Raw genomic sequence first — 56,752 nt, forward strand, 5'->3', positions numbered from 1 at the left:
GGGGTGGGGGGCGGTGCCGCCAGCCACCCCCACCCTAACCCTTCCCGCCAGCGGGGGACGGAACGGGGCCGCCCCTACCCGAACCGCGCCAGCGTGAATTGGCGTGGGATCTCGGCCTTCCCCAGCACGGCATCGGCCGTCATCCGGCCGCAGATCGGCGCCAGGGTGTAGCCATTGCTGGTGACGGCGTGGAAGAAGCCCGGCACCCCCGGCGCCTCGCCCAGCAGCGGGGCGCGGTCCACCTCCACCGCCAGCCCGGTCCAGGCGCGGATGGCGTGCATCCCGGCCAGCGAGGGCAGCACCCGCCCCGCCACCCAGAGATTGCCCTCAATGGAGCGGCGGAGGTTGCGCGGCGAGCCCCTGGCGTCCAGCACCCCCGGCCAGCCGCCGCCCACCAGCACATGCCCGCCATCCCCCTGCTTCAGGGAGAGGTGCCGCGCCGCATGCGCCACCAGATGCCGCATGGTCGGCGCCGCCGCCTCGGTCGCGATCACCTGCTGGACGGAGCCGATGACGGGCAGCGAGACTCCCAGCATCTCCCCCACCCGCCCGGCATAGGCCCCGGCGCAATTCACCACCCGCCCGGCGCGGATCACGCCGCCGGCGGTGGTCACGGCGAAGCCTGCGCCCTCGCGCGCCATCGCTTGCACCTCCACGCCTTCGCGCAGCCGGGCGCCGGCCTTTGCCGCCAGCCGCTTCAGCGCGGTGGTGCCGCGCAGCGCGTCGATCTGCCCTTCCAGCGGGCTCCAGCTTGCGCCGAGGAAGCCGGGGCCGAGATAGGGCGCCAGGCTGTACAGCTCGTTGGCCCCCAGCAGGTGGCTTTCCAGCCCCTGCTTCCGCTCCACCGCCACCTTGGCGCGGGCCCAGGCGAATTGCGCCTCGGTCTCCGCCAGCATCAGCCCGCCCTCGTTGCGGATGCCCAAGCCCTCGCCCGCCGCCGCCGCGATCTCCCGCCACAGCGCGATGCTGCGTGGCCCGAGCGGCAGCCGGTCGATGGCGGGGCCCGTCTCCTGCTCCCCGTCGAAATCATAGGTGAGGAGCTGGACATGCAGGCTGCCGGCATTGGCGGTGCTGGCGGCCATGCCAGCCTCGCCGCGCTCCACCAGCAGCACGTCCGCGCCCGCCTGCGCCAAATAGAGCGCGGTGGAAAGGCCGAGCGCCCCGCCGCCGATGACCAGCACGTCGCAGCTCCCGGCCGCCGGTGCGGTGGCGGGCTTTGCCGCCCAGCCATTGTAGTGCGGCAGCGGGAAGACGGGCCATGCCTCGCCTTCCGGCACTTCGAGCATCAGCGCCGCGGCCGGCACCGGCTTCACCGGGGCGCGCGGATGGGCGAAGCCGCTTTCCTCCGTGGCGCCGGTCAGCCGGGCGACAGTGGCGCCGCACATCCGCCCCTGGCAGCGCCCCATGCCGGCCCGCGTCGCCTTCTTCAGCGCGCCGAGGCTGCTGCTGCCGGCGGCGTATTCGGCGCGCAGTCTTCCGGCCGTCACGTCCTCGCAGCGGCAGATCACCGTCTCGTCCGCCACCGCGGCGATGTCGAAGGGCGGGGCCGCGAACATCCGCCACAGCGCGTCCTGGAAGGAAAGCGCCCGGTCCAGCGCCGCCCGCGCCGCCGCATCCTCCGGCGCCGCGAAGCCGAGGTCCCGCGCCGCCGCCAGCCCGGCCAGCCGGCCGCGCGCCAGCGCCACCCGCGCCCCGCCGATCGCCGCCCCATCCCCCACGGCGAAGACGGCGGGGATCGAGCTTCGCCCCTCGTCATCCGTCACCGTCTCCAGCCGTCCGAGGCCGACATCGACGAAGCGATGCGCGCAGCCCAGGGCGCGAGCCAGGCCGGTTTCCGGCTGGAAGCCGAGGTTCAGCGCGCAGGCATCGGCTTCGACTCGCCGCTCCCCCTCCGGCGTCGAGAGGCGCAGCGCGGCGAAGCGCTCCTCGCCCTCGCAGGCCAGGATGGTGCTGCCCCACAGCACCGGAACCCCCGCGGCGCGCAAGGTCCGCAGATAGCGCAGCCCGTCCCAGGCCAGATCCGGCGCCGTCCGCAGCAGCCGCGCCGCGTCGCGCAGCACGGCGAGGCCCGGGCGCGGCGCCGCCTCCGCCACCGCCGCCACCTGCACCCCGCCCGCCAGCAGCTCGCAGGCCAGTTGCAGGTTCAGCGGGCCGTTGCCGGCGATCACCACGCGCTGCCCGGGGGAGACGCGGTTCGCCCTGGCGAGCGTCTGCATCGCCCCGGTCGTCATCACCCCCGGCAGGGTCCAGCCCGGCACCGGCACCGGCCGCTCATGCGCGCCGGTCGCCAGCACCAGGCGCTTCGGGCGGAAGGTGAGGGCGGTCTCGCCCACCAGCGCGCCCAATTCCTCCGGCGAGAACGCCCCCCAGAGCGTGGCGCCGTTCAGCACCTCCACCCCCGCCGCGCGCACCGCCGCAAGCAGCGCCTCCCCCTGCCGGTGCTGCGGGTCCGGCGCGGCGTTGGCGTGGCTCGGCGCCAGCGGCTTCAGGTACTGCCCGCCCGGCTCGCCGCGCTCATCCAGCACCACCACCCGCGCCCCGGCCGCCGCCGCGGCGCGGGCGGCCTCCAGCCCGGCCGGGCCGGCGCCCACCACCAGCACGTCGCACGCCCGCTCGGCAATCGCCGAGGGAAGCGGCGCCAGCGGCACCGGCGCGGCGGGAAATTCCCCCGTCACCTGCATCCCCGCCGCCGCCTTCACCAGGCAGGCGCGCTGCCCCGGCTTGCCGTCGATGGTCACCACGCAGTCGAAGCAGGCGCCCATGCCGCACCATAGCCCCCGCGGCGCCCCGGACGCCGTGCGCCGGTAGGCCAGGATCCCGGAGGCGGAGAGGGCGGCGGCGAGCGTCTCCCCCTCCAGCGCCGTCACCTCCTGCCCCTCGAAGCGGAGCGTGATCGGGCGGCCAATGGCGGCGATACCAGGCGAGGCCAGGCGGAGGCCCTTGCCGGCGGGCAGGGCGGTGGAGGACAAGGGCATCATCCTTCTCAGCATGCAGGGGCGGACCGCCATGCAAAAGCCCTTCCGCGGCACCTACACCGTCCTCATCACCCCCTTCACCCCTCCTGCCTTTCCTGGCGATGGCGGCGCGGTGGACCTGCCGGCGCTCAGGCGCCTGGTGGAATTCCAGATCGCGGAGGGCATCGATGGCCTCATCCCCCTCGGCTCCACCGGCGAGTTCCTCTCCGTCAGCCGCGAGGAGCGCACCGCCATCACCGAGACGGTGGTGAAAACCGCCGCCGAAGCCTCCGCGCGCCATGGGCGCGACGTCCCGGTGCTGATCGGCACCGGGGCCGAGGACACGCGCGAAGTGGTGGCGCTGAGCCGCGAGGCCGAGGCGCTCGGCGCCGACGGCGTGATGATCATCCCCCCCTTCTACTCCGTCCCCACCGAGGACGAGCTCTACCACCACTACAAGACAGCCGCCGACGCCATCGGCCTGCCCATCATGGTTTACAACAACCCGGCGACGGCGAATGTGGACATGGGCGCCGCGACCCTTGCCCGCCTCTCCACCATCCCCAACTGCAAATACGTCAAGGAAAGCACGCTGGAGGTGACCCGCGTGCGCGACATCATCGCCGCGGTGGACGGCCGCATGGAGGTCTTCGCCGGCGTGCTCGGCTACGAAAGCGCCTGGCTCGGCGCCATCGGCTGGGTGGCGGTGTGCAGCAACGTCCTCCCCCGCCTGTCCCGCGAGATGTTCGCCGCCGCCGCCTTCGAGGCCAACCGGGACAAGGCTCTTCCCCTCTACCGGCGCCTGGCGCCGCTGCTGCCCTGGGTCGGCGGCCCGCGCTACGTTGCCGGCACCAAGGCCGCCTTCCGGCTGCTGGGCATGGAGATGGGCGACCCCCGCCCGCCCCGCCTGCCCCTGCCGGAAGCGGATTGGCCCGCCCTGGCGCAGGTCTTGCAGGCCATCGGCCCCGAATGGACGGGCGCCATGCCCGCTACCCGCGCCGCCGCCGAATAGCCGAGAGGGACCCAGCCGCCATGTTCCGCCGCCTGCTGCTCGGCGCCGCCCTCGCGGCCGCCGCCGCGCCTGCCCTGGCCCAGAATTGCACCCCCCGCGTCGCGGATGCGGAGCTGGTGAAGCCCCGCACCCTGGTGCTCTCCACCAATCCCACCCTGCCGCCCATGCAATACGTCAACGCGCAGGGCCAGCTCGTCGGCATGCGCGTCGAACTGGGGACGGAAATCGCCCGCCGCCTCTGCCTCACGCCGGAGCACGTCCGCGTGGAATTCGCCGCCATGATCCCCGGCCTCGCGGCGCGGCGCTGGGACATGATCAACACCGGCATGTTCTACACCGAGGAACGCCAGAAGCTGATGTGGCTGGTCCGCTACGAGGAGCAGGCCATCAGCATCAGCGTCCCCCGCGGCAATCCGCGCAACATCCGCCGCATCGAGGACCTCGCCGGGCTGACCGTGGGGGTGGAGCAGGGCGGCTTCGAATTCCGCCGCACCCAGGACATCGCGACCGCGCTGACGAACCAGAACCTCCGCCCCATCACCATCCGCCCCTTCGACAATTTCGCCGTCTCCTTCCAGGCGCTGCGCGTCGGGCAGTTGGATGCCGCGGTCTCCATCGACAGCACGGCCAAGGAGTATGACGACCGCGGCGACTTCACCCGCGCCGTCTCCGGCCTGTTCGGCACGCCGATCAATTTCGGCTTCCGCAGCCAGGTGCTGGCCCAGGCCGTGGCACAGGTGCTGACGGAGATGAAGACCGACGGCAGCTTCCAGGCGCTGCTCGATCGCTTCGGGGTGAAAGCCTATGACGGGCCGTTCGAGACGGTGGGGCCCTCGTGACGGGGGCTTCGCCCCCGAGCCCCCAGCAGAGGGCTCTGCCCTCTGCACTCCCGCCGGGGAGGGGACCCCTCCCCGGACCCCGGTGTGAGTCGGCAGGTTCAACCCACGGGTCCAAGACTCACACCGGGGTCCGGGGCCAGGTCCTGGCCCCGGCGGGGGTTCGGGGGCAGCGCCCCCGATCTTACGGCTAGCCCGTGCAGATCTGGCGTTGGGACGGCTTCCTCGACTACCTGTTCAACGGATATCTGCTGGAAGGCGCCGCCATTTCCGTTGCGCTGACGGTGGGCGCGCTGGTCTTCGGGCTTCTCCTCGGCATTGCGCTGGCGGTGCTGCGCCTCTCCGGCCACCGCGCCCTCTCCGGCTTCGCCGCCCTCTATTGCTGGCTGTTCCGCGGCACGCCGCTGCTGGTGCAGTTGCTCGTCATCTATACCGGCCTGCCGCTCATCGGCATCCGCTTCTCGGTGTGGGAGGCGGCGCTGATCGGCATGTCCCTGAACGAGGGCGCCTATCTCAGCGAGATCGTCCGCGCCGGTATCCTCGCCGTGCCGAAGGGCCAGCGGGAGGCAGCGACCGCTCTCGGCCTGCACCGCGTCCAGGTGTTCCGCCTGGTGGTCTGGCCGCAGGCTTTGCGCATCATCATCCCGCCCCTCGGCAACAGCGTGAACGGGCTGCTGAAGACCACCTCCGTCGCCAGCGTCATCTCCGTGGATGAGCTGCTGCGCCGCACTCAGATCCTGATCCAGGAGCGCTTCCTGGTGCTGGAGCTGTTCCTGGTGGCAGCGCTCTACTACCTGGTGCTGACCAGCCTGTGGGAGCTGGTGCAGCGCCGCCTGGAAGCGCATTATGGCCGCGGCTTCGGCCAGGAGGGCGCGGATCGGCGCTAAGCGTCCGCCCGGTTCCGCATGTGCTGCGCCAGCCCTTCCACCTGCGGCAGCACCGCCGCCGTCAGCGCCGCATCCGTCACCGTCTCCGCCCAGGCCCGCCGGAAGCAGAGCAGCCAGCCCTCGATCTCCGGCCCGGCGATCGGCGCGTGCAGGTGCCGCCGCCGCAGCATCGGATGGCCACGCTTGGAGGTGTAGAGCGGCGGCCCGCCCAGCCAGCCGGTGAGGTACTCAAACAGCTTCTCCTCCGACCCCGCCAGGCTCTCGGGGTGGATGGCGCGGCAGGCGGCGGCTTCGGGCAGGCTGTCCATCAGTTCGTAGAAGCGGCGGACCAGCCGGCGCACGCCGGCCTCGCCGCCGATGCGGTCATAGGGGGTGGGGCCTGGCGTATCGGACGTCGGCTTATCGGGCACCAGGGCAGCATCTCCGCAGGGCTGCCTGCGATCGGCCTGGGCATGCGCGCCGGAAGCGCGCATGCCCAGGCCGTGAATCGCCGGCTCAAGGATCTCCGGGCGCGCATCGGCCCAACCATGCCGGGCGATGCGCGTGTGCTTGGCATAGCAGCGGCGGCGCGCCGGGAGAATGATCCTGCGCAATTCCTCGCCGGGCCGCCGCAGCCTCGGCTATCCTGGCGCAAAGCCGGGAGAGTCCAGGAATGAAGACGCCTTTCCTCAGCCTCATGGCCGCATTGCTGGCCGCCGCCGCGCCCGCCGCCGCGCAGACCCGGGCGGCCGACCAGCTCACCATCGGCTATGCCGCCGTCGTCACCACGCTGGATCCGCACTACCACAATCTCGGCCCCAACAACGCCATGGGGAACCACATCTACGACCGGCTGGTGGAGCGCGACGCCCACGCCAAGCCACGGCCCGGCCTAGCGGAAAGCTACCGCCCCCTCTCCGACACGCTCTGGGAGTTCCGCCTCCGCCGCAACGTCACCTGGCATGACGGCAGGCCCTTCACCGCGGACGACGTGGTCTTCACCTTCGAGCGCACGCCGAACGTCCCGAACAGCCCGGGCGGCTTCGGCGGCTTCCTCCGCGCCATCTCCCGCGTCGAGGTCGTGGACGACCACACCATCCGCCTGCACACAAGCACGCCGCACCCGCTGCTGCCGCTCGACCTCGCCTCCGTCTCCATCATCGCCCGCCATGCCGCGACCGGGGCGGAGGCGGAGGCCTACAACAGCGGCCGCGCCGCCATCGGCACCGGCCCCTACCGCGTCCTCGCCTACCGCTCCGGCGACCGGGTGGAGCTGGCGCGCAACGAGAATTGGTGGGGCGGGCAGGAGCCCTGGTCGCGCGTCACCGTCCGCTTCCTGCTGAATGACGGCGCCCGCACCGCGGCGCTGCTCGCCGGCGATGTCGACCTCATCGAGCAGATCCCGACCACCGACCTGGCGCGGCTGAAGCGCGACCAGCGCATCGCGGTGACGGAGGCGCCGAGCCTCCGCACCGTCTTCCTCTCGCCCGACTATTCCCGCACCGGCCCGCACCCCAACGTCACGGACAATGCCGGCAATCCGCTGGCGGAGAATCCGTTCCGCGACCCGCGGGTGCGCCGCGCCCTCTCCATGGCGATCAACCGGGAGGCGCTGGTGGCGCAGGTGATGGAGGGGGCGGCGACGGCGACCGCGCAATGGCTGCCCGAAGGCGCCTTCGGCTACAACCCGGATGCCAAGCCGCGCCCCTACGACCCCGAGGGCGCGAAGCGCCTGCTCGCTGAGGCCGGCTTCCCGGAAGGCTTCCGCCTCACCCTCGCCACGCCGAACGACCGCTGGCCGAATGATGCCCGCATCTCCCAGGCCGTGGCGCAGATGTGGACCCGCATCGGCGTGCGCAGCGCCGTGGACGCCATGCCCTTCGCCGCCTTCGTGCCACGCCGCAGCCGGCAGGATTGGGCCATGCAGCTCGGCGCCTGGGGCAGCAGCACGGGGGAGGCGTCGAACTACCTGCTCGCCATCGTCTCCAGCTATGACCGGGCGAAGCTCACCGGCCCCTCCAACATGACGCGGCATTCCGACCCGGAATTCGACGCGCTGCTGGCGCGCGGCGCGGCGACGATGGATGACGAGGTGCGGGAGGGCATCTGGCGCCAGGCCGTCGCGCTCTATGCCGAGCGCGAGCCGATGATCCAGTTGCTGCAATATGTGAACACCTGGGCGCATCGCCGCGGCCTGTCGCATGAGCCGCGCATGGATGAGCGCACCCTGGCGATGGGCGTGCGTCCGGCGCGCTGAGCGGCGCGCCTCGCCTGCTACCGGATCGCCACCTCCACCGCCCGCCGCCCGGCCATCGCCGCCGCCGTGCCGGCCAGCCGCGCCGACCATTTGCCCCGCTGCGGATCGCCCCACTGCACCGCCAGCTTCGCCGCCAGCTCCGCCATCAGCAGCGCCCCCGCCATCGCCGCCCGCCACGCCCCGCGATGCTTCCGCAGCATGTGCTGGCGGGACCAGGCCATGTGCCATTCCTTGCCGAAGCTCACCACCGCCGAGGGCGCGGAGGAGCGCGCATTGCCATGGACCAGCCGCGCCGCTTCCACATGCACCAGCGCATGCCCCGCCGCGCGCAGCCGCATGCAGATGTCGTCATCCTCGTAGTAGAGGAAGATCTCCGGATCGAAGCCGCCCAGCGCGCGGAACGCGTCCAGCCGGAAGAACATCGCCGCCCCGCCGACATAGGGCGCGCAGCAATCCCCCACCGGCGGCACCGGCCGCGCCCGGCCGCGATGCCGCAGCAAGACCGGCAGCCGGCCGAATTGCAGTTCCCCTTCCTCGGTCTCGATGCGCGGCGCCAGCAGCGCGGCCTCCGGATAGCGCTCCGCCGCCTCCAGCAGCGCCTCCACCATCCCGGGCGCCGCCCGCGTATCCGGGTTCAGCAGCAGGCCGAAGGGCGTTCCGGCGCCGGCGAAGCCCAGATTCGCCGCCCGCCCGAAGCCGAGATTCTCCGCCACCCGGATCACTTCCGCCCCCGCCGCCGCGGCGATCGCCGCGCTGGCATCCGTGCTGGCATTGTCCACCACCACCAGCCGCGCCCCGCGCGGCAACGCGGCCAGGCAAGCGGGCAGCACCGCTGCGCTGTTGAAGGCGACGACCAGGATCGTCACCTGGGCCAGCCGGGCCTCGGCCGCGGCGGCGGTGGCGGGAAGGGTCTCGGGCACCGGCCGGGCATTCACCGCCCGGCCCGGCCTGTCAACCTCGGCGCGGCGTCAGGCCCGGCTCAGCGCGCCGAGGCCTCCAGATTGCCCGCATCCAGCCCCAGCGCCGCCGCCGTGGCGGGGTTGAGCTGCCCGGTCGCCTGCAGCCCGCGGCCCTGCTGGAAGCGCTCGATGGCGGATTGCGTGCCGGCGCCCCAGGCGCCGTCCACCGGGCCGCGATAGAAGCCCAGCGCCCGCAGCCGCCGCTGCACGTTGCGCACGGCGCGCGGGCTCAGCGGCTCCGGCGCCATGGCCGCCGGCGTGCCGGGGGCGGGGCCGGCGGTGGGGCCGGCCGCCAGCAACTCGCTCGGCGCCAGGCCCAGCGTTGCCGCCGTCGCCTGGTTGAGCTGCCCGTTGGCCTGCAGCCCGCGGCTCATCTGGAAGCGTTCCAGCGCCGCCTGGCTGTCCGGGCCCCAGATGCCGTCCGGCCGCCCGGCATAGCTGCCGGCCTGGCGCAGCTTCTCCTGCACCGCGCTCACCGCCGCCGGCGCCAGGGGCTGGGTGTAGAGCAGGGACGGCGCCTGCTGCGCCAGGGCCGGGCCGGCCAGCAGCAGCCCGGCCAGCGCCAAGGTAGGGGTTCGGATCATCGCCGTGTCCTCCGTGCTGCTACCGGAAACACCGGAGACCGCAGCGGGTTCGACCGCCGGCATCATCCCGGTCGCCTGCCGGCGCCTCGGCGCCTGCCGCAACAGGGGCCTGGCGGCGGAGCGGCGAGCGACTTTGGGGGGAGCCGACGCCGCCGGTGCCGGCGGCACCGGCAGGTCCGCGCCCATGCGGGTGCGGCGCAACCTGTCTGGGCGCGCCGCGGCCCCCTTGCGTCAGGCTCTCACCCCGGGCTGGACAGCTTCATCAGCACCAGGCCGCCAAGGATCAGGAGCGCCGCCAGCACTCGCAGGGGCGTCGCCGCCTCGCCCAGAACCAGGGTGCCGAGCAGGAAGGCCCCGACGGCGCCGATCCCGGTCCACACCGTATAGGCGGTGCCCAGCGGCAGGCTCCGCATCGACCAGGAGAGCAGCCCGAAACTGGCCAGCATCGCCAGCAGGGTCACGGCGGTGGGCCAGGGGCGGGTGAAGCCCTCCGACCGCTTCATCGCATAGGCCCAGAGAACCTCGAACAGGCCAGCGATGCCCAGACAGACCCACGCCATGGCAGCCCTCCTCGGAGCAGACTGCCGGGCCGTCCCGGACCTGATACCCGCGGAGGGGGAGGACGTGGCCTCACCCGGCGCATATGCGCATCAGGCGCGGCGGGATCAATCCCGGAAGCGCGGGCGGGGGCGCGGGCTGGCGCGATCCGGGCTGGTGAATCCGGCCCAGGCCGTTGTTCTGTAAACGCTTTTGCCAGGCAATCCCGCCTGGCCTGAAGTATCCCGGCGCCGAAATCCGGCGCCCCCGGCACGGGACACTGGCCAGTGGCCCGCCTGCCCGCCCCGTTCCCCGGCAAGCCAACGGGTGCGCGGGCAGGACACCCGACCATTTTCAAGTCCGGCGGCATCGCCGGACGACTCGGAATGCGACAGAACAAGAAGCTGGAGCGGGTTCACCGAGCACAGGCGAGGTGAAGCCGCTCTAGCTTATGGCTTGTAGAGCAGATTCACGCCTCCGGGCGATGCCGCCCTCCGGCGATCTGCTCTAGCAGGCTGCTGAAAAAGTCTCTCGGCATCGCAACGGAATCCGAAGGAATCGAGGGAAGGTGCGTCGCGAATCAGCTATGCGCATCGGCGGCGTGACGCGAAACAAGGTTGCGTCGGTGCCGTCCGATTTCCTTTGTCAGCGGCCTGCTAGGCTGCCAGCGGCGGGATGTTCTCCAGCAGCCAGCGCGCCAGCGCCGTCACCCGCGCATCCTGTTGGTATTGCCCCATCACCTGCACCCCAACCGGCAGCCCGCCCACCGCCAGCAGCGGCACGGTCACCACCGGCGCCCAGAGCAGCGAGGAGGGAATGTTGAACACCGCATCCCCCGTCGGCCGCGGCGCCAGCGGCTGGCCGGGCTTGTCCCCCTCCCACACCGGCGCCGGGCCGGGGCAGGCGAGGCTGATGATCGCATCCGCCAGCCCGGCCAGCCGCGCATGGCGAAGCTGCGCCTCCTCCCGCTTCGCCAGCGCCGCCTGGTAGTCGCGCGGGGACATCGCCTCCGCGCGCTCCAGCAGGCCGCGGGCGCGCGGGCTGATCGCCTCCGGGTCGGCATCCAGCAGGGCGCGCTGGTACCAGCGATTCTCCCAGCCGGTGATCGCGGTGGAGAGGGCACGGCCCTCGGCAATGCCCTGCTCGAAGGCCTCGATCGCCGGATGGTCGCCGCGCCGCAGCAGCTCCACCCCGGCATCGGCGATGCGCGCCAGCAGCGCCTCGAAAGCCGATTTGCTGGCGGCGTCCAGCCCGGCCCAGCCCTCGCTCTCCATCACGATCAGCCGCACCGGCCGCTGCGAAGCGGGCGGGGTGCGTGGGCCTTGCAGCCCGGGCCGGCCGGGGTCGCCGCCGCAGCGCGCGGCGATCTCGATCGCCACCTGCCACATGTCCTCGATGCTGCCGGCATGGACGCCATGGGTGCTCATGCTGGTGGTCTGGCGCTCGCCGCGATGGAGGCCGCCCTGGCTCGGCTTCAGCGCCACATTGCCGCAGAAGGCGGCGGGACGGATGATGGAGCCGCCGACCTGCGTGCCGATCGCCGCCGGCACCATCCGCGCAGCGACGGCGGCGGCGGAGCCGGAGGAGGAGCCGCCCGGCGTGTGGCGCGGATTGAAGGGGTTGGTGGTCGGCCCCGGATGGCTGCCGCCGAGCTCCGTGGTGACGGTCTTGCCCAGCACCACCGCGCCGGCCTGGCGCAGCGCCCAGACCGCGGCGTTGTCGCGCTTGGGGAAATGGCCCTTATAGCCGCGGCAGCCCATCTCGGTCGGCATGTCGCGGGTTTCCAGCAGGTCCTTGATGCCGATCGGCAGCCCGTCGATGGCCGAGAGCGGCGTGCCGGCCTGCCAGCGGCCGCTGCTGGCATCGGCGGCGGCGCGGGCGCCATCGATGTTCATCGTCGCCCAGGCCTGCACCACGGGCTCCCGCGCGGCGATGGTGGCGAGGCAGCGTTCCAGATAGGCGCGGGGGGTGTCCGTGCCGTCGCGGAAGGCGGCCAGATGATCGTGCCAGGTGAGGGCGCGGAACTCTGTGGGGTTGTAGGCTTCGGCCATGCTCGCCTCCTGCTGCCGGCGCATCCTGCGCGGAATTGCGCGGAGGAGCCATGGGGGCTCCGCCCCGGAACCCCCGCCAGGGGCGCTGCCGCTGGACCCCGCCGGTGGTTGCCGGCAGCGCCGGCAACCCTCCCCACCCCGGTGTGAGGTTCGGACCCGACGGTCGGACCAGCAGACTTATGGCGGGGGTCCCGGGGGAAGCCTTCCCCCCCGGCGGGAGTGCAGAGCGCGGCGCCCTCTGTCGCGGGTTGGGAGGCAGAGCTCCAACATCTGGACGCCGCTTGACGGCCAGATGAACCCTGCGCCACCTTCCCCTCGCGCCGGGGCAAGACCCCGCGCCATTCTCCGGGAGAAGCGCCTGCACCGGCAGCGAGCAGCGGGCGTGCAGGATGCTCATGCGCATCTGGTGGTCCGGCCCTGGCCTTGCGCCAAGGCGCCGCGCGCCCCGGCACCGTCCGCCCCGCCTTGCGGAAGGAGCTGCCCATGCGTGTTTCCCGTCGCGCCGCCCTTGGCGGCGCCCTGACCACCGCCCTGCTGCCGCCGGGCTTTCATCGCGCGGCCCTGGCCCAACCCGCCCCCGCCCCGCGCCGCGGCGGCACGCTGCAACTCACCTTGGTGCCGGAGCCGCCGATCCTCGCCCTCGGCGTCAACAACCAGGGGCCGACCCAGGTCGCCGCCACCAAGATTTTCCAGGGGCTGCTGCGCTACACCCACAGCCTGGAACCGCTGCCGGAGCTGGCGAAGAGCTGGTCGGTCAGCGAGGACGGCCGCGAATACACCTTCCGCCTGCAGGAGAACGTGAAGTTCCACGACGGCCAGCCGATGACGGCGGAGGACGTGCTGTTCTCCATCATGCAATTCCACATGCAGCTCTCGCCGCGCACCCGGACGATCTTCGGGCTGATCAAGGAAGCCTCGGCGCCGGACCCGCTGACGGTGAGGCTGGTGCTCTCCCAGCCCTTCGAGCCCTTCCTGCTGATGTTCTCCGCCACCGCCTGCTGCATCGTGCCGAAGCATCTGTTCGAGGGGCGGGAGTTCCGCCAGGCGCCGGCGGTGCAGGCTCCCATCGGCACCGGCCCCTTCCGCCTCGCCGAATGGCAGCGCGGCAATTTCATCCGGCTCGACCGGTTCGATCAGTACTGGCGCCCCGGGCAGCCCTATCTCGACAGCGTCATCTTCCGCATCATCCCGGACAGCCAGAGCCGGGCGCTCGCCTTGCAGAACGGCCAGGTGCAGGCGGCGCTGGCGAACGATATCGAGCCCTTCGACCTGCCGCGCTTCCGCGCCCTGCCGAATATGAGCGTGCGCACCGATGGCTGGGAATTCTCCCAGCCCATCTCCTGGATCGAGCTGAACCACCGGGTAAAGCCGCTGGAGGACAAGCGGGTGCGGCAGGCGATGAGCCTCGCCATCGACCGGAATTTCATCGTCAACCGGCTGTGGTTCGGCGTCGGCAAGCCCTGCACCGGGCCGCTGGCTTCCTCCACCCGCTTCTACGATCCTTCCATCGCCCTGCCGGCGCACAACATCCGCGCGGCGCAGCAGCTATTGGACGCCGCCGGCTACCGCGCCGGCGCCAATGGCGTGCGCTTCAGCCTGAAGCATCTGGTGCTGCCCTATGGCGAGGTGTGGACGCGGCTTTCCGAATATCTGCGCCAGGCCATGGCGCGCATCGGCATCGACTTCCAGCTCGAGACCACCGATGCTGGCTCCTGGGCGCAGCGCATCGGGCAGTGGGAGTATGAGACGAGCATCAACTGGGTCTCGCAATTCGGCGACCCGACGCTCGGGGTGGAGCGGACCTATGTCAGCAGCAACATCCAGAAGGTGACCTTCACCAATACCGGCGGCTACTCGAACCCGCAGGTGGACGCGCTGTTCGAGAAGGCGCGGACCAGCGGCGACGCGGCGGTGCGGCGGGAGGCCTTCCGCGAGGTGCAGCGGATTCTCGTGGAGGAGGTGCCGCAGGTGTGGATTCACGAGCTGGCCTTCCCCACCATCGCCGACAAGCGCGTGCAGAATCTGGTGACGCTGGGAATGAGCGCGCATGCCAGCTATGACGACGTGTATTTCGCGGGGTGAGTGAGGGCTCACGCCCAAGGTTGGTCCACCCCCATCCTCTCCCGCCAGCGGGGGTGGCGCGGTATCTCCCTCCCCCGCTGGCGGGGGAGGGTCGGGGTGGAGGCAGGTGTCCCTGTGGGGCTGCCCTATCCGAAGCGCGCCGCTGCCCTACCGCCACAGCCCATCCCACACCGGCAGCCCCAGCAGCGCCGCCACCGCGATCATGCCGTAGCAGGCCAGGCGGAAGGCCCGGTCGCTGGCCAGGCCGAACATCCGCGTGCCGCCCCAGATGCCCAGCGCATAGACCGGCGCGCCGATCAGAAAGGGCGGCACCAGGCTGGCGCGCAGCAGCCCCGTCGCGGCATAGGCGATGACGATCAGCCCCGAGGCCGCCGCCAGGTACAGCGCGAAGGAAGCGCGGATCTGCCGCGCATTGCCCGGCTGGCCCAGCAGATAGGCCATGATCGGCGGCCCGCTCACCATAGCGATGCCGCCCAGCACCCCGCCGGCGACGCCGACGCCGACCGTCACCGGGTCGCTCGGCCGCCCGCGGAATCGCCAGCCGGAGGCGAGCAGCCCCAGCATCGCCAGGATCAGCGCCGCCACCCCCCAGCGCAGCGCCTGCTGATCCGCCGCCGCCAGGGCCAGGGCGCCGAGCGGCGTGCCGAGGGCGGAGCCGATCGCCATCACCCCGACCTGGCGGCGGTCCGCCAGCTTCCAGGCCCCCGGCGTCAGCAGCGCGATGGCGACGGATTCCATCGCCAGCATCAGCGGCGCCGCCACGCGCGGGCCAAGGCCGATGGAGGCGAGGGGGATGAAGATCATCGCCGCGCCGAAGCCGGAAAAGCCGCGGGCCAGCCCGCCGGCCAGGGCCGCCACCAGCAGCCAGGTCAGGGCCGGGCCTTCCGGCAGCGCGGACAGCAGATCGCTCACCCCGGCATCCTCGCCTGGCCCCGAGGCGACGGGAAGACCTCGCCCTGGAGAAGTTGTCATCGGCGGCGGTGATCCGCCGATGGCTCATCCGCATCCGGCCCCAGGGAGCCGGGGTGCGGCATCTGCCAGCGTGCCGGGGCAGCCCGAATGGCCTGGCGTCCGTGCGGGTATCGGGCGGGCAGGCGCGATTCGCCCATGGCCGGGCACCGAAGGCAGGATGCCGCCCCCTCCCGCCCCCGGGCAGGGGCGCGGCGGCATGGGAGGGAAAGGCGTCGCCCGTCGGGGCGGTCGAAGGATGACGAGCGCCATGCCCGATCTTGATCTTTTTTGAGATGCAGCCCATTAGTCGCGTGATAGATATGAAAATTCGCTACGCTTTCGGATGGGAATGCAACCGTGCCGACGATATTCGCCAATTGCGTCCTGCGTCCCGCCCTGGCCGCTGCCAGGGTGGTACGGCGGGGCGTGGCCAGCCGCGGCGTCCGGCGCAGCCTCACCGGCAGCGCGGTGGTCAGGCATGCGCGCCGGCCGGTCGTCTGGGTTCTGGCCTGCGCCGCGGGGGCGCCATTGGTTCTGGCGCCGCCCCCGCCCCCCCTCGCCGAAACCCGGCCGGTAGCCGCCGAGCCCCATGGCCTGATCCCCTTCGACCTGGCGGGGCTGGGGGGTGGTGGCCTCGGCGCCCTGGCGGGCCGTTCCACCTGGCCGGAGAACGCCTGGCCGGCCCTTGCCGGGGGGGGCGCAGGGGCGCTGCCGCCCCATGCCAGCCTGCCAGGGGACGCGCCGCCCTATGCCAGCCTGCCGGGAGGCATGCCGCCCTATGCCAGCCCGCCGGGGGGCATGCTGCCCGACGGGGCCGGGCCAGGCTCCGCCGACACCACGCCCGGCCCTGGGACGCCGCCTGGCGCGGCCGAGCCGACGCAACCGGTCGGCGTGCCTGAGCCGAGCGGATGGCTGCTCCTGCTGCCGGCCGGGGCCCTGCTCCTCGGGCTGCGGCAGGCGGCACGCCAGAAGCCCCCCGCGGCGCGAGAGGCGAGCTGAGAGCCTGCCGCAAAGGCTCTGCGGCGCGGTCTCGTCGCCCTGGCGTCACGCGCCGGCATGCTGTTCGTATGGCATCCGCGGGTTTGCCGATGCCACCAGCATCGGCCGGCGCCGTCGCGGCAGCGCCGCGACCCTGGCCAGGGCGCAAAATCCCTCGCCGATCCGCTGCCGGGACCTATCGCAGCAGGCCCTGACTCATCCGGCCCCGCCCGGCGTGCCTCGCTGGACGGGGAGAGGCGCAGTGGATTAACTCCCCCTGCGGTCCGGAGGAGAAGCGCCCATGTCCAAGGTCATCATCAGCGTCGCCGTCACCGGCGCCATCCATACCCCCAGCATGTCGGATTACCTGCCGATCACGCCCGCCGAGATCGCCGAGCAGTCGATCGCCGCGGCGGAGGCCGGCGCCGCCATCATCCACCTGCATGCGCGGGACCCGAAGGATGGCCGCCCGACGCCGGACCCGGCGGTGTTCATGCAATTCCTGCCCGTCATCAAGCAGAGCACCGATGCGGTGATCAACATCACCACCGGCGGCGGCCTCGGCATGACGGTGGATGAGCGGCTGGCGGCGCCGCTCAAGGCGAGCCCCGAGATGTGCTCGCTCAACATGGGCAGCATGAATTTCAACATCTCCGGCAGTGCCGCCCGCATCAAGCAATTCAAGTACGAGTGGGAGCGGCCTTACCTCGAAGGCACCACGGATTTCATCTTCCGCAACACCTTCAAGGACATCGAGCAGATCGTGGAGCGGCTGGGCAAGGGCCACGGCACGCGCTTCGAATTCGAATGCTACGATGTCGGCCATCTCTACAACCTGGCGCATATGCTGGACCGCAAGGTGGTGGAGCCGCCGCTCTTCACCCAGACCATCTTCGGCATCCTGGGCGGCGTCGGGGCGGAGCCGCGCAATTTGCTCTTCATGAAGGAGACGGCGGACCGGCTGTTCGGCAAGGATTACGTCTGGTCCGTGCTGGCGGCGGGGCGCAACCAGATGCCCTTCACCACCATGGCGGGGATGCTGGGCGGGAATGTGCGCGTGGGGCTGGAGGACTCCTTGTGGATCGGCCGCGGCCAGCAGGCGAAGAGCAATGCCGAGCAGGTGGCGAAGATCCGCCGCATCCTGGAGGAGCTGAGCCTCGAGATCGCCACGCCGGCCGAGGCGCGCGAGATCCTCAAGCTGAAGGGCGGCGACAAGGTCGGGTTCTGACGGAAACCGGGCGGCCGCGGCTCGGCCCTGCGCCCCCACCCCCTCCGCGGGTTGGAGGAGGGAGGTGGCTGGTTCAACCGGCAGACTCAGGCCGGGGTCCCGGGGAGGCGCTCGCCTCCCCGGCGGGGGTTGGCGGCGCTGCCGCCAACGGGCAGCGCTCCTGCTGGGGGTTTTGGGGGCGAAGCCCCCATTCCTCAGCCCGCCGCCGGCACCAGCCCCGGCAGCAGCGCGCCGAATTCCGCCGCGCCCACCGGCCGGCCGTACAGAAACCCCTGCGCCTCGTCGCAGCCCTCGCCGGCCAGCATGGCTGCCTGCTGCGCATCCTCCACCCCGCCCGCCTGGGCGCGGATGCCGAGCGCCCGGCTCATCCCCAGCACGGCGCGGATGATCGCCGTCGCCTCCCGATCCGTCCCCAGCCCGCGGATGAAGGAGCGGTCGATCTTGATACGGTCGAAGGCGAAGCGCCGCAGCGTGCCGAGGCTGGAGCTGCCGGTGCCGAATTCATCCAGCGCGATGCTCACCCCCAGCCCCCGCAGCCGGGCCAGGGCGGCGAGCGTCGCCTCGGCATCCGCCATCAGCAGGGCTTCCGGCAATTCCAGCTCCAGCCGCTGCGGCGGCAGGCCGGTCTCGCGCAGAGTACGCTCCACCATGGCGACGAAGCCGCCGCGGCGGAACTGGCCGCAGGAGATGTTCACCGCGATGCGCGGCAGGCCGGGCCAGCGCGCCGCCTGGCGGCAGGCCTCGGCCAGCGCCCAGGCGCCGATCGGGCCGATCAGCCCGGTCTCCTCCGCCAGGGGGATGAATTGCTCCGGCAGCAGCGCCCCGCGCAGCTCGTGGTTCCAGCGCAGCAGCGCCTCCGCCCCCACCAGCCGGCCCTGCGCCAGGTCGAATTGCGGCTGGTAGTGCAGGCTGAACTGGCCCTCCGCCAAGGCGCGGCGCAGATCCGCCTCCAGCGCCTTCCGCGCCTGCAGCCTGGCGTTCATCTCGGCGGCGAAGAAGCGCCAGGTGCCGCGCCCGGCATCCTTCGCCTGATAGAGCGCCACATCCGCCTCCTGCAGCAGCAGGGCGGGGTCGATCAGCGCCTCCGCCCCCTGGCGCAGGGCAATGCCGATGCTGGTGCCGATGATCGCCTGGTGGCCGTTGAGGTCGAAGGGCTCGGCCAGCACCTCCACCATGCGCCGGGCCAGGGCCTCCACCTCGGCGGGCGGGATGGCGCCGCACTGCACCACGGCGAATTCGTCGCCGCCGAGGCGGGCCAGCGTGTCCGTCTCCCGGATGCAGGCATTCAGCCGCGTCGCCACCTGGGTCAGCAGCAGGTCGCCGGCGGCATGGCCCAGCGTGTCGTTCACCTCCTTGAACCGGTCGAGGTCGATGCAGTGGACCACGATGGTGGCGTCCTGGCGCCTTGCCTGGGCCAGGGCCTGGTCCAGCCGGTCCCGGAACAGGGCGCGGTTGGGCAGGCCGGTCAGGCTGTCATGCGTCGCCAGATGGGCGACGCGGTCCAGCACGCTGGCGGCCATCGCCTCCGCCTCGTCGCGTCGCCCGGCGCGGTCCAGCCGCGCGTCCAGCCGGCCCTCGGAGACGTTGCGCACTGCCTCCTCCAGCCGGGTCAGCGGCCGCAGCAGCCGGCGGGTGAAGAAGATGCCGAGCAGCACGGCAAGCAGCGTCCCGCCCAGGCCGCTGGCGCCGAGGGCGAAGAGCGTCTGGCGCACCGCGCCCTCGGTCTCCTGCCAGGCATGCTCCTCGAGCTGCTCGGCGAGCATGGAGGTGCTGGCCAGGGCGTCCGCCAGATGGTCGTCGGCCTGGCGCAGCGCCTTCTCCCGCTGCGTCACGATCGCCGCCGACGCCAGCGCCTGCCGGTGCTGCGCAAGCACGCCGTCATCGCCGAAGACCAGCGCGTCCAGGCGTTCCATCACCTGCAGCAGCGCCGCCTCCCGGGCAGGGTCGCGCGGCATGTGGGCGGCGGCATCCCGCAGCCGGGCCAGCAGCAGCGCCGCCGCCGCCGCCGCCCGGCGGCGCAGCTCCAGCAGCCTGGTGAGCTGCGCCGGCGGCGCCTCCGCCTCGGCGAGGCCGAGCGTCAGGTCGAGCTGGGCGTTGAGGGCGAGGCGGGATTCCATCACCTCCCCCGCCGCCGGCAGCACCGGGTGAATGGCGCCGGACATGGCATCGGCCAGCGCCAGCTCCGCCGCTGCGGCGCCGGTGCCGGCAGCGGCGGCCTGGCGCATGCGGCTGGCCAGCGCGGCCATGGCCCGGGCGGTGTCGCCCAGATAGGGCCCCACCGCGGCGCGCAGCAGGCCCAGCTCCTCGCGATAGGCCCGCAGCTTCTCCTGCTGCCGCTGCGCCGCCGCCAGGCGCTGGCGATGGGCAGCGACGATGTCGGTCATCAGCCGGATCACCTCCGCCGTGGTGGCCAAGGCGTGGTCCAGCGGCAGGGCGGCACCGGAGCGCGCGGCAAGGCTGCCGAGGCGTTCCAGCCCCGCTTCGCTGCCCCGCCGCAACGCCTCGAAGGCGGCGAGCTGGGATTGCAGCTCCTCATCCGTCGTGTCGTTGCCGGCCAGGGCGGCCATCAGCGTCGCCTGCATGCGCTGCGCCGTCAGCCGCAGCTCCGCGCTCTCGCTGCGCAGCGGCGTGGCGATCTCCGCCAGCAGGCGCAGCCGGGCCTGGCCGCGCTGGACATAGATGCTGGTGGCGCCGCAGCTCAGCAGGACCAGCAGGGCCATGGACAGAAAAGCGAGAATCAGCCGCGCGCGCAGGCCGAGCGCGCCGCCGCGCGGAGCCTCGGCGGGCAGGCCCATCCCGGCAGGCATGGCCGGCTGCTGGCTGCGGGATGGGCGAGGCACCGGGGCCGGGGTCCTTCTGGTTCCGGCGGCGGAGCCTAGGGGGCGTGGGTTAAGGAACTTGCCATCAGGGGGCGGGGCTCCGCCCCCGGACCGCCGGCAGGGGCTCTGCCCCTGCACCCCCGCCGGGGGAGGGGACCCCTCCCTGGACCCCGGTGGGAGCTTGGACCCCCGGGGGGGGGAGCGCCGCTAATGCAGCCGATGCGGCTCGTCGGGGCTGTCCAGGCTGAAGCCGGGGATCAGCACGTCGAACTGCTCGCCGGAGCCGTGCTCCACCATGTGATAGAGGCCGCGCATGAAGCCGGAAGAGGTCGCGAGCGGCGTGCCGGACGTGTATTCGAAGCTCTCCCCGGGCTCCAGCACCGGCTGCTCCCCCACCACGCCATCGCCATGCACCCGCTGGGTGCGGCCGAGCGCATCGGTGATGAGCCAGGTGCGCTGCAGGAGCTGCACGGTCTGCCGCCCCTCATTGGCGATGGTGACGCGATAGGCCCAGACGAAATGGCTGCGCTCCGGCGCCGACTGGTCGGCCAGGTAGAAGGTGCGGACGGAGACGCGGATGTTGCGCGTTACCTCCGTATAGGGGTCGGGGCCGCGGGCCATGGCGGTCAGCTCCGCGCCGTGGCGAGGCCGGCGCCGACCAGCGCGGTGCCGCCGAGGCGGTTGACGCCGCGCCGCAGCCCCGGCCGCGCCACCGCGGCGGAAAGGCGGGTGGCGAGCAGCGCGTAGCCCAGCGCGTTCAGCGCGGCGAGGGTGACGAAGCTGGCGACCATGATCGCCGCCTGGGGCAGCCAGGGGCGGGCCGGGTCCAGGAATTGCGGGACGAAGGCGACGAAGAAGGCGATGCTCTTCGGGTTCAGCGCGGTGACCAGCCAGGCCGTGCGGAAGGCACGGCGCGGCGGGGCGGGCGGCGGCGCCGCGGCGGCCACGGGGGCGCGCCAGAGCGTCACGCCGAGCCAGACGAGATAGGCGGCGCCGGCCCATTTCAGCGCGGTGAAGAGGGTGGCCGAGGTGGCGAGCAAGGCACCGAGCCCGGCCAGCGAGAGCGACATGGCGGTGAGGTCGCCGAGCGCCACGCCGGCCACCAGCGGCAGCGCTGCCCGGCGCCCGCCGCCGAGGGACTGGCCGATGACGAGCAAAATGGTCGGCCCAGGGATCAATAGCAGGGCGGTCGAAGCGGCGAGGAACGCCGCCCAGAGATCGAGTGCCATGTGTGGTGTCTCCCGGGCGGCAGCCTGCCATGGCGGGACGGGTGGGCGCCAGTTGCGCGTGGCCTCCCGCTTCCGCTGGCCGTTCCGGCGGGGCGTGCCTGCTGGGCGCTCGACGTCCCGCCGGAGGCGCTCCTCCGGCGCGATCGAGCGCGGCTCAAGCCCCGGCCATGGTGCCGAATTCAGGTCAAGGCTGCGGCGCAGCGGCGCCGCGCTTCGCGCGGCGAAGTCCTTGACCTGAGCTCGGCACCATGGCGTTCGCGAAGGGTCGGCTTCGAGGGTGCGAAGGCGCATGCAAGCGCCTTCGCAGGCGAGGAACGGACGCCGCCCTCCCCCCGCTGGCGAGGGAGGGCCGGGGTGGGGATGGACCGAGGCCGCAAGCAGAACCGGCCCCCCGTTATCCTGCAGCGGCTTCGCCGCGACAGGCTGTGCGAGGCGCGGTCGTCACCCGCCTCCCAGGCCCGCCGCGGCGGCGCGGCGACGCCGTGGGGCGCTAGCTTGTGTTTTCAGTGGCCTGCTGGTTCGCTACGTTCGCTGGAAATCCAGCGAACTGCGCGGGCAGGACACTAGATGGCGTCCAGCGCCGCGCCGAGGTCCTCGATGAGGTCCGCCACATCCTCCAGCCCGACCGACAAGCGGATCGTGCCATCCGTGATGCCGAGCTTCGCCCGCTCCTCCGCGCCGATGCGCATATGCGTGGTCGTCGCCGGATGCGTGACCAGCGACTTGGAATCGCCGAGGTTGTTGGAGATGTCGATCACCTGCAGCGCGTTGCAGAAGCGGAAGGCTGCCTCCTTGCCGCCCTTCAGGTCGAAGGTCACCAGCGTGCCGCCATCCGCCATCAGCCGCTTCGCCAGCGCGTGCTGCGGGTGGCTTGCAGCGAAGGGGTAGAGGGCGCGCGCCACCTCCTGCCGCCCGCCGAGGAATTCGGCGATGGCGGCGGCGCTGCGGCACATGGCCGGCACGCGCAGATGCAGCGTCTCCAGCCCCTTCAGGATCACCCAGGCATTGAACGGGCTGATGGAGGGGCCGGTGTTGCGGATGAAGGGCTGCAGCACATCCTCCACCCATTTCTTGCTGCCCAGCACGGCGCCGCCCAGCACGCGGCCCTGGCCGTCCATGTGCTTGGTGCAGGAATAGACGACGACGTCGGCGCCGAGGGTGAGCGGTTTCTGCAGCAGCGGCGTGGCGAAGACGTTGTCCACCACCACCAGCGCGCCGGCCCGGTGCGCCAGCTTCGCCACCGCCGGCAGGTCCACCAGCTCCAGCATCGGGTTGGAGGGCGTCTCCAGCAGCACCAGCGCGGCGGGCTTCGCCAGCGCCGCCTCCCACTGCGCCAGGTCGCCGCCGTCGACGAACACGCCCTCGATGCCGTAGCGCGGCAGCAGGGTGGAGACGATCCAGTGGCAGGAGCCGAACAGGGCGCGCGACGCCACCACCCGGTCCCCGGCCTTCAGGTGGGACAGCATGGCGGCATGCACCGCAGCCATGCCGGTGGCGGTGAGGCGGCAGGCCTCCGCCCCTTCCAGCGCGGCCAGGCGCTGCTCCAGCATCGTCGCCGTCGGGTTGCCGAAGCGGGAATACTGGAAATGTTGCACGCCGCCGGCGAAGGTCGCCTCGGCCTGCTCGGCACTTTCATAGACGAAGCCGGAGGTGAGGAAGAGCGCCTCGGCCGTCTCGTCATGGTTGCTGCGGCTGGTGCCGCCGCGGACCAGCAGTGTGGCGGGGCGGAGCGGGCGGTTGGGCAGGGTCTTGGACATCACGGGCACCTTGCAAACGCACGGCGTCCGGCCCCCTAGGCGGGGCGGGGGATGGCGGGCGCCATCCCTCGGCCGTTTAGCGCGCTTGTTTTCACCCCTGGTGAGGGGTGCCCGGAGGACCTCGCCGCAAGCTGGCCGGACAAATCGCGAGGGGTGGCGGGTGCCACCGGAGGGTAGCGATAGGACGGGGGCGGGGTGGGGTCAAGGGTTGGGGTGGCTAGATGGCCCGTGGGGGTGGCTGGACGGCTCGGTGGGGCTGTCTCGCCTGTGGGGTGGTTGCCCCGCCGGCAGGAGAGGCTGTCCTGCCGGTGGGAATGGTCGTCGCGCTCGTAGCGATGGCTGCCCGCCGGCGGCGGTGGCTGGACGCGCCCGCCACCGCGCGGCACGCTTCGCCCATGCCCGAATGGACCGTCGCCTCCGAAACCGGCCGACTGCTTGAGGTGCTGGTCTGCCCGCCGGACCATTACCGCTGGCTGCCGACCAACAGCATCGCCCGCCGCACCCTGGCGGCGGGCGGAGAGCCGGACCTGCTGGGCCTGCAAACCCAGCACCGGGAGCTGGTGGCGGCGCTGGAGCAGGGCGGCGCCAAGGTCCATGTGCTGCCACCCCAGCCGCATCTGCCCTACATGGTCTACACCCGCGATTCGGTGGTGGTGACGCATCGCGGTCCGGTGCTCTGCCAGCTCGAACGGCCGCAGCGGCGGGGCGAATACGCGTATCTGATCGACTGGCATGAGGATCACGGCTCCCGCTTCTGGCGGAAGAGCTCGGCGGGGACGCTGGAGGGGGGCGACTTCCATATCCTCCGTCCCGGCCTTGCCGTCATCGGCGCCAGCGGCGGCCGCACCGATCTCGCGGGGGCGGAGCAGCTTGCCGCCTGGCTGCGCGCGGAGGGCTGGGAGGTGCGGGTCGAGCCGTTCGATGAGCATTTCCTGCATCTCGACGTGCTGTTCTGCCTGGCCGCGCCCGGGCTGGCGGTGGCCTGCCTGGACGTGCTGGACCCCGGCTTCGTCGCCTGGCTGGCGGCGCACGGCATTCGCTGCCTGGACGTGCCCTATCGCGCCGCCATGCAGCTTGGCTGCAACATCCTGGCGCTGGGGGAGGGGCAGGTGATCTCCGCGGCCGAAAGCCGCGACCTCAACGCCGCGCTGCGGGCGGAGGGGCTGACGGTGCTGGACCCGCCGCTTTCGCTGTTTACCGCGGGCGGCGGCGGCCCGCATTGTCTTACCTGCCCGCTGGCGCGGGAGGTTTGACCTGCCCGCTGACGCGGAATGCTTGACAGCCCCGCAAGGGCGGGATGAGGAACTCCCCATGAACACGATCACGCCTCGCCCGGTGGACACCGTCATCGCCGCGCTGCGAGAATTCCTCGGGGATCGCCTCTCCACCGCCCAGGCGGTGCGGGAGCAGCACAGCCGCGGCGAGGACCAGACCCCGGCAACCCTGCCGGATGCCGTCGCCTTCGCCGAAAGCACGGAGGAGGTGAGCCAAATCCTCGCCCTCTGCCATCAGCATGGCGTGCCGGTGGTGGCCTTCGGCGCCGGCACCAGCCTGGAAGGGCATGTGAACCCGGTGCGGCGGGGCATCTCGCTCGACCTCTCGCGCATGACCAGGGTGCTGGAGGTGAATGCCGAGGACATGGACTGCCTGATCGAGCCTGGTGTCACGCGGCAGCTTCTCAACGAATTCCTGCGCGACCAGGGGATGTTCTTCCCGGTCGATCCTGGCAGCCACTGCACCATCGGCGGCATGTGCGCCACGCGCGCCTCCGGCACCAATGCGGTGCGCTACGGCACGATCCGGGAGAATGTGCTGGGGCTGGAAGTGGTGCTGGCGGATGGCCGCGTCATCCGCACCGGCGGCCGGGCGCGCAAGGCCTCCAACGGCTATGATCTGACGCGGCTCTTCATCGGCTCCGAGGGCACGCTCGGCATCATCACCAAGGTGCGGCTCCGGCTGCACGGCATCCCGGAGGCGATGTCGGCGGCGGTGTGCCAGTTCCCCGACCTCGCCGCGGCGGTGAACACCACCATCCTCACCATGCAGTCCGGCATTCCCGTGGCGCGGATCGAGCTGCTGGATGCGGACCAGATGGAAGCCTGCATCAAGTACTCCAAGCTGGAGGGCTTCCGCCCGGCGCCGACGCTGTTCCTGGAATTCCATGGCACGGAGCGGGGCGTGCAGGAGCAGGCGGAGGCGGTGGAGGCGATCGCCACCGATCTCGGCGGCGAGGGTTTTTCCTGGGCGACCGATGCAGAGGCGCGCAACCGGCTGTGGAAGGCGCGGCATGACGCCTATTGGGCGGCGGTGCAGTTCATCCCCGGCATGCGCGGCATCACCACGGATGTCTGCGTGCCGATCAGCAAGCTGGCCGATGCCATCGTCGGCGCGAAGGAGGATGCCATCGCCTCCGGCCTCACCACCTGCATCGTCGGGCATGTGGGGGATGGCAATTTCCATCAGGTGATCCTGTTCGACCCCGCGGACCCGGCCGGCCTCGACCGCGCCTGGGAGCTGGACAAGAAGATCGTGGCGCGCGGCCTGGCGCTCGGCGGCACCTGCTCCGGCGAGCATGGCGTCGGCCTCGGCAAGCGGGAATTCCTCGAAGAGGAGCATGGTGCCGAGGCGCTCGCCGTGATGCGCGGCATCAAGCAGAGCTTCGACCCCAAGGGCATCCTCAACCCCGGGAAGCTGTTCCGCAACTAGATCCCCATGACCTGATCCCCATGACGTTGCTGCGCAACGCCATGGGGGCCCCGGTGAATCCCTCCCGATCAGCATGCAGCACAGCCTGACGCGGCAAAGCCGCGTCAGGACATCAGGCAGCGCGGTTCGGCCATCGCGCTGCGCTCCCCGCATCCGGGCGCACGCCCGGGCTTGACCGCGCCGTCCCGCTGCCGGCCAATGGGCGCCAAGCCGCGACGTCGGCACGAAACGGGTTCGGAGGAAAGCTTGCCGCAACGCGGCGGATACGCAGTGCCCCTGCTGGCGCTGACGCTCGGCCATGTCTTCGCCAATGCCGTGCGCTCGATTCCCGCCCTGGCGGCCGATGTGCTGCAGCGGGACCTCATCCTCTCGCCGGAAGGGCTGGGGCTGCTGACCAGCATCTACCCCCTGGCCTTCGCCCTCGGCATGGTGCCGGTAGGCGCGGCGCTGGACCGCTTCGGCGTGCGCCGCACCTCGCTCTCGCTGCTGGCCATCGCCGGCAGCGGCGCGGTGCTGGCCGCCCTGGCCCCCACCGCCGCCGCCATGGTGCTGGCCCAGGCGCTGCTCGGCTTCGGCTGCGCCGGCATGCTGATGTGCCCGATGACCTTCGCCGTCCGCGCCGTGCCGCCGGCGCGCTTCATGATCTGGTCCGGCATCATCCTCACCTTCGGCAATTCCGGCCTGCTGCTCTCCGCCAGCCCGCTGGCCTTCCTGGTGGAAGCCTCCGGCTGGCGGGCCGGCTTCTGGGTCTCGGCGGGGCTGGCGCTGCTCGCCTTTCTCGCCGTCGCCGCCACCGTGCCGGCGGAGCGGCCGGTGCGCGCCGCCGGCACCAGCCTGCTCGACGATGCCAGGGCGGTGCTGGCGCTCGCCGCCTCCCGCAAGCTGCGGCCGTTGATGGCCATCGCCTTTGCCAGCTTCGCGGTGATGTTCGGCATCCGCGGCCTCTGGGGCGGGCCCTGGCTGATGGAGGCGAAGGGGCTCAGCCGGATCGCCGCCGGCAACATCCTGCTGGGCTTCGCCCTGGCCATGACCATCGCGCCGGTGCTGTGCAGCGCCATCGGCCGGGCGCTGGGGCGGCCGGTGCTGCTGCTGGCGGGCAGCCATTTCGCCGTGGCGCTGATGCTGGCGGCGGTGGTCGCCGGCGGCCCCGCCGGTTGGGGGCTGCCGCCTGCCTATGACGCGGCGATGTTCTTCCTCATCGGCTGCGTCATCTCCTTCCAGATCCTCTGCTTCGACCAGGTGCGCGGCCTGGTGCCGGCGGAGCAGGCGGGGCGGGCGCTCTCCGCCCAGAACATCTCCTTCTTCGGCGGCGCGGCGGTGCTGCAGGTGGTGGCCGGGCTGGCCGCCGCCGCGGGGGGACCCGGGGGCGGACCAGGGGGCGGACCAGGGGCGGCGCTGCTCAGCTTCGCCCTCGCCCTGGTGATCTGCACCACGCTGTTCCTGCTATTACGTCCGCAGGCAAGGTGAGGAGGGGCAGCATGCTGCGCAGCCTGCTGGTGGCGCTGGACGATACGCCGGGGGCGCAGGCGGCGCGCGACCTGGCCATTGCGCTGGCCGGGCGCATGGGCGCGGCGCTGACCCTGGCCGTGGTGCTGGACCGGCCGCACAGCCGAGACGCGGAGGAACCCGTCCCGGTCGGCGGCGCCGCCTTCGCGGAACGCCGCAACGCCGCCCTGGCGGCGCAATTGGACGCCGAGGCGGCAGCGGCGCTGGAAGCGGCGGAGGCCGCCTGCGGCGCCCTGCCGCATGACGTGCTGCGGCTGGAAGAAGCACCGGAACCCGCCCTGCTGCGGGCCGGGGCAACGCATGACCTGATCCTGCTCGGCCGCGACAGCACGCTGGGGCGGGAGGAGAACGAGGACGGGCTGGCCCCGGTGGTGGAGGCGCTGCTGAAGGACGGCCCCCGCCCCTTGCTGGTGGTGCCGCCCGGGGCTCCCGCCCAGGGCCCGGGGGGAGGGCAGGTGCTGGTGGGCTATGACGGCTCCCTGCCCGCGCAGCGCGCCTTGCAGAGCTTCGCCCTGCTGGGGCTGGCGGAGGATTCGCCGGTGACGCTGCTGGCGGAAAACGAGGACAAGGCGGAGGCCGGGCGCCTGGCGGCGGAGGGCGCCACCTATCTGCGCCGGCACGGGCTGGCGGTGACCGAATGGCCGGTGGTGGGCGGCCACCCGGCGGAGCTGCTGCTGGCGGAGGCGGCGCGCCTGCCGGCAAGGCTGCTGGTGATGGGCGGCTTCGGCAAAACCGGGCTGCGGGCGCTGCTGCTGGGCACCAGCACGCGCCGGCTGCTGCGGGAGGCGCCCTGCGCGGTGTTCGTGCAGCATTGATGGGGGCTCCGCCCCCATGCCCCCGCCAGGAGCGCTGCCCCTGGACCCCGCCGGGGGGTGGACCACCCCCCGGACCCCGGTGGGAGTTTGCAGGTTCGACCGTCGGGTCTGAAACTCAGACCGGGGTACGGGGCCAGGTCCTGGCCCCGGCGGGAGTGCAGAGGGCAGCGCCCTCTGCTGGGGGTTTGGGGGCGAAGCCCCCACCTCCCCCCTAGCCACCATGCGCCCCGACCTCTCCGAGACCCTCCTCATCGCCCTCGACCGCGCCAGCGGCGTGCCCGCCCTGCGCCAGGTCTATCTCGGCATCCGCCAAGCGGTGCTGGAAGGCCGGCTGCCCCCCGGCGCCCGCCTGCCCGCCAGCCGGGCCCTGGCGGCGCGGCTCGGCCTCGCCCGCAACACCGTGGTCGCCGCCTATGACCAGCTCTTGGCCGAGGGCATCATCGAGGGCCGGGTCGGCGCCGGCAGCTTCGTCTCCCGCGACCTGCCGAAGGAGCCGGAGCCGCCCCCCGCCCCCGGGCTCGCCGCCCCGGCCGCCGCCGCTTCCCTGCCCCCCGCTGCGCGCCGCTTCGCCGCTGCCTTGCCCGCCACCGGCAGCACCGCCGCCGCCGCCTGCAACACCGGCCGGACGAGCTGGGACCCGCGCACCGCCCAGCTCTGGCGCAGCCTGACGCTCAGGCACCTCCAGGCCCCCAGCCTCGCCATGCTGGGCTATGCCGACCCGCGCGGCAGCGCCGGGCTGCGGGAGGCGATCGCCGCCTATCTCCGCGCCGCCCGCGCCGTGCGCTGCGCGCCGGAGCAGATCGTGGTGACGGCCGGCGCGCAGCAGGCCATCGACCTGGTGCTGAAGGTGCTGGTGGAGCCGGGCGACCAGGCCTGGGTGGAGGACCCCTGCTACCCCGCCGTCCGCGCCGCCCTCGGCGCCGCCCGGGCCGCGCTGGTGCCGGTGCCGGTGGATGCCCAGGGGCTGGTGGTGGCCGAAGGCGTTGCCGCGGCGCCGCAGGCCCGCCTCGCCTATGTCACGCCCTCTTCGCAATACCCGCTCGGCGTGGTGCTCTCCATGGCGCGGCGGCTGGAGCTGCTGGGCTGGGCCCGCCAGGCCGGCGCCTTCGTGGTGGAAGACGATTACGACAGCGAATTCCGCTACGCCGGCCGCCCCCTGGCCGCTCTGCAGGGCATCGATGATGCCGGGCGGGTGATCTATATCGGCACCTTCAGCAAGGTGCTCTTCCCCGGGCTGCGGCTGGGCTATGCCGTGCTGCCGCCGGCGCTGGTGGAGCCGGTGCTGGGCGCAAGGCTGCTTTCGGACTGGCACCCGCCGGCCCTGGTGGAAGGCGTCGTCACCGACTTCATCGCGGAGGGGCATTTCGCCCAGCATCTCCGCCGCATGCGCCAGCGCTACCGGGCGGCGCGGGACGTGCTGGTGGCGGCCTTGCAGGGCATCCCCGGCCTTGCGGCCGAGGCGCCGGAGCAGGGGATGAAGCTGGTCGCCCGGCTGGCCCCCGGCTTCCGCGACACGGAGGTGGCAGCGGCGGCGGCCAGGCGTGGGGTGATCGCCCGGGCGGTCAGCCCGATGTACCTCGCCGCCCCGCCTTTGCAGGGGCTGATGCTGGGCTTCACCGGGCATGAGCCGGCGGCGCTGCGCCGCGCGGCGCGGGAGATTGCCGCCTGCCTGGTGCCGGGCGCCGCCGGGCGGCCCGCCGCGGCGGGATGAGCCGCCGGCGCGGGGGCGGGCCGGAATCCGGCCAGTTTGAGGCGCGCCCGCCGAATGGCGCGACCCCGGCGCCAGGCGATGGGCCTGGACCGCGCAGCGCGCGCGACGGCGACCGCGTCCCGCCCGGGGCTCCGTGGCCCGCCGGCCGCCAGGTTGCGGCCCAGGTTGCGGCACGGCCGCAACGGGTGTCGCCGATGTGGTCCGTGCCGCCCCGGCGCAAGGGCGCGAACCGGCCCCGCCCTCCCATAGGCCAAACCCCCGGGGGCTGCCGGGAAATTGCGCGCCGCAGCCGCGGAAACCGGCAGCCACCTCGCCGTGCCACCCGCCTTGCCCGGAACCAGGGCAGACCCGCCCGGCCGCCCCGTCTGGTCAGATTCCGCGGTGCAGCATAAACTCGCTGTGTGATTCCTGAAACGCTCGCCGGCCCGCCGGCCCGGCCCAAGCCCGCCATCGCGCTTCTCGTGGCGATGACCGCGATCGGCCCCTTCACCATGCAGATCCTGGTGCCGACCATGCCGGCCCTGGCCGTTGCGCTCGGCACCAGCTACGGCACGGTGCAATTCGTCCTCACCGGCTACCTGCTGGGCATGGGGCTGGGCCAGATGATCTACGGCCCGCTCTCCGACCGCTATGGGCGCAAGCCGCTGCTGCTCGGCGGGCTTGGCCTGTTTCTGCTCGGCACCGTCCTGGCGGCCGCGGCGCCCTCCGCCCCGCTGCTGATCGCCGCCAGGGTGCTGCAGGCGGTGGGGGGCTGCGCCGGCATGGTGCTGGGCCGTGCCATGGTGCGGGATGCCTATCCGCGGGAGGAAGCGGCGAGCGTCATCGGCGTGGTCAGCTCCGCCATGGCGGTGGCGCCGATGATCTCGCCGCTGCTCGGCAGCTTCCTGGAGCAATGGTTCGGCTGGCGCGCCAACATGCTGGTCTGCCTGCTGTTCGCCCTGCCGCTGCTGGCCGCCGTGCAGCAAAGGCTCGGCGAGACCCTGGCGATGCCGGTGCCGCTGCCGGGGCTGGCCGGGCTGCTCGGCGCCTATGCCCAACTCGTGCGGCTGCCGGCTTTCCGGGCCTATTGCGGCATCACCACCTGGTCCAATTCCGTCTTCTTCGCCTTCGCGGTCGGTGCGCCGCTCGTCGTCATCTCCGGCATGGGCTATCCGGCGCCGGTCTATGCCGGCGCGCAGATGCTGATCGCGGTGGCCTGGAGCGCGGGGACCTTCACCGCCTCCCGCCTCGTCCGCCGCTTCGGGACCCTGCCCATGCTGCGGCTGGGCTCGGCCATCACCCTGGGGGGCGGGGCGTTGGCGCTGCTGGTGGTGGCGCTGCTGCCGCCGCACCTGCTGCTGTTCTTCGCGCCGATGGCGGTGGTGGCCTATGGCAATGGCGTGACGCAGCCCCCGGCCATCGCGGCCGCGGTCAGCGTGCGGCCGCAGCTTGCCGGCACTGCTTCCGGCCTGCTCGGCGCGTTGCAGATGGGGTTCGGCGCGCTGATGTCCGTGCTGGCGGGGCTGACGGAAAGCGGCAGCGGCATCGCGACGGCGATCTGGATGCTGGTGGGCGGGCTCGGGGCGCAGTTCTGCCTGTGGCAGGCGCGGCGGGCGGGGGCGGCGTAGCCTGGGAGCGCTGCCGGTTGGGGGCAGCGCCGCCAGCCCCCTTTCGGCGCCAGGACCGGGCCCCGGGCCCACGGTCCGGGTCTCAGATCCGAAGATTGAACCTGCCGGCCGGAGCGTGATGCGTTCGCTTTCGCCCACGCAGCCCGCTCCGGCTCCTTGTTCGGTCGCGTGATTCACGGTTCCGGACGGTCCGACCCCAACCGATCGCGCTCCAGGGATCCCGGCAGCGGATCGGCGAGGGGCTTTGCGTGGGGTTGCGGCGCGCATCGGCAAGTCCGCCGAATTCATGCGAGGAGCACGCCCAACGCATGACGGCCAAGGCGGGCCGCCCGCCTAGAGCGGGATCGGTTGAGCTGCGCTCACCCGCCCCGCTCTAGCTCATTGTTCGGTCGCGTGATTCACGGTTGCGGGCGATTCGACCTCAGCCGATCACGCTCTAAGACAGGCGCTCATCCCAGCTCCGGGGGGCGGCACTGCCCCCCGGACCGCGCCGGGTGGCGTTCCCGCCCCCGCGCGATCTATGGAACTCCCATGGAGGGCCGGCTTCACCCTCCCCGGCAGCACGGAGTCGCCCATGCCCCATCTCGACACGCTGGAAGCCCTGGTCGCCGCCGCCCGCCGGGCCGGGGCGGAGGCGGCGGATGCCCTGCTGGTCAGCAGCGCCGCCCTCTCCGTCTCCCGCCGCCTCGGCAAGATCGAGCAGCTCGAGCGCGCCGAGGGCTTCGATCTCGGCCTGCGCGTCTTCCTGGGCCAGCGCCAGGCCATCGTCTCCTCCACCGATCCCTCGCCCGCCGGCTTCGCCGCCCTGGCGGAGCGCGCCGTCGCCATGGCGAAGGTGGTGCCGGAGGACCCCTTCGCCGGCCTCGCCGATGCGCCCGACGGCCCCGGCCTCGCCGCGCTCGACCTGGCCGACCCCGCCGAACCCAGCGCCGAGGACCTCATCGCCCGCGCCGCGGCAGCGGAGGACGCCGCCATGGCCGTCCCCGGCGTGACCAATTCCGAAGGCGCGGACGCCTATTACGGCCGCACCACCGTCGCCCTCGTCACCTCCCGGGGCTTCGCCGGCGCCTATGAGCGCACCAGCCATTCCCTCTCCGCCACCGCCCTGGCCGGCCAGGGCACCGGCATGGAGCGGGATTACGATTTCACCAGCGCCGTCCACCTGGCGGATCTGGAGGACCCCGCCGCCATCGGCCGTCGCGCCGGGGAAAAGGCGGTGGCGCGGCTGAACCCCACCCGCCCGAAGACCGCAAAGCTGCCGGTGCTGTATGACCCGCGCGTCGCCGGCTCCCTGCTCGGCCATCTGGCGGGGGCCATCAACGGCGCGGCGGTGGCCCGCGGCACCTCCTTCCTGCGGGACCGCATGGGCCAGCAGGTGATGGCCGCCGGGCTGACGGTGATCGACGACCCCACCCGGCCGCGCGGGTTGCGCAGCCGCCCCTTCGATGGCGAGGGCATGCAGGGCCGGCGCCTCGCCCTGGTGGAGGATGGCATGCTGCGAAGCTGGGTGCTGGACTGGCGCAGCGCCCGGCAGCTCGGCCTGGCTTCCACCGGCCATGCCAGCCGCGGCACCGGCGGGCCGCCGAGCCCCGCCACCACCAACCTCTACCTCGCCCCCGGCGCGCTCTCCCCCGCCGCGCTGATGGCCGATATCCGCGAGGGGCTCTATGTCACGGAGCTGATCGGCAGCGGGGTGAACGGTGTGACCGGCGATTACAGCCGCGGCGCCGCCGGCTTCATGATCCGCGACGGCGCCCTGGCGGAGCCGGTGAGCGAGATCACCATCGCCGGCAATCTGAAGGAGATGTTCCTGCACCTGACCGCGGCGGAGGACCTGCAATTCCGCCGCGGCACGGACAGCCCGACCCTCCGGGTGGAGGGGCTGACCCTGGCAGGGGCCTGAGGAGCCTGTCGCAAGAGGGGCTGCGGCGCGTCTCGGCGGCTCTCCTCCGCCCGGCGGCATGCGCTGGAGCGGGATCGGTTGAGCTGCGCTCACCCGCCCCGCTCTAGCTTATGGATTGTAGAGCAGCTTCACGCCTCCGGGCGATGCCGCCCTCCGGCGATCTGCTCTAAACCCCTCGCCGGTCTGCTGGCGGGGACCCTTTCGCGGCTGAGCCGCCGCGGCGGCTGGCCGCCGGCTGCGTGCCTCTTACGGCCGGGCGGGGGCTGGCGGGTCGTCCAGCGCCAAAACGGACCGGCCGCCCCGTGGCCAATCCAGGCTGGCCCGCCGCGGCGGGGCCGTTCCCATGCCCTGGCCCTGGTGGCCCTGGCCGGTGGCCGCGCCGGCGCCGATACCCGACAATCCTCCCGCCCGGCCGGCGCGCGCCGGCGGGAAATTCGGAACGCTGCCGGCACCAGTAACATTGATTACATTCGCCCGCGTACCGCCCGCCTAGAACCATCCCCGACCAGGACGGGCGGAGGGGTGGGGCGATGCGAGGGAGAGGGGATCGCAAACCGGCGCGCCTGCGCGCCTGGCTTCTTGGCCTCGGCGCAGCCCTGCTGGCCGGCAGGGCGTTGGCGGAGACGCCGCCCGCCGCCTTCGGCAGCTCCGAGATGCTGCGCGCAGGGGGCGACCTGGCCGGGCTGCTCTCCCTGCCGCCGCGGCCCGGGCCGCAGCTCCCGGCGGTGCTGCTGCTGCACGACGCGCTGGGCCCGGATGCCCGCAGCGCCGCCTATATCGACCAACTTCTCGGCGCCGGTATCGCGGCGCTGGACCTGCTGGTGGAAGCGCCCGGGGAGGCGGCGCGGAATGCCGCCCTCGCCGCCCTGGCGGCGGATCCGCGCATCGATCCGGGCCGGCTCGGCGTGCTGGGCTTCGGCGCCGGGGCGGCGGCGGCGCTGACCGCGCCGGTCGCGGCGCGGGCGCTGCTCTATCCCGGCTGCGCCAGCCTGCCGCGCCCCGCCGCCCTGCCGGGCGCGGTGCTGCTGGCCTATGGCACGGCGGATCCGGCCAACCCGCCTGCCGCCTGCCTGACCCTGGCGATGGCGCTGGTCGAGGCCGGGGCCAGCGTCCGGCGGCTGGGCTATGAGGGGGCGTCCTATGGCTGGGACCGGCCGGCCTCCATGCCGGGCGAGATCGTGCTGCTGCCGGCGCCGGGCCTGGGGGAGCGGGTGGCGGCGCGGCCCTGGCCGGCGCTTACCGCCCGCGCGGCGGCGCAGCTTGCCGGCTTTTTCGCCCTGGCGCTCGGGCGATGACCGGGGCGCTGCGGGCCCGCCCCCGGCCGGGCCTCGGCTGGGGCGCCCTGCCGCCCCTGGCGCAGGCGGCCGGCGATACCGGCGGCCCTGGCGCGGCGAGGGGGGCGGGTCGACTGCGGCCGGCGATGGCCGATCCCGGCGACCCTGGCGTGGCGAGAGGCGCGGCCTGGCCGCAGGCGGACCGGCGCGACCGGCGGCGCGCCTTTGCCCTGCGGGCGCCGGGCGGGTCACGCCTGACCCTGCTGGCCCTGCTCGGCGCCATGCTGCTCAGCCTCTGGCCGCTCGGCGCCGCGGCGCTGCCGGCGCTGGCGGTGCTGCTGGTCTCCGCGGTCTCGGCCCTGGGCGGCTTCGCCTTCTCCGCCCTGTGCGCGCCGCTGCTGCAGCTCCTCGGGGTGGAGCCGGTGGCGGCGGTGCGGCTGATGCTGGTGGCGAGCATCGGCAGCCAATGCCTCGGCCTCTGGCTGCTGCGGCGGGAGATCGCCCTGCCGCCGCTGCTGCCCTTCCTGGCCGGGGGGCTGGCGACCCTGCCGCTGGGCCAGGCGCTGCTGCTGCATTTGCCGCCGGGGCGCTACCAGGCGGCGCTGGGCGGCCTGCTCTTCGCCTATGGGCTCTGGATGCTGCTGCGGCCGCCGCGGCCGCTGGTGCTGGGGCCGCGCGGCGCCCGGCTGGGGGATGTGCTGGCCGGCGCGGTGGGCGGGCTGACCGGCGGGCTGGCGGCCTTTCCCGGCGCCGCGGTGGTGCCCTGGTGCGGGCTGCGCGGCTGGCCGAAGCAGCGGCAGCGGGCGGTGTTCCAGCCCTATATCCTGGTCATGCAGCTCGCCGGGCTGGCGCTGCTCGCGCTGCGGGCGCCGGGGGCCGGGGCGCTGTCCTGGGCGGAGCTTGGAGCGGTGCCGCCGGCGCTGCTCGGCACCGCGCTGGGGATGGGCCTGTTCGGCCGGCTGTCCGAGCGCTGCTTCTTCCTGGTCGTGCATCTGCTGCTGCTCGCGGCCGGCCTGGCCCTGCTGGGGGTGGGGGCATGAGCCCGCCGGGCTGGGAGATGCCGGCGCTGGACCTGGCCCGGCTGGCAGGCTTTCTCGGCAGCTACCTGCTGGTGCTGCTGACGCCGGGGCCGAACATGCTGGCGGTGGGATGCCTGGCCGCGGCGCGGGGGCTGCGCGGTGCGCTGCCGCTCTGCCTCGGCATCGCGCTCGGCGCCGGCAGCCTGGCGGCGCTGCTGCTGGCGGCGACGGAGACCCTGGCGCAGCAGACCACCAGCCTGACGCCGCTGCGGCTGCTGGGGGCGGGCATGTTGCTGGTGGTGGCGCTGCGCCTCCTCCGCGGCCGCCGCCTGCCGGAAGCCGGGCCGCCGGCGCCGCCCCAGCTCGGCAGCCTGGTGGCGGGGTATTTCGTGGCGCTCGGCAATCCGCTGACGGCGGGGTTTTTCGCGGGGCAGTTCCTGGCGCTGCCGGCGGCGCCGGGCAGCCCGGCGCTGAAGCCGGCCCTGGTGCTGGCGGCGGCAGCGACGGCCTTCACGGTCTTCCTCGCCCTGGCGCTGCTGCTTTCCGGCGCCCGGGCGCGGCGCCTGGCGGCCGCCTGGGCGGGACGGGTGCGGCTGGCGGCGGCCTGCGGCCTGGGGGCGGCGGCGGTGGCGATGGCCTGGGATGCGCTGTGGCGGTGATCGGGGGGCCTTGCCCGTCGGTGACGATGCCGGGGCCAGGCCCTGGCCCCGCGGGCGCCATGCCGGTGGGCCGATTCCCTGTCCGGCCCGAGGCCGCGAAGGCGGCCCCCGGGTGGCGCGAAGCCAGGCGTGCCGCGAGGCCCGCATCGTGATGCGGCCCGGTGTCCGAGGCCCTCCAGCCCCTCAGCGATCAGGGCCATTGGCAGAAGTCGGCAGGTCGAACCTGCGGACTCCGGGCGGGGTCCGGGGGGAAGCCTTCCCCCCGGCGGGGTGCAGGGGCAGAGCCCCTGCCGGGGGCATGGGGGCGGAGCCCCCCATCCCTCTACCTGCCACACCTTCCGTCCCGTGGCAGCCGGGCCTGGCTCAATCCACCTTCGCCCCGGCGCGGCGGATCACCTCCGCCCATTTCGTATTCTCCGCCGCGCTGAAGGCGGCGAATTCCGCGATGCTGCCGGGCCGCAGCCGGGCGCCCACCGCCTCCGCCCGGGCCCGGGCCGTGGGGTCCGCGCCGATCGCCCTGGTTTCGGCATTCAGCCGCTCCAGGATCGGCTGCGGCGTGCCGCGCGGCGCCTGCAGGCCGAACCAGGCCGTCGCCTCGTAGCCCGGCAGCCCGCTTTCGGCGACGGTCGGCACGTCCGGCAGCGCCGGGGTCCGTTCCGCCGTGGTCACCGCCAGGGCGCGCAGCTTGCCGTCCCGCACCATGGCGATGGCCGAGGGCAGGTTGTTCACCGCCAGGTCGATCCGCCCGCCGAGGAGCTGGTTCACGCTGTCCGCCCCGCCGCGGAAGGGGATGTGCAGGATGTCCACATTGGCCGCCGCCTTCAGCATCTCCCCCGAGAGATGCAGCGAGCTGCCATTGCCGGAGGAGGCGTAGGAGAGCTCCCCCGGCCGCGCCCGCGCCGCCGCCAGCAACTCCGCCAGCGTTCGGTAGGGGCCGTCCGCCCGCACGACGATGACGTTCGGCACATCGGCGAAATAGGCGATGGGCAGCAGGTCCTCCGGCCGCCAGCCGATGCGGGCGTGGAGATTGGGCAGGATGGCGACGGTGCCGATGGAGGCGAAGAGCAGGGTATGCCCGTCCGGCTCCGCCCGCGCCGCCATCTCCGCCGCGATCACCCCGGCCGCGCCGCCGCGATTCTCCGCCACCACGGACTGGCCGAGCCGGGCGCCTAGCCCATCGGCCAGCAGCCGCGCCAGCAGGTCCGTGGTGCCGCCGGCGGGGAAGGGGACGATGAGGCGGATGGGCCTTGCCGGCCAGGGCTGGGCCCGGCCGGGCGAGATTGCGGCCAGCAGCGCAGGGGCGGCGAGCAGCGCCCGCCTTGGCACCAGGGGGGTGGGCATTCCCGACTGTCTCCTCCGCGGCCGGGGAACTTCTGCCCCCGTTGGCCGATCATCCCCCACTCCTGCCGCTTTCGCCGGCGGCAGGCAAGCCTTGCGGCCCGCCACCCGGGACCTGTAGGCAGCGGCCGCGGCGGCCCGCTTCCCGCCGTTGCCGGCGCGTGCGGGGGTCGCCTTCGGGCGGGCCGCATGCCCTGGCCCTTGGTGTGGTCGCGTGGGTCACGCTGTCCGGCCACTCGCCGCTGGCGGCCACGCTCTGGCAGGGACGGCCGGATGCCTTTCTTCACGCTTTATCGCCGGGTGCTCGGGCTGCTGGCCCAGGACCGCTTCGTGGCGCTCGGCCTCGGCCTCGCCAATGTGGCGCTGGCCGGGCTGTTCTTCCTGGAGCCGGTGCTGTTCGGCCGGGTGGTCGATGTCCTCTCCCATGCCCAGGGGATGAGCCGGGCGGCGGTGTGGGACCGGGCGCTGACCCTGCTCGCCCTCTGGGGCGCCGTCGGGGTTGCCGGGATCGGCGCCAATGTCGCCGTCTCCCTGCTGGCGGACCGCATGGCGCACCGCAACCGGCTGACCGCCATGCACCGCTTCTTCGAGCATGTGATCGCCCTGCCGCTTTCCTTCCATGGCGACGTGCAGTCCGGCCGGCTGATGAAGGTGATGCTGGTGGGGTCGGACAATCTCTTCGGCCTCTGGCTCTCCTTCTTCCGGGAGCATCTGTCCACCTTCATCGCCATGCTGGTGCTGCTGCCGCTGACCCTGGTGCTGAACTGGCGGCTGGCGCTGCTGCTGATTCTGCTGGTGCTGGTGTTCTGCCTGGTGACCGCCTTCGTCATCCGGAAGACAGAAGCCGCCCAGGGCCAGGTGGAGCGGTTCCAGACGCGGCTGGCCGGCAATGCCCAGGACGCGCTGGCCAATGTGATGGTGGTGCAGTCCTTCACCCGGCTCGGCTCCGAGGCACGGATGTTCGGCGACATCGTGCGCCAGGTGCTGGACCATCAATTCCCGGTGCTGAATTGGTGGGCGGTGGTCTCCGTGCTGACCCGGGCTTCCAGCACCCTGACCACCATCGCGATCTTCGTGCTGGGCACGGTGCTGCATCTGGACGGCAAGGCGACGGTGGGGGAGATCGTCAGCTTCATGGGCTTTGCCATGCTGCTGATCGGCAAGCTGGAGGGGGCGGTCGCCTTCATCTCCCGCCTGGTGTTCCAGGCGCCGGCCATCCAGGAATTCTTCGAGGTGATGGATGCCACGAGCAGCGTGCCGGAGAAGCCGGGTGCGCTGTCGCTCGGCCGGGTGCGGGGGGAGGTGGCGTTCGAGCGGGTGGGCTTCGCCTATCCCGGCGGCAACCGGATTCTGGACCAGGTGGAATTCGTCGCGCCGCCGGGGCGGACCCTGGCGCTGGTCGGGCAGACCGGGGCGGGGAAATCCACCGCCATGGCGCTGCTGCAGCGGCTGTGGGACCCGGTGGAGGGGCGGGTGACGCTGGACGGGCACGATCTGCGCGACATCACGCTGGAGAGCCTGCGCCGGAACATCGGCGTGGTGTTCCAGGAGAGCATGCTGTTCAACCGCACCATCCGCGACAATCTGCTGGTCGGAAGGCCGGAGGCGACGCAGGCGGAGCTGGAGACGGCCTGCCGCATGGCGGAGGCGCATGACTTCATCACCCGCCAGCCGCATGGCTACGACACGCTGGTGGGGGAGCGGGGGGCCTCGTTGTCGGGCGGGCAGCGGCAGCGCCTGGCGATCGCCCGGGCGCTGCTGAAGGACCCGCCGGTGCTGATCCTGGACGAGGCGACCAGCGCGCTGGATGCGGCGACGGAGGCGCGGGTGCAGCGGGCCTTGCGGGCACTGATGGTGGGGCGGACGACCTTCATCATCGCGCACCGGCTTTCGACGGTGCGGGATGCGGATGAGATCATGGTGTTCGAGGCCGGGCGGATCGTCGAGCGCGGGAGTTTCGAGGCGTTGGTACGGCAGGGCGGAAGGTTCGCCGAGCTGGTCAGGACGCAGCTTGCGGTGGACCCGGCGGAGGCGGCGTGAACTCCCCATGATGCCGCGGCGCGCCGTCACGACGGCCCCGAGGCGCAGGTCACGGCGCCCCCCGCGGCGGCGAGAGCGTGATCGGTTGAGGTCGAATCGACTGAAACCGTGAATCACGCGACCGAAAACGAGCTAGAGTGGGTCGGGTGAGCGCGGCTCAACCGATCCCGCTCTGGGGACAACGAGACGGCCGCTGCCCCGGCGGCGGCCGGCCCTTCCTGGGCGTTCCGCCCGGGCGCACTTGCGCGCTCGGCCCCGTCGAGCGCTTCCCGAGCCCCGGCCATGGTCCGGTTGTCGTGCCAAGGATGCGCCGAAGGCGCACCGCGCTCCGCGCGGCGAAGTCCTTGACACGACAACCGGACCATGGCCCTTGCGACTGATCGCCTTCGACGGTGTCGAAGGCGCTTCAAAGCGCCTTCGGTCGGTAAGACGGGCAGGCAAACATTTGCCGAGGCGTTGACTCTCGGCACCCGCCGCCCCTATACGCTCCGCCTTCCGATGGCCGGACCTGTGCCGGGGCCGCGCATGCTTGCGCGTGCCGGCACCGCTCCGCCCCTCGGGTCCGTTTCCGCCGGGGCTGCGCCGCCCCCGGCCCCGCACCCAGGCGCGACCAGTTGAGGCCGCAGATGACCTTCGCAGTGATCCGCACCGGCGGAAAGCAATACCGGGTGACCCCCAACGCCGTCATCACGGTGGAGCGGCTGGAGGCCGAACCCGGCGCCACCGTCACCATCCATGACGTGCTGGCCGTGGGCGGCGAGGCCGGCCTCACCCTTGGCGCGCCCACCGTGCCGGGCGCCAGTGTGACCGCGACGGTCGTGGAACAGAACCGCGGCGACAAGGTCATCATCTTCAAGAAGCGCCGCCGGCAGAACAGCCGTCGGAAGAACGGCCACCGCCAGCACCAGACCGTGCTGCGCATCGCCGACATCGCCACCGCCTGAGAGGGAGACTGAGCCATGGCACATAAGAAGGCGGGCGGTTCCTCCCGCAACGGGCGCGACAGCGCCGGCAAGCGCCTCGGCGTGAAGCTGTTCGGCGGCCAGGTGGTGCGCGCGGGCAACATCATCGTGACGCAGCGCGGCACCAAGATGAAGCCGGGCACCAATGTCTCGGTCGGCCGTACCCATTCGCTGCACGCCATGGTCGATGGCCATGTGAAGTTCGAGCGGAAGGCCGAGGGCCGCGTCCACGTCTCGGTCGTGCCATCGGCGCAGGCGGCGGAATAGATCCCCACGACGTTGCTGCGCAACGCCGCGGGGGCCCCGTAGGGGCTTCCTGATCGGCGCCTCGCACAGCCTGCCGCGGCCAAGCCGCGGCAGGGCAACGGGCGGGACGGTTCGGACGGGGCGCCCGAGGGGCGAGGGTTCGGGGGGCCGGAAGGCCCCCTTCGGCGTTTCAGGGGGTGGGCGAGGGCGCCCATCCTGGCAGGGGCGGGCCGCCTGGGCGCCCCGTGGTGCGGACAATGAAATTCCTCGATGAAGCCAAGGTCTGGGTGAAGGCAGGGGATGGCGGCGACGGCGTCGTCGCCTTCCGGCGGGAGAAGTACATCGAATTCGGCGGCCCGGACGGCGGCAATGGCGGCAAGGGCGGCGATGTGCTGGTGGAGGCGGTGGACGGCCTCAACACCCTGATCGACTACCGCTACGCCCAGCATTTCAAGGCCCGCAAGGGCGGCAACGGCGCCGGCGCGGACCGCACCGGCGCCGGCTCGGACGACGTGGTGCTGAAGGTGCCGATCGGCACCCAGATCCTGGCCGAGGACAAGGAAACCCTGCTGGCCGACCTCGACGCGCCCGGCAAGCGGGTGGTGATCGCCCAGGGTGGCGATGGCGGCTACGGCAACGCGCATTACAAGACCAGCACCAACCGCGCCCCCCGCCGCGCCGACAAGGGCTGGCCGGGGGAGGAGCGCTGGATCTGGCTGCGCCTGAAGCTCATCGCCGATGCCGGGCTGGTGGGGCTGCCCAACGCGGGCAAGTCCACCTTCCTCGCCGCCGTTAGCGCAGCGCGGCCGAAGATCGCCGACTACCCCTTCACCACGCTGCACCCGCAGCTCGGCGTTGTCCGCCTCAACGCCTCGGAGGAATTCGTCCTGGCCGACATCCCCGGGCTGATCGAGGGCGCGCATGAGGGCGCCGGCCTCGGCGACCGCTTCCTCGGCCATGTGGAGCGCTGCGCCGTGCTGCTGCACCTGGTGGATGGCAGCCAGCCGGACCCGGCGGGCGCCTGGCGCACGGTGCGCGAGGAGCTGGAGGGCTATGGCCATGGCCTGGCCGAGAAGCCCGAGGTGCTGGCCCTGAACAAGCTGGACGCGATGACGCCCCAGGCCAGGACCAGCCGCCTGAAAGCGCTGGAGCGCGCCGCCGGCCATCGGGTGCACCTCATTTCCGGCGCGACGGGCGAGGGCGTGCCGGAGGTACTGCGGGCGCTGCGCGAGGTGATGCAGCAGCGCGAAGCGGCCGCCTGATATCCCCGACGGAGGTCCGTCCGGGCAGGCCTGCGCGCTTGACCCGTCGAGCGCAGCCCAGGCCATGGGGCCGGGTTCGAGGCAAGGGCGCGGCCGTGCACGGTGCCGCCATATGGCCTTGACCCGAATGGTCGCCTTGGAGGTGTCGAAGCCGCCTTCAGCCCGGACGCTCATACCCACGGACCGCTTCGCTGACCGGCCCGAGCCCGTGCCGGCCGCGCTGGAAGCCGCCTGAACGGGGCACCGGTCGGGCCCGCCGGAGCGTGATCGGTTGAGGCCGAAGCGACCGGAACCCTGATCACGCGCCCCGGCGCGCATTTTCAAATCCGGCGGAATCGCCTGACGACTGGGAAATGCGACCGAACAAAGGGCTAGAGCGTGATCGGTTGAGGTCGAATCGACCGAAACCGTGAATCACGCGACCGAACAATGAGCTAGAGCGGGGCGGGTGAGCGCAGCTCAGCCGATCCCGCTCTAGTATCCTGCCCGCGAAGTTCGCCGGATATCCAGCGAACGCAGCGGACAAGCAGGCCAGTGAAGACTGGAGCGGGTTCGCCGAGCGCAGGCGGGATGAAAGCTCCCTGGTATCAGGCCACCCCGCGCACCGCCCAGGCCCGCGCGCGCAGCGGAATGCTGCCATCCGCCGCCTGCGGCAGCGTCGCCCGCAGCCGCGCCTGCAGCGCCGCCCGGCGCGTCTCCGGCAGGGCCTGGCAATAGGCGGGCGCCGGCGCGCCGCCGGCGAGGAAAGGCTGCCAGTAATCCGCGAAATTCCGGAATACGGTCGGGACCTCGATCGGCTCCACCACCACCTGCCGCAGCCCCGCCCCGGCGAACAGCGCCCGCAGCGGCTCCGGCCGGCAGAGGGCGAAGCGCAGCGCCTCATCCTTCTGCCCGGCCCCCTCCGGGTCCAGCGCCGCCGCCGCATCCCAGAAGCGGCGCATCATCTCCATGCCCTCGGCATAGTCCCAGACATAGGCGGCGACCGTGCCGCCCGGCCGTGCCGCCCGCCGCAGCTCCCGCGCCGCCTTCGCCTGGTCCGGCACGAAATTCAGGCAGAGCCCGCTGACCACGGCGTCGAAGGTGCCGTCCGGCACCTGCAGCGCCTGCGCATCGCCTTCCAGGAACAGCGCCCGCTCATCCCGCACCTGCCGCCGGGCAAAGGCGAGGAAGCCGAGCGAGGAGTCGATGCCGGTCACCGAAATCGGCCCGGCAGTGGCGAGGATCGCCTCGGTCAGCGCGCCGGTGCCGCAGCCGACATCCAGCCAGCGCGAGTCCGGCGGCACGCCGAGCCGCGCCAGGAAAAGCGGCGCGACCATCCGGCTCCACCGCCCGACATAGGGTTCATATGCCTCGCCCGCCGCCCAGAGCGGCGCCAATACCTCTGCCATGCCGCGATCCTGCGGCCTGCCGCCACCGCGGGCGAAGCAAACACAGCGTGAAGAAGCGGCCGGACCGCTGCGGGCCGCAGGCACCTTCCCCGGCTTCGCCCTGGCAAGCCGGCGGACGGCCGCCGCGGGCTCGCCCGCCGCATGGCGGCAGCGGGGCTACAGCCCCCGATCGGCCTTGGTCGCCGCCAGATCGTCCTCGATGAAGCCCTGGATGATCTCCTCCAGGCTTTCCTGCTCGGAAAAGCCCAGCACCCGCCGCGCCCGCTCCGCCGTGAAGCTGGCCGGCCAGCCGCCGACGATGGCCTCGATCGCCGGATCCGGCGCGTGCTGCACCAGCTTCCGCGCCGCTGGCCCGGCCACCGTCTCCAGCGCGCTCAGCATCTTGCCCACCGTCGCGCTCCGCCCTGGCGGGTTGATGCCGCGATCCAGGCCGAGCGGCGCCGTGTCCATCGCCAGCGCGTGCAGGAACCACTCCACCGCCCGGCGCGGGGAGCAGATCCAGACGGCGAAATCCTCCGGCACCGGCAGTGGCGTCTCCAGCCCCAGCAGCGGCTCGCGCAATATGGCGGAGACGAAGGAGGAGGCCGCCTTGTTCGGCCGGCCGGGCCGGACGATCACCGTCGGCAGCCGGATGTTCACCGCATCCAGGAAGCCCTTGCGGGAGGCGTCCTGCAGCAGCAGCTCGCCGATCGCCTTCTGCGCCCCGTAGCTGTTGCCGGGCAACTGGCGGGCATCGTCCTCCAGCCGCGCTTCCTGCCCGCCGCCGAAGCTGGCGACGGAGGAGGTGAAGACCACCCGCGGCGGCGTCCCGCCGGAGGCGCGCGGGCCTTGCGCCAGGGCACGGCAGGCGGCCAGCACCGCCAGCGTGCCGTGCAGGTTCACCTTCAGACCGAGGTCGAAATCCGCCTCCGCCTGGGCGGAGACCACGGCGGCCAGATGCACCACCGCATCGGTGCCCGGCGGGATGGCGGCCGCCACCTGCGCCGGGTCGGCCACGTCGCCGCCGAGGCTCTTCACCGGGAAACCCGCCATGGGCACGGGCGGCGCGTGCAGGTCGAACAGCGTCAGCCCGGTGACCGGCCGGCCGCCGACCTGGCCGTCCTTCGCCAGCCTTTTCGCCAGCTTCTGCCCGAGGAAGCCGCCACCGCCCAGGATCGTGATCCGCATGCCTCACCCTCCCCGGCCGCGCCGCGGCCCGGGATTTGTGTGGCGGCTCGGGACGTCGGTTGCAAGCCGGGCGTCGGGGTGGAGGGGAGGAGCGGGCGCCCCGGCCCGCGCCGGCGGCGCGGTGCCGGCCGTCCCCCTGCGCCCTGCCCCCGGTTGCCTCGCCTGGCTGACCGGCGTCGCGCAGGCAGGCTTCATGCCGGGCACCCTCGCCAGCGCCGCCCAGGCCCTGCCGGACCGGTCGGACCCGCGCTGGCCGATCGCCGCGCCTGCCTGCCGGGCGCCGCCGCCAATGCCGCGCTGCTGGCCCTGCCGCCCGGCTATCGCTCGATGATCGCGGCGCGCGGCGTCACCGGGATGGCGCCTGGCCTGCCTTCATCGCCGGACGCCGGCGGGACCGCACCATGCCGGGCTGGCGGCCAGGGCGGCGCTACTCGGCGGTGCGCATGGACCAGCTTGCATGCTGCACCCCGGGCATCCGGCGCAGCACCGCCTCGATCGCGTCCAGCTCCGCCGCCACGGCAACGGTGACGCCGAGGGTGACGACCAGCTCCGTCGTCTCGTCGGAGCGTTCCTCGGTGCGGGTCTCGCGCACCGGGTAGCCCTTGGCGTCCAGCGCCTCCAGCGCCGCTTCCCGCACCGCGCCCAGATGCGCATCGGCGACGATGGCCTGGATCTCGTAGGTCGCCTCGGTCGCGGCCTCGCGCAGCGGCCGGCGGTTCAGCGCCTCCGAAAGCGGGCGCAGGGCGGTGTTCGCCAGCAGCACCAGCAGGGCGATCAGCACGGATTCGGCGACGAGGTCGGCCCCCGCCGCCGCCCCCACCGCGGCCGAGCCCCACAGGGTGGCCGCGGTGTTCAGCCCGCGGATGTTCAGCCCTTCCTTCATGATCGCCCCGGCGCCGAGGAAGCCGACGCCGGAGACGACATAGGAGATGACGCGCACCGCGGAGCCATTGCCGTCGATCCGCATCCCGGCATCGACGAAGGCGGCGGCGCCGAGCGCCACCAGCACGTTGGTGCGCAGCCCGGCGGTCCGCTGGCGGTACTGCCGCTCCGCCCCGATCAGCGTGCCGAGCAGGAAGGCGGCGACGAGGCTGATGACGGTGTCGAGGAAGGGCAGCAGGGCGAAGCTCTGGACGGCGGCAAGCTGCTGCATCGGGTGTTCCGTTCCGCGACGTGGCGGGCAGCGTCTCGGCGGTTCCGGGCGCTGTTGTCAAGCGCGCCGGCCGAATCGCCGCGCGCCAATTCGAGGGTTCCAAGGGCCGTTCGGCCCTTGGCGGGTGGGGGTTCGGGGGAGGGCAGAGCCCTCCCTCAACGCGCCGCCCGGATCTTCTCCGCCGCCCGTTCCGCCGTCATCAGCACCGCCGGGTGGATGTTGGAGGAGGGCATGAAGGGAAACACCGAGGCATCCACCACCCGCAGCCCGTCCACCCCGCGCACCCGCAGGTCGGGGTCCACCACCGCCCTGTCGTCCGTGCCCATGCGGTTGGTGCCGCAGGGGTGGTAGACGGTGGTGCCGCTGGTCCGCAGATACTCCAGGAAGTCATCCTCGCTCTGCGTTGCCGTGCCCGGCGCAAGCTCCTCCTCCACCAGCCCGGCGAAAGGGTTGGTGGCGGCGATCTTCCGCGCCAATTTCGCCGCTTCCAGCATCACCCGCACATCGCCCGGGTGGCTCAGGTAATTCGCCCGGATGCGCGGCTTGTCCTCGACGCGCGGGCTGCGGAGGGTGATCTCGCCCCGGCTGTCCGGGCGGCATTGGCAGAAATTGAAGGTGAAGCCCGGGTGCTTCGCCAGCTTCGCGGCGGAGAGCGCCTGGTTGGAGGTATCCAGGCTGTAATTCACGAATTGGAACTGCACCTCCGGTTCCTCCGAGCCCGGCAGGACGCGGGCGAAGAGGCTGGCCTCGGAGGCGCCGATGGTCATGTGGCCGCGGCGGCGCAGCGCCCAGTCCAGCCCCATCTTCGCCGTCTTGAAGGGGTTGGCCAGGGTCTCGTTCAGGCTGTCCACCGGCCTGGTGCGGAAGGCCATGCGGACCAGCATATGGTCCTGCAGGTTGCGGCCCACCTCCGGCGCGTGGTGCACCGTCTCGATGCCGAGGCCCTGCAGCGCCATGCCGTCGCCGATGCCGGAGAGCATGAGCAGCTTCGGGCTTTCGACGGCGCCGGCCGAGAGGATCACCTCCCGCCTTGCCCGCCAGATTTCCTCCTGCCCCGCGGCGGTGCGCACCACCACGCCGACCGCCCGCCGCCCCTCGAAGAGCAGCCGCAGGCCGAGGCGTTCCGTCTCCACCCGCAGATTCGGCCGCTTCAGCGCCGGGCGGAGATAGCCGGTGGCAGGCGACCAGCGCAGCCCGCGATGGACGTTGAGCTGGTTGGGCGCCACGCCCTCGAACCATTCGCCGTTATTGTCCTTGTTGCGCGGGAAGCCGAGCTTCACGCAGGTCTCGACGAAGGCGCGGCAGCCGGGGGTGGGCTCCGGCACCTCGGCGATCTGCATCGGGCCTTCGGTGCCGCGATATTCGCTTTCCGGCCCGTGGAAGGTTTCCAGCTTGCGGAAGGCGGGCAGGCAGTCCTCATAGCTCCAGCCGCGGGCGCCGGCCTGGGCCCAGCGGTCGTAATCGCGCGGGGAGCCGCGCAGGAAGACCAGGCCGTTGACGCTGCCGGAGCCGCCGATGACCCGGCCGCGCGGCCAGTAGACGCTGCGGCCGCCCAGCTCCTTCTCGCCTTCCGTCTGGTAGTTCCAGTCGAATTTGCGGGTGACGTAGAGCCGGGCGAAGCCCATGGGGATGTGGATCCAGGGGTTGGTATCCCAGGGGCCGGCCTCCAGCAGCGCCACCTGGGTGCCCGGGTCTTCCGAGAGCCGCGCGGCCAGCACGCAGCCGGCGGAGCCCCCGCCTAGGATCACGTAATCGGCTTCCGGCATGCCGTTTTTCCCCCCCCTTTGTTGCTTCGCGTATCTCGCCATGCGGCGGCGGGGGCGGCAAGCCGTCCCGATTCCGCCATTTTGCCCGCGCATTATCCGGTTGTGACCCAGCGCCGCCTGTTCCTCGCCCTGCTCCTCTTCCTGCTCGCCACCCTGCAGCTCGGCCTCGCCGCGCGGGTGATGGCGCCGGGGGGGTGGACGCCATGGGAGGTGCTGGGCTTCCTCTGCTTCGCCGGCACCGCGCCCTGGACCGCGCTCTGCGCCGCCAACGGGCTGATCGGGCTGGCGCTGCTGCTGCTCTCGCCCGACCCGCCGGCGGCGGTGCTGCCGGCGCTGCGGCGGGCGGCGCCGGGGGCGCCAAGGCTGGCAACGGCGATCGTCATCTGCATCCGCAATGAGGAGATGGGGGCGGTGCTGGCGCCGCTGGCCCGGCTGCTGGACGGGCTGGCGGCGGCCGGGGCGGCCGGGCGCTTCACCCCCTGGCTGCTCTCCGACACCCAGGATCCTGCGCTGGCGGCAGCGGAAGAGGCGGCGGTGGCGGAATTCCGGCGGCGGTACCCGGCCACCCGCTACCGGCGCCGCGCCGCCAATACCGGCTTCAAGGCCGGGAACATCATGGAATTCCTGGACCGCCACGCCCAGGGCGCCGAGCTGATGCTGTGCCTGGACGCCGATAGCGAGATGTCCGCGGCGGCGGTGCTGCGGCTGGTGGCCTGCATGGAGGCGGATCATCGCCTGGCCATATTGCAGCAGCTCATCGTCGGGCGGCCGGCGGAGGCGGCCTTCCCGCGGCTGTTCCAATTCGGCATGCGGGCGGGGATGCGGGCCTGGGCCACCGGCCAGGCCTGGTGGCAGGGCGATGAGGGACCCTATTGGGGCCATAACGCGCTGATCCGCATCGAGCCCTTCCGCCGCCATGCGCGGCTGGAAACGCTGCCCGATGGCCGCCCCATCCTGAGCCACGACCAGGTGGAGGCGGTGCGGCTGCAGGCCGCCGGCTGGAAGGTCTGCTGCCTGCCGGAGGAGGCGGGGAGCCTGGAGGGCAATCCCCCGGCCCTGCCGGAATTCATGGCGCGGGACCTGCGCTGGGCGGCCGGCAACATGCAGTACTGGCACCTGCTGCGCCTGCCGGGGATGACGGCGATGGGCTTCTGGCAATTGTCGCAGGCGATATTGCTGTTCCTCGGCGCGCCGCTTTGGGTGGGGGTGCTGGTCTTCGCCGCGCTGAATGCGGTGACGGGGGGCGGCGAGGCGGCGCCGGCCGCGGCGCTGGCGGCGTTGCTGGGGGTGAGCTGGGGGATGCTCCATGCCCCGAAGCTGGCCGGCTATGCGGAGGTGCTGCTGCGCCCGGCCCTGGCGGCGCGCTATGGCGGGCGCTGGGCCTTCCTGCGCGGCGCGGCGGCGGAGCTGGCCTTCACCGCGCTGCTGGACCCGGTGAGCCTGTTCAACAAGGCGATGTTCCTGGTCCGGCTGCCCTTCGGCGGCGGGCAGGGCTGGGCGCCGCAGAACCGGGCGGCACGCGGGGTGGGCTGGGGCGATGCGGTGCGGCTGCTGTGGCCGCATACGCTGTTCGGGCTGGGGGTGTTCGGGCTGCTGCTGTGGGCGGCGCCCGGGGCGGCGCTGTGGGCGCTGCCCTTCGCAGGGGGGCTGGTGGCGGCGGTGCCGTTCTGCGTGCTGACGGCTTCCCCGGAGGTTTCGGCATGGCTGCGGACGGCGAGGCTGGCGGCGACGCCGGAGGAGCTGGCGGCGGGGCTGGCGGCGGCGGAGTAGCGGCGGCCTTACCCGATCCGCTGCCACCCCTCATACACCGTCTCCCGCGCGATCCGGCCGGCGCGCATGGCGAAAACATGCATCAGGCGCAGCTCCACCAGGCTGCCGACCGGAACAGGGGCGTTCTCGAAGCCGTCGGCCACCAGGCGGAAGCGGACCAGGCATTCATCCACCACGCGGTCACTGGTGGCGAAGCGGTCGACGGGGGTGATCTCCACCTCCGCCATGGCGGCGAACATGCGACGGTAATTCGCCTCGATCGCTGCGTGGCTGGTGAGGGTGAGGGCACGGCTCGGCATCTCCAGCACCACATCCTCGGTATAGAGGCCGAGGACGCTGGCGGGGTCCTGGGCTTCGCCGCGGATATGCGCATCCACGGTGGCGAGGTCGGCGGCGATAGGATCCATGGCGGGCTCCGGAGGTCGTCAGATTGACTGACCGATATAGACAGATAATCTGTCTATCTGTCAAATGCCGGCATGTCGGAGCGCAACATCACTGCCGATCGGCGGACTCTCGGCTTCCTGCTGCGCCAGCCCTATGAGCGGCTGCAGCGGGAGGTGTATGGCGGGCTGGCGGCGCGCGGCTTTCCGGATATCCGGCCGGCGCATAGTGCGGTGTTCCGGCATATCGCCGCACGCGGCTCCCGGCTGACGGCGCTGGCGGAGCAGGCCGGCATGACCAAGCAGAGCATGGCCTATCTGGTGGAGGGGCTGGCGGAGGGCGGCTATGTGGCGACCGCGCCCGACCCGCAGGATGGCCGCGCCCGGCTGGTGAAGCTGACCGCCCGCGGCCGGCGCGTCTGGGATGCGCTGATCGCCCTCTCGGCCGAAGCCGAGGCGCGCATCGCCGCGCGCGTCGGGCCGGCCCGGCTGGCGGAGCTGCGGGCGATACTGGAGGAGCTGGCGGAAGGATAACTCATGGTTTCCAAAGGCCTTTCGGCCTTTGGTGGGGGGAGTTTGAGGGGGGCAAGGCCCCCCTCATGCCGGTTATCCGCGATTCGCCCGCTCGAAGTTCCGCAGCGCCACATTGCCCCGCCGGTTCGACGCCTCCAGCGCCGCCTGGGCGGATTGCTGCCCTTGCAGCGCTTTCTCCATTTCCTCCTGGATGATGTTCCGCACCTCCACGAAATTCCCCAGCCGGAAGCCCTTGCTGTTCGGCGTCGGCTCGGCGCGGGAGAGCTGGATGACGGCGGCATCGGCGCCCGGATTCTGCGTGTAGTATCCCTCCGCCTTCGCCTTCTCATAGGCGGCGAGGGTGATCGGCACATAGCCGGTGTTCTTGTGCCACCAGAGGTCCATGTCGACCTCCGAGATGAAGCGGAAGAATTCCGCCACGCCGCGATACTCGTTCACCGGCCGGTTGCGGCCGGAGAGCGCCCAGAGGCTGGCGCCGCCGATGACGCCGTTCTTCGGCGCCGTCGTCACGTCGTCATGGTAGGGCAGCGGCAGGGAGATCCATTTGAACCGCGCCTCCCGCTCCACCCGCGCGCGGTTGCCGGCGGAGTTGAAGCTGATGGCCGCTTCGCCGGAGGGGAAGACGCCATCCGCTGCATTGTCCCGCCCGCCATAGCGGAACAGCCCGTCCTTCTGCAGGCCGAGGATGAATTCCAGGTTCTTGCGGAAGAAGGCGCTGGTGAGCAGCAGCTCGGTATCCAGCCCCTCGAAGCCGTTGGACTTGGTGGAGAAGGGCACGTCGTGGATCGCTGCCATCTGCTCGAACAGGATCCAGGTCGGCCAGGTGGTGGTGATGGCGACCGGGGCGGCGTTGGCGGCCTTGATCTTCTCCGCCGCGGCGCGGAGCTGCGTCCAGGTCTTCGGCAGGTCGGTGGTGGAGAGCCCGGCCTTCTGGAAGGCGTCCAGGTTGATCCACATGATCGCCGAGGAGGAGTTGTAGGGCATGGAGATCAGCCGGCCCTGCGTGTCGCTGTAATAGCCGCGCACGCCGGCGATGTAGCGGGCGGGGTCGAGCTGCACGCCGGATTCGGCCAGGAGCTGATGGACGGGGCGGATGGCGGGGCCGGCGGCCATCATCGTCGCCGTGCCCACCTCGAACACCTGGGCGATATGGGGCGGGTTGCCGGCGCGCCAGGCGGCGATGGCGCCGGTCATGGTGTCGATGTAGCTGCCCTTGAAGCTGCCGACCACGGTGTAGCGGTCCTGGCTCTCGTTGAAGCGCTTCACCTGTTCCGCCACCCGTTCCCCGAGCGGGCCGGCCAGGCCGTACCAGTAATGGATTTCCGTCCGGGTCTGCGCGCCGGCCAGGTGCGGCGCGGCGAGCCCGAAGGCGGTGGCGGCAAGCAGGCTGCGGCGCTGCAGCATGGCGCGGTCTCCCTGGGTCTTGTGGATGGGCGGCGAGGTAGCCGCCGGGCATGACGGAGACGCTACAGAAAAATGTCAGTTCGATGAAGCAGGCGGCGATACCCCCACCAGCTTCGCGTAAAGCGCGGGGTCGGTCGCGCCCTCCGTGCCGAAGAGGAGCACGCGGCTGTCTTCCGCGAGTTCTAGGGCGGCGCGGCCGAAGCCGTCCCGCGCCGCCAGCAGCAGGCCGGCGAGGCCGGCGACGGCGCTTTCCCCGGCCACCACGCGCGGGGTGCGGGCGGCCAGCAGCTTCATCGCATCCACGGCGGCGGCGTCCGGCACGGCCATGAAGGCGAAACCGGCGCGTTCCAGCTCCTGCCAGGCGAGCAGGGAGGGCTCGCCGCAGGCGAGGCCGGCCATCAGCGTGTCCAGCTCGCCCTCGATGGCGGTGGGGGCGCCGGCCTCGGCGCTGGCCAGCAGGCAGGCGGCGGCTTCGGGTTCCACCACCACCAGCTTCGGGGGTTTTTCGCCGTAGCGGGCGCGCATCTGGGCGGAGACCGCGGCGGCGACGCCACCGACGCCGCCCTGGACGAAGACATGGGTGGGCGGGGCGGGCAGCGCCTCGGCGGCTTCCTCCGCCATCACCCGGTAGCCCTGCATGACGTCGCGCGGCACCTCGGTATAGCCGGGGTAGGAGGTGTCGGAGACGACGAACCAGCCCTCCTTCTCCGCCGTCTTCTGCGCCTCCCGCACCGAATCATCGTAGGTGCCGGGCACCACGCGGATGCTGGCGCCATAGGCGGCGATGGCGTCGCGGCGGCCCTGGCTGACATGCTGGTGCACGAAGATCACGCACCGCGCGCCGAAGCGCTGCGCGCCCCAGGCGACGCTGCGGCCATGGTTGCCATCCGTGGCGCAGGTGACGGTGATGGCCTGGGTGGCGTCCTTGTACCTGCCCTCGGCCAGCTCCGCGGCGGTGGCGCTGGGGGCGATGTTGCGCTTCGCGAGCTCCACCTGCAGCAGCCGCATGACGGCATAGGCGCCGCCGAGCGCCTTGAAGCTGCCGAGGCCGAAGCGGCCGGCCTCGTCCTTGTAATGCACGGAGGCGACGCGGGCGGCGGCGGCCACATCCGGCAGGGGGAGGAGCGGCGTCGGGGCGTAGCCGGGCCAGGAGGCGATCTCCTCCCGGGCGCGGCGGAAGCCGGATTCGGGCAAGGCGACCAGGCCGGGCGTGCCGTGATGGCGGTTCAGCAACAGGCGGTAGGGTCGGCGGGGGATGCTCATGCGCAGAGTATCGCCCGCGAGGGGCGCCGGCGCCACGGCCGGGCTCGCCCGCGCGTTGCAACCTCGGCAGCTCCGGGACGGGGTCCGGGGGGGGGGGAAGCCTTCCCCCCGGCGGAGGTGCAGGGTCGCGGGCACTGCTTGCGACGACCGCCTGCCGGGGACATGGGGGCGGAGCCCCCCTGCGCCGACGCGGCACGGCCCCCCGGTTTGGCCTTTGCGTCCCCGTCCCGAATTCCGGCATGCTTCGCCCGTGGCGGGGGCAGGCGGCATGCCGGGGCAGAATGGGGCAGGGGCGGCGCGCGCCCCGTGAGCGAACTCACCAACACCTTCCTGCTGGTCTATGCCGGCCTGTTCCCGATCGTGAACCCGATCGGCGGCGCGCCGCTCTTCCTCGGCCTCACCTCCCTGCGCACCCCGGCGGAGCGGCACCTGCTGGCGCGCCGCGTGGCGATCAACAGCGCCCTGCTGCTCATCGGCTCGATGTTCGTCGGCTCTCACCTGCTGGTCTTCTTCGGCATCACCCTGCCGGTGGTGCGCATCGCCGGCGGGCTGGTGCTGGTCGCCTTCGGCTGGAAGCTGCTGCATTCCGGCCTCGACATCGATGGCGGCGAGGCGGCCAGCCGCAGCAGGGGCCCGGCCGAATCGGAGTCCTTCTACCCGCTGACCCTGCCGCTGACCGTCGGCCCCGGCTCCATCTCCGTCGCCATCGCCCTCGGCAGCCAGCGGCCCAGCGAGCATGCCCCCGCCGAGGTGGCGCTGCTCGCCGCGGCCGCGCTCGCCGGCATCCTGGCCATCTCGCTGACCGTCTATGTCTGCTACCGCTTCGCCGAGACGCTGATCGCCCGGCTGGGCGACAGCGGCATCAATATCGTGGTGCGGCTGTCGGCCTTCATCCTGCTCTGCATCGGCATCCAGATCCTCTGGACCGGCTACAGCACCCTGCCGCCGGTCCCGCGCTGACCGGCCGTCCCTGACTCGGGGGTTCCAAGGGGTTTTCGGAGGGGGCGTTGCGCGGGACAACGTCCCCCTCAACCCGGGGCCGGGCTAGAGCGGTTTCACACTGACTGTGCAGCGCGAAACCGCTCTAGCTTATGGATTGCAGAGCAGATTCAGGCCTCCGGGCGATGCCGCCCTCCGGCGATCTGCTCTATTCGACCGAAGCCCCCGAGGCCCGCACCACCGGCGCCCATTTGACCACTTCCTCGCGCATGAAGGCGTCATACTCCGCCGGTCCCAGCGGTAGCGGCTCCGCCCCGAAATCGCGGTAGCGCTGCGCCAGCGGCGGGTCGCCCAGCGCCGCCACGAACTCCGCCCCCATCCGCTCAATGATCGGCCGGGGCGTCGCCGCCGGCGCGGCGATGCCGTACCAGGAGGCGACGTCGAATTCCGGCACCCCAGCCTCCTGCAGGCTCGGCAGCTCCGGCATGGTGCTGGCCCGCTCCGCGGTGGAGACGGCAAGCGCCCGCAGCATGCCCGCCAGCACCTGCTGCCGGCTGGCCGGGGCGTTGTCGATGGCGAAGAGCACCTCCCCGTTCATCACCGCAGACATGCTGGGCGCCGTGCCGCGATAGGGCACATGCGTCGTCTCCACCCCGATGCGCAGCCCGAACAGCACGCCGGAGAGGTGGGAGGAGGTGCCGGTGCCGGCGGAGGAGAAGGTCGCCTTCTCCGGATTCGCCCGAATGAAGGCCACCAGATCCTTCACGCTGCGATGCGGGCTGTCCCCCTTCACGATCAGCACGTTGGGCATGGCCGCTAGCCGCGCCACGCCCGGCAGGTCCTTCAGCGGGTCGAAGGCGAGGCGCTTGTAGAGCGTCGGCCCGATGCCGTGGCTGGCGATGTGGTTGATGTAGAAATTATAGCCGTCGCCCGGGGAACGGGCGACGTTCTCCGCCCCGACCATCCCGCCGGCGCCCGGCCGCGGGTCCAGCACCAGGGGCTGGCCCAGCCTCTCCCGCAGCCGGTTCTCCAGGATGCGGACCAGGATGTCCGAGACCCCGCCGGCGGAGCCGCCGATGACGAAGCGAAGCGGCCGTTCCGGCCAGCCGGCCTGGGCGCGGGCCAGCCTCGGCACGGCCAGGCCTGGCAGAGTAAGCGCGCCCAGCAGCGCCGCCCTGCGATGCAGCATTCGGGTTTCCTCCCCTGGCTTGACGCCTGGCGGCCCGAGCCCGAAGCCCTGCGGACGTCGCGGCTCAGGCCACCGGCCCTTATTTTCGGTGGCCTGCTTGCCCGTCTGGTGCGCTGGACGTCCAGCGCACCAGGCGGGCAGGCCGTCAGGCTGCCCTCCCCCCGGCGTTGACGCAAGTACGGGCAGGCGCGAACCTCACCCTGATCGGGAAAGGGAACGGCCATGCGCCAGATGCACCTCATCGGCTTCCTGCAGGCGCAGAACTGCACCATCTTCGCCAGCTCCTGGCGGCACCCGGAAAGCCGGGTGGATTTCCTGACGGCCGACCACTTCCAGGAGATCGCCCGCATCCTGGAGGCCGGGAAATTCGACCTCGGCTTCTTCGACGACCGGCTGTCCATGCCGGACCGCTATGGCGGCGACCATCACCACACCATCGAGAACGGGATCCGCTGCGTGAAGATGGACCCGGTGGTGGTGCTGACCATGATGGGGGCGGCGACGAAGCATCTCGGCCTCGGCTCCACCGCCTCCACCACCTATCACGAGCCCTTCCACATCGCCCGCATGTTCCAGACGCTGGATCTGATGAGCGGCGGGCGGGCGGCCTGGAACATCGTCACCTCGGTGAATGACGGCGAGGCGGCGAATATGGGCCGCGACGAGACCATGGAGCATGACCGGCGCTACGACCGCGCCGATGAATTCGTGGAAGTAGTGCTGGGCCACTGGGATAGCTGGGAGGATGACGCCCTCATCCTCGACAAGGCCAGCGGCCGCTTCGGCGACGGCAACAAGGTGCACCGGCTGGACTACAAGGGGCGCTACCTGAAGAGCCGCGGCCCCTTCACCGTGCCGCGCAGCCCGCAAGGCCGCCCGGTGCTGATCCAGGCCGGCAGCAGCGGCCGCGGCAAGCGCTTCTCGGCACGCTGGGCGGAGCTGGTCTTCGTTGCCTATCACGACGTGGAAGCCGGCAAGCGCGAATACGCCGCCTTCAAGCAGATGGTGGCGCAGGAGGGCCGCGACCCGGACCAGGTGAAGGTGGCGACGCTGTGCAACCCGATCTGCGCCGCGACCCAGGCGGAGGCGGAGGACCGCGCCGCGCTGATCGAGAAGCTGCCGCTCGAGATCGACAGCCTCTCCCTGCTCTCCGAGGCGCTGAATTTCGACTTCGCCAGCAAGGGCATGGACGAGCCCTTCACCGACGCGGAGATGGCGAGCATCCAGGGCATGCATGCGATGCGCGACCGGGTGGTACAGGCGACGGGGAAGAAGAACCCGACGGTGCGCGACTTCATCCAGGCCACCGGCCGCGGCCGCCCGCGCATGGATATGGTCGGCGGGCCGAAGGAGATCGCCGACAAGCTGGAGGAATGGTTCACCAGCGGCGCCTGCGACGGCTTCGTCATCGCCGCCACCATCATGCCCGGCAGCTATGCGGATTTCGTGAAATACGTGGTGCCGGAGCTGCAGCGGCGCGGCCTGCACCGCAAGGAGTATGCCGGCACCACGTTGCGCGACCATCTCGGCCTGCCGCGCGCCGTGCCCGGGGATTGGCGGGCGAAGAGGCTGGCGGCGGAATAGGCCGGCGATGGGGGCGTTGCCTCCAAACCCCCAGCAGAGGGCGCTGCCCTCTGCACGCCCGGTG

The 56,752-nt window shown here is 72.4% G+C and carries 45 protein-coding genes; 25 read left to right on the forward strand and 20 right to left on the reverse strand.

Annotation, left to right across the window (positions count from 1 at the left end; all coding sequences use genetic code 11):
• Nucleotides 1-74: 74 nt before the first annotated feature.
• Complete coding sequence (locus E5N76_RS23980; RefSeq protein ID WP_207792092.1) at nt 75-2,969, reverse strand: FAD-dependent oxidoreductase; 2,895 nt, start codon at nt 2,967-2,969, stop codon at nt 75-77.
• On the opposite strand from E5N76_RS23980, the gene E5N76_RS23985 reads away from it, so the two are divergent.
• The 3 genes from E5N76_RS23985 to E5N76_RS23995 all read left to right on the forward strand — a co-directional run bounded on the left by E5N76_RS23985 (nt 2,941) and on the right by E5N76_RS23995 (nt 5,689).
• Nucleotides 2,941-3,966, forward strand: coding sequence for a dihydrodipicolinate synthase family protein (locus E5N76_RS23985; protein WP_235907853.1), 1,026 nt, complete (start codon nt 2,941-2,943; stop codon nt 3,964-3,966). The two genes, E5N76_RS23980 and E5N76_RS23985, sit on opposite strands and share 29 nt — an antisense overlap.
• 20 nt (nt 3,967-3,986) lie before the next feature.
• On the forward strand, nt 3,987-4,805 hold the full coding sequence (locus E5N76_RS23990) for an ABC transporter substrate-binding protein (RefSeq protein ID WP_149539891.1): 819 nt from the start codon (nt 3,987-3,989) through the stop codon (nt 4,803-4,805).
• 194 nt (nt 4,806-4,999) lie between these two features.
• The gene (locus E5N76_RS23995; protein WP_149539895.1) at nt 5,000-5,689 is read left to right on the forward strand and encodes an amino acid ABC transporter permease; all 690 of its coding nucleotides are present in this window, start codon (nt 5,000-5,002) and stop codon (nt 5,687-5,689) included.
• Here E5N76_RS23995 and E5N76_RS24000 read toward each other — a convergent pair.
• The gene (locus tag E5N76_RS24000; protein WP_207792093.1) at nt 5,686-6,099 is read right to left on the reverse strand and encodes a group II truncated hemoglobin; all 414 of its coding nucleotides are present in this window, start codon (nt 6,097-6,099) and stop codon (nt 5,686-5,688) included. The genes E5N76_RS23995 and E5N76_RS24000 overlap by 4 nt on opposite strands.
• Before the next feature lie 242 nt (nt 6,100-6,341).
• Between E5N76_RS24000 and E5N76_RS24005 the strand changes: the two genes are divergently transcribed.
• Nucleotides 6,342-7,925: an ABC transporter substrate-binding protein gene (locus E5N76_RS24005; protein ID WP_149539902.1), complete on the forward strand. Its 1,584-nt coding sequence runs from the start codon at nt 6,342-6,344 to the stop codon at nt 7,923-7,925.
• Nucleotides 7,926-7,942: 17 nt separating this feature from the next.
• On the opposite strand, the gene E5N76_RS24010 is transcribed toward E5N76_RS24005, so the two are convergent.
• The 4 genes from E5N76_RS24010 to E5N76_RS24025 all read right to left on the reverse strand — a co-directional run bounded on the left by E5N76_RS24010 (nt 7,943) and on the right by E5N76_RS24025 (nt 12,056).
• Nucleotides 7,943-8,845, reverse strand: coding sequence for a glycosyltransferase family 2 protein (locus E5N76_RS24010; protein ID WP_187830361.1), 903 nt, complete (start codon nt 8,843-8,845; stop codon nt 7,943-7,945).
• A gap of 59 nt (nt 8,846-8,904) precedes the next feature.
• A complete protein-coding gene (locus E5N76_RS24015) occupies nt 8,905-9,468 on the reverse strand; it encodes a peptidoglycan-binding domain-containing protein (protein WP_187830362.1) in 564 nt (187 codons plus the stop codon).
• A gap of 239 nt (nt 9,469-9,707) precedes the next feature.
• Nucleotides 9,708-10,028 carry a DMT family transporter gene (locus E5N76_RS24020; RefSeq protein WP_149539910.1) on the reverse strand — a complete coding sequence of 107 codons (321 nt, stop codon included), beginning with the start codon at nt 10,026-10,028 and terminating at the stop codon, nt 9,708-9,710.
• 633 nt (nt 10,029-10,661) lie between these two features.
• The gene (locus E5N76_RS24025) at nt 10,662-12,056 is read right to left on the reverse strand and encodes an amidase (protein ID WP_149539913.1); all 1,395 of its coding nucleotides are present in this window, start codon (nt 12,054-12,056) and stop codon (nt 10,662-10,664) included.
• Between the two features lie 483 nt (nt 12,057-12,539).
• On the opposite strand from E5N76_RS24025, the gene E5N76_RS24030 reads away from it, so the two are divergent.
• Nucleotides 12,540-14,138, forward strand: a complete 1,599-nt coding sequence (locus E5N76_RS24030) for an ABC transporter substrate-binding protein (RefSeq protein WP_149539916.1) — start codon at nt 12,540-12,542, stop codon at nt 14,136-14,138.
• Between the two features lie 147 nt (nt 14,139-14,285).
• Here the strand turns inward: E5N76_RS24030 and E5N76_RS24035 are convergent, their stop codons facing one another.
• Complete coding sequence (locus E5N76_RS24035) at nt 14,286-15,050, reverse strand: sulfite exporter TauE/SafE family protein (RefSeq protein ID WP_235907854.1); 765 nt, start codon at nt 15,048-15,050, stop codon at nt 14,286-14,288.
• A 396-nt stretch (nt 15,051-15,446) separates the two neighbouring features.
• On the opposite strand from E5N76_RS24035, the gene E5N76_RS24040 reads away from it, so the two are divergent.
• Both E5N76_RS24040 and E5N76_RS24045 read left to right on the forward strand, forming a co-directional pair.
• Entirely contained in the window at nt 15,447-16,088 is a 642-nt protein-coding gene (locus E5N76_RS24040; RefSeq protein ID WP_149539921.1) for a hypothetical protein, read from the forward strand.
• A 280-nt stretch (nt 16,089-16,368) separates the two neighbouring features.
• Nucleotides 16,369-17,295 (forward strand): beta-keto acid cleavage family enzyme, encoded by a 927-nt coding sequence (locus E5N76_RS24045; RefSeq protein ID WP_149539923.1) that lies wholly within the window; start codon nt 16,369-16,371, stop codon nt 17,293-17,295.
• Between the two features lie 194 nt (nt 17,296-17,489).
• Here E5N76_RS24045 and E5N76_RS24050 read toward each other — a convergent pair whose 3' ends face one another.
• From E5N76_RS24050 to metZ, 4 genes are all read right to left on the reverse strand, one after another.
• Nucleotides 17,490-20,102, reverse strand: coding sequence for a putative bifunctional diguanylate cyclase/phosphodiesterase (locus tag E5N76_RS24050; protein WP_149539925.1), 2,613 nt, complete (start codon nt 20,100-20,102; stop codon nt 17,490-17,492).
• 219 nt (nt 20,103-20,321) lie between these two features.
• Nucleotides 20,322-20,735 carry a Co2+/Mg2+ efflux protein ApaG gene (gene apaG, locus E5N76_RS24055; RefSeq protein WP_149539926.1) on the reverse strand — a complete coding sequence of 138 codons (414 nt, stop codon included), beginning with the start codon at nt 20,733-20,735 and terminating at the stop codon, nt 20,322-20,324.
• A 5-nt stretch (nt 20,736-20,740) separates the two neighbouring features.
• Nucleotides 20,741-21,343, reverse strand: coding sequence for a LysE family translocator (locus E5N76_RS24060; RefSeq protein ID WP_149539928.1), 603 nt, complete (start codon nt 21,341-21,343; stop codon nt 20,741-20,743).
• A 563-nt stretch (nt 21,344-21,906) separates the two neighbouring features.
• On the reverse strand, nt 21,907-23,100 hold the full coding sequence (metZ, locus tag E5N76_RS24065) for an O-succinylhomoserine sulfhydrylase (RefSeq protein ID WP_187830363.1): 1,194 nt from the start codon (nt 23,098-23,100) through the stop codon (nt 21,907-21,909).
• Nucleotides 23,101-23,495: 395 nt separating this feature from the next.
• Here metZ and E5N76_RS24070 point away from each other — a divergent pair, with 395 nt between their 5' ends.
• The 10 genes from E5N76_RS24070 (at nt 23,496) to E5N76_RS24115 (ending at nt 36,300) form a co-directional block, all read left to right on the forward strand.
• A complete protein-coding gene (locus E5N76_RS24070; RefSeq protein ID WP_149539930.1) occupies nt 23,496-24,353 on the forward strand; it encodes a dimethylarginine dimethylaminohydrolase family protein in 858 nt (285 codons plus the stop codon).
• A gap of 58 nt (nt 24,354-24,411) precedes the next feature.
• Nucleotides 24,412-25,806, forward strand: a complete 1,395-nt coding sequence (locus E5N76_RS24075) for an FAD-binding oxidoreductase (RefSeq protein WP_149539932.1) — start codon at nt 24,412-24,414, stop codon at nt 25,804-25,806.
• 246 nt (nt 25,807-26,052) lie between these two features.
• Nucleotides 26,053-27,273, forward strand: a complete 1,221-nt coding sequence (locus E5N76_RS24080) for an MFS transporter (RefSeq protein ID WP_235907855.1) — start codon at nt 26,053-26,055, stop codon at nt 27,271-27,273.
• Between the two features lie 11 nt (nt 27,274-27,284).
• Nucleotides 27,285-28,127 (forward strand): universal stress protein, encoded by an 843-nt coding sequence (locus tag E5N76_RS24085; RefSeq protein WP_149539936.1) that lies wholly within the window; start codon nt 27,285-27,287, stop codon nt 28,125-28,127.
• A 220-nt stretch (nt 28,128-28,347) separates the two neighbouring features.
• A complete protein-coding gene (pdxR, locus tag E5N76_RS24090) occupies nt 28,348-29,838 on the forward strand; it encodes a MocR-like pyridoxine biosynthesis transcription factor PdxR (protein WP_149539938.1) in 1,491 nt (496 codons plus the stop codon).
• Between the two features lie 401 nt (nt 29,839-30,239).
• Nucleotides 30,240-31,445, forward strand: coding sequence for a multidrug effflux MFS transporter (locus E5N76_RS24095; RefSeq protein ID WP_149539940.1), 1,206 nt, complete (start codon nt 30,240-30,242; stop codon nt 31,443-31,445).
• A 574-nt stretch (nt 31,446-32,019) separates the two neighbouring features.
• Nucleotides 32,020-33,348, forward strand: coding sequence for a TldD/PmbA family protein (locus tag E5N76_RS24100; protein WP_149539942.1), 1,329 nt, complete (start codon nt 32,020-32,022; stop codon nt 33,346-33,348).
• Nucleotides 33,349-33,878: 530 nt separating this feature from the next.
• The gene (locus E5N76_RS24105) at nt 33,879-34,643 is read left to right on the forward strand and encodes a dienelactone hydrolase family protein (RefSeq protein ID WP_149539944.1); all 765 of its coding nucleotides are present in this window, start codon (nt 33,879-33,881) and stop codon (nt 34,641-34,643) included.
• Nucleotides 34,640-35,662: a sulfite exporter TauE/SafE family protein gene (locus E5N76_RS24110; RefSeq protein WP_149539946.1), complete on the forward strand. Its 1,023-nt coding sequence runs from the start codon at nt 34,640-34,642 to the stop codon at nt 35,660-35,662. Before E5N76_RS24105 ends, E5N76_RS24110 begins: the two co-directional genes overlap by 4 nt.
• Nucleotides 35,659-36,300: a LysE family transporter gene (locus E5N76_RS24115; protein WP_149539948.1), complete on the forward strand. Its 642-nt coding sequence runs from the start codon at nt 35,659-35,661 to the stop codon at nt 36,298-36,300. Before E5N76_RS24110 ends, E5N76_RS24115 begins: the two co-directional genes overlap by 4 nt.
• Nucleotides 36,301-36,663: 363 nt before the next feature.
• Here the strand turns inward: E5N76_RS24115 and E5N76_RS24120 are convergent, their stop codons facing one another.
• Nucleotides 36,664-37,641: a Bug family tripartite tricarboxylate transporter substrate binding protein gene (locus tag E5N76_RS24120; RefSeq protein ID WP_149539950.1), complete on the reverse strand. Its 978-nt coding sequence runs from the start codon at nt 37,639-37,641 to the stop codon at nt 36,664-36,666.
• Between the two features lie 270 nt (nt 37,642-37,911).
• Between E5N76_RS24120 and E5N76_RS24125 the strand changes: the two genes are divergently transcribed.
• The 4 genes from E5N76_RS24125 to obgE all read left to right on the forward strand — a co-directional run bounded on the left by E5N76_RS24125 (nt 37,912) and on the right by obgE (nt 42,148).
• The gene (locus tag E5N76_RS24125; RefSeq protein ID WP_149539952.1) at nt 37,912-39,678 is read left to right on the forward strand and encodes a glucan ABC transporter ATP-binding protein/ permease; all 1,767 of its coding nucleotides are present in this window, start codon (nt 37,912-37,914) and stop codon (nt 39,676-39,678) included.
• Between the two features lie 626 nt (nt 39,679-40,304).
• Nucleotides 40,305-40,622, forward strand: a complete 318-nt coding sequence (gene rplU / locus E5N76_RS24130) for a 50S ribosomal protein L21 (RefSeq protein ID WP_149539954.1) — start codon at nt 40,305-40,307, stop codon at nt 40,620-40,622.
• 15 nt (nt 40,623-40,637) lie between these two features.
• Nucleotides 40,638-40,907: a 50S ribosomal protein L27 gene (gene rpmA / locus E5N76_RS24135; RefSeq protein ID WP_149539956.1), complete on the forward strand. Its 270-nt coding sequence runs from the start codon at nt 40,638-40,640 to the stop codon at nt 40,905-40,907.
• A 236-nt stretch (nt 40,908-41,143) separates the two neighbouring features.
• Nucleotides 41,144-42,148 carry a GTPase ObgE gene (gene obgE / locus E5N76_RS24140; RefSeq protein ID WP_149539958.1) on the forward strand — a complete coding sequence of 335 codons (1,005 nt, stop codon included), beginning with the start codon at nt 41,144-41,146 and terminating at the stop codon, nt 42,146-42,148.
• A gap of 587 nt (nt 42,149-42,735) precedes the next feature.
• Here the strand turns inward: obgE and E5N76_RS24145 are convergent.
• The 4 genes from E5N76_RS24145 to E5N76_RS24160 form a co-directional block, all read right to left on the reverse strand.
• A complete protein-coding gene (locus E5N76_RS24145) occupies nt 42,736-43,536 on the reverse strand; it encodes a class I SAM-dependent methyltransferase (protein WP_149539960.1) in 801 nt (266 codons plus the stop codon).
• A 156-nt stretch (nt 43,537-43,692) separates the two neighbouring features.
• Nucleotides 43,693-44,703, reverse strand: coding sequence for a D-erythronate dehydrogenase (gene denD, locus E5N76_RS24150; RefSeq protein WP_149539962.1), 1,011 nt, complete (start codon nt 44,701-44,703; stop codon nt 43,693-43,695).
• A 427-nt stretch (nt 44,704-45,130) separates the two neighbouring features.
• On the reverse strand, nt 45,131-45,856 hold the full coding sequence (locus tag E5N76_RS24155; RefSeq protein ID WP_149539964.1) for an MgtC/SapB family protein: 726 nt from the start codon (nt 45,854-45,856) through the stop codon (nt 45,131-45,133).
• A 155-nt stretch (nt 45,857-46,011) separates the two neighbouring features.
• On the reverse strand, nt 46,012-47,622 hold the full coding sequence (locus E5N76_RS24160) for a GMC family oxidoreductase (protein ID WP_149539966.1): 1,611 nt from the start codon (nt 47,620-47,622) through the stop codon (nt 46,012-46,014).
• An 81-nt stretch (nt 47,623-47,703) separates the two neighbouring features.
• Here E5N76_RS24160 and mdoH point away from each other — a divergent pair, with 81 nt between their 5' ends.
• Entirely contained in the window at nt 47,704-49,392 is a 1,689-nt protein-coding gene (gene mdoH, locus E5N76_RS24165; protein WP_268921326.1) for a glucans biosynthesis glucosyltransferase MdoH, read from the forward strand.
• An 8-nt stretch (nt 49,393-49,400) separates the two neighbouring features.
• On the opposite strand, the gene E5N76_RS24170 is transcribed toward mdoH, so the two are convergent.
• Nucleotides 49,401-49,799, reverse strand: coding sequence for a nuclear transport factor 2 family protein (locus tag E5N76_RS24170; protein ID WP_149539968.1), 399 nt, complete (start codon nt 49,797-49,799; stop codon nt 49,401-49,403).
• A 72-nt stretch (nt 49,800-49,871) separates the two neighbouring features.
• On the opposite strand from E5N76_RS24170, the gene E5N76_RS24175 reads away from it, so the two are divergent.
• The gene (locus tag E5N76_RS24175) at nt 49,872-50,309 is read left to right on the forward strand and encodes a MarR family winged helix-turn-helix transcriptional regulator (protein WP_149539970.1); all 438 of its coding nucleotides are present in this window, start codon (nt 49,872-49,874) and stop codon (nt 50,307-50,309) included.
• Between the two features lie 72 nt (nt 50,310-50,381).
• Here the strand turns inward: E5N76_RS24175 and ugpB are convergent, their stop codons facing one another.
• Both ugpB and E5N76_RS24185 read right to left on the reverse strand, forming a co-directional pair.
• Nucleotides 50,382-51,713 carry a sn-glycerol-3-phosphate ABC transporter substrate-binding protein UgpB gene (ugpB, locus tag E5N76_RS24180; protein ID WP_149539972.1) on the reverse strand — a complete coding sequence of 444 codons (1,332 nt, stop codon included), beginning with the start codon at nt 51,711-51,713 and terminating at the stop codon, nt 50,382-50,384.
• A gap of 75 nt (nt 51,714-51,788) precedes the next feature.
• Nucleotides 51,789-52,976, reverse strand: coding sequence for a diaminopropionate ammonia-lyase (locus E5N76_RS24185; protein WP_149539974.1), 1,188 nt, complete (start codon nt 52,974-52,976; stop codon nt 51,789-51,791).
• Between the two features lie 306 nt (nt 52,977-53,282).
• Between E5N76_RS24185 and E5N76_RS24190 the strand changes: the two genes are divergently transcribed.
• Complete coding sequence (locus E5N76_RS24190) at nt 53,283-53,936, forward strand: MarC family protein (RefSeq protein ID WP_207792095.1); 654 nt, start codon at nt 53,283-53,285, stop codon at nt 53,934-53,936.
• 187 nt (nt 53,937-54,123) lie between these two features.
• On the opposite strand, the gene E5N76_RS24195 is transcribed toward E5N76_RS24190, so the two are convergent.
• Nucleotides 54,124-55,104, reverse strand: coding sequence for a Bug family tripartite tricarboxylate transporter substrate binding protein (locus tag E5N76_RS24195; protein WP_149539978.1), 981 nt, complete (start codon nt 55,102-55,104; stop codon nt 54,124-54,126).
• A 222-nt stretch (nt 55,105-55,326) separates the two neighbouring features.
• Here E5N76_RS24195 and E5N76_RS24200 point away from each other — a divergent pair, with 222 nt between their 5' ends.
• The gene (locus E5N76_RS24200; RefSeq protein WP_207792096.1) at nt 55,327-56,688 is read left to right on the forward strand and encodes an LLM class flavin-dependent oxidoreductase; all 1,362 of its coding nucleotides are present in this window, start codon (nt 55,327-55,329) and stop codon (nt 56,686-56,688) included.
• Nucleotides 56,689-56,752 lie beyond the last annotated feature (64 nt).

Origin of the sequence: Siccirubricoccus phaeus, assembly GCF_008360935.1 — a bacterium.
GTDB classification, from domain to species: Bacteria; Pseudomonadota; Alphaproteobacteria; order Acetobacterales; family Acetobacteraceae; genus Siccirubricoccus; species Siccirubricoccus phaeus.

What these genes read in the sequence shown, in the direction of transcription:
- metZ (WP_187830363.1), bottom strand. Translation starts at nt 23,100, where the DNA reads ATGTCCAAGACCCTGCCCAACCGCCCGCTCCGCCCCGCCACACTGCTG.
- rplU (WP_149539954.1), top strand. Translation starts at nt 40,305, where the DNA reads ATGACCTTCGCAGTGATCCGCACCGGCGGAAAGCAATACCGGGTGACC.
- E5N76_RS24120 (WP_149539950.1), bottom strand. Translation starts at nt 37,641, where the DNA reads ATGCCCACCCCCCTGGTGCCAAGGCGGGCGCTGCTCGCCGCCCCTGCG.
- E5N76_RS24185 (WP_149539974.1), bottom strand. Translation starts at nt 52,976, where the DNA reads ATGAGCATCCCCCGCCGACCCTACCGCCTGTTGCTGAACCGCCATCAC.
- rpmA (WP_149539956.1), top strand. Translation starts at nt 40,638, where the DNA reads ATGGCACATAAGAAGGCGGGCGGTTCCTCCCGCAACGGGCGCGACAGC.
- E5N76_RS24025 (WP_149539913.1), bottom strand. Translation starts at nt 12,056, where the DNA reads ATGGCCGAAGCCTACAACCCCACAGAGTTCCGCGCCCTCACCTGGCAC.
- obgE (WP_149539958.1), top strand. Translation starts at nt 41,144, where the DNA reads ATGAAATTCCTCGATGAAGCCAAGGTCTGGGTGAAGGCAGGGGATGGC.
- E5N76_RS24045 (WP_149539923.1), top strand. Translation starts at nt 16,369, where the DNA reads ATGTCCAAGGTCATCATCAGCGTCGCCGTCACCGGCGCCATCCATACC.
- E5N76_RS24100 (WP_149539942.1), top strand. Translation starts at nt 32,020, where the DNA reads ATGCCCCATCTCGACACGCTGGAAGCCCTGGTCGCCGCCGCCCGCCGG.
- E5N76_RS24020 (WP_149539910.1), bottom strand. Translation starts at nt 10,028, where the DNA reads ATGGCGTGGGTCTGTCTGGGCATCGCTGGCCTGTTCGAGGTTCTCTGG.
- E5N76_RS24050 (WP_149539925.1), bottom strand. Translation starts at nt 20,102, where the DNA reads ATGCCTGCCGGGATGGGCCTGCCCGCCGAGGCTCCGCGCGGCGGCGCG.
- E5N76_RS24015 (WP_187830362.1), bottom strand. Translation starts at nt 9,468, where the DNA reads ATGATCCGAACCCCTACCTTGGCGCTGGCCGGGCTGCTGCTGGCCGGC.
- apaG (WP_149539926.1), bottom strand. Translation starts at nt 20,735, where the DNA reads ATGGCCCGCGGCCCCGACCCCTATACGGAGGTAACGCGCAACATCCGC.
- E5N76_RS24175 (WP_149539970.1), top strand. Translation starts at nt 49,872, where the DNA reads ATGTCGGAGCGCAACATCACTGCCGATCGGCGGACTCTCGGCTTCCTG.
- E5N76_RS24160 (WP_149539966.1), bottom strand. Translation starts at nt 47,622, where the DNA reads ATGCCGGAAGCCGATTACGTGATCCTAGGCGGGGGCTCCGCCGGCTGC.
- E5N76_RS24110 (WP_149539946.1), top strand. Translation starts at nt 34,640, where the DNA reads ATGACCGGGGCGCTGCGGGCCCGCCCCCGGCCGGGCCTCGGCTGGGGC.
- E5N76_RS23990 (WP_149539891.1), top strand. Translation starts at nt 3,987, where the DNA reads ATGTTCCGCCGCCTGCTGCTCGGCGCCGCCCTCGCGGCCGCCGCCGCG.
- E5N76_RS24085 (WP_149539936.1), top strand. Translation starts at nt 27,285, where the DNA reads ATGCTGCGCAGCCTGCTGGTGGCGCTGGACGATACGCCGGGGGCGCAG.
- ugpB (WP_149539972.1), bottom strand. Translation starts at nt 51,713, where the DNA reads ATGCTGCAGCGCCGCAGCCTGCTTGCCGCCACCGCCTTCGGGCTCGCC.
- E5N76_RS24115 (WP_149539948.1), top strand. Translation starts at nt 35,659, where the DNA reads ATGAGCCCGCCGGGCTGGGAGATGCCGGCGCTGGACCTGGCCCGGCTG.
- E5N76_RS24125 (WP_149539952.1), top strand. Translation starts at nt 37,912, where the DNA reads ATGCCTTTCTTCACGCTTTATCGCCGGGTGCTCGGGCTGCTGGCCCAG.
- E5N76_RS24075 (WP_149539932.1), top strand. Translation starts at nt 24,412, where the DNA reads ATGAACACGATCACGCCTCGCCCGGTGGACACCGTCATCGCCGCGCTG.
- pdxR (WP_149539938.1), top strand. Translation starts at nt 28,348, where the DNA reads ATGCGCCCCGACCTCTCCGAGACCCTCCTCATCGCCCTCGACCGCGCC.
- E5N76_RS24105 (WP_149539944.1), top strand. Translation starts at nt 33,879, where the DNA reads ATGCGAGGGAGAGGGGATCGCAAACCGGCGCGCCTGCGCGCCTGGCTT.
- denD (WP_149539962.1), bottom strand. Translation starts at nt 44,703, where the DNA reads ATGCGGATCACGATCCTGGGCGGTGGCGGCTTCCTCGGGCAGAAGCTG.
- E5N76_RS24060 (WP_149539928.1), bottom strand. Translation starts at nt 21,343, where the DNA reads ATGGCACTCGATCTCTGGGCGGCGTTCCTCGCCGCTTCGACCGCCCTG.
- E5N76_RS24145 (WP_149539960.1), bottom strand. Translation starts at nt 43,536, where the DNA reads ATGGCAGAGGTATTGGCGCCGCTCTGGGCGGCGGGCGAGGCATATGAA.
- E5N76_RS24155 (WP_149539964.1), bottom strand. Translation starts at nt 45,856, where the DNA reads ATGCAGCAGCTTGCCGCCGTCCAGAGCTTCGCCCTGCTGCCCTTCCTC.
- E5N76_RS24200 (WP_207792096.1), top strand. Translation starts at nt 55,327, where the DNA reads ATGCGCCAGATGCACCTCATCGGCTTCCTGCAGGCGCAGAACTGCACC.
- E5N76_RS24195 (WP_149539978.1), bottom strand. Translation starts at nt 55,104, where the DNA reads ATGCTGCATCGCAGGGCGGCGCTGCTGGGCGCGCTTACTCTGCCAGGC.
- E5N76_RS24070 (WP_149539930.1), top strand. Translation starts at nt 23,496, where the DNA reads ATGCCCGAATGGACCGTCGCCTCCGAAACCGGCCGACTGCTTGAGGTG.
- E5N76_RS24170 (WP_149539968.1), bottom strand. Translation starts at nt 49,799, where the DNA reads ATGGATCCTATCGCCGCCGACCTCGCCACCGTGGATGCGCATATCCGC.
- E5N76_RS24005 (WP_149539902.1), top strand. Translation starts at nt 6,342, where the DNA reads ATGAAGACGCCTTTCCTCAGCCTCATGGCCGCATTGCTGGCCGCCGCC.
- E5N76_RS24030 (WP_149539916.1), top strand. Translation starts at nt 12,540, where the DNA reads ATGCGTGTTTCCCGTCGCGCCGCCCTTGGCGGCGCCCTGACCACCGCC.